A 57,671-nucleotide genomic window follows, 5' to 3' on the forward strand; every position below is an offset into this window, starting at 1 on the left:
AAAGCCAGGTTTTCCAACAGGTCGACTGGCAATCACGCTTTGTTGTGCGTGATCAAATAACGGCGATGGAACGACTTGGTTCCGGTGATCTCCTCTCCGCCCTAGCCAGAAGGATTTACGTGCGGTTCAGCTGGCGCCTCAGATGGCTTATGATAACCAGCTAGCGAGCAGCCCTGTTGTCGTTCAGCGTGCGAGAGCGTGCTCAGTTCAGATTGGCGGGGCGGCGCAAGTCCAGTGTCAGCGGAAATTCGTCGGCTGGTTGTTCCTCGTGCAGTGCAAAGCCGCCAGCAGTGTAGTTGCCGGGCACGAACCGGGCGAGGCGGCGCGCTTCAGCCTCGTTGCCGTTGACGGGGAAAGTGTCGTAGTTGCGCCCGCCGGGATGAGCGACGTGATAAACGCAGCCGCCGACGGGACGTCCGGTCCAGCGATCATAGATGTCGAACACGAGGGGGGCGTTTGGCTCCAGTGTCGGGTGGAGCCCCGAGGCAGGTTGCCAGGCCTTGAAGCGTACCCCCGCAACCGCCGTGCCGGCGGCGTCGGTTTTGCGCAGGGGCAGGGGGCGCCCGTTGCAGCACACGGCGTAGCGGTCAGGATTGGTACCTTCAAGTTTCACCTGAAGCCGTTCAACCGATGAATCAACAAAGCGCACCGTGCCGCCAATTGCACCCTGTTCGCCCATGACGTGCCAGGGTTCCAGCGCTTGGCGAAGTTCAAGGCGCAGGCCCTCGTATTCCACCTCGCCGCAGAAAGGAAAGCGGAACTCCAGTTGAGCGGCGAACCAGGCGGGATCAAGCCGGAAGCCGTGGTGCTCAAGGTCGGCCAGAACATCAAGGAAGTCCTGCCAGATGAAGTGGGGCAGCATAAAGCGGTCATGAAGCGTCGTGCCCCAGCGTACAAACTTGCCCTCTAGCGGATCGGTCCAGAACCGGGCGATCAACGCGCGGATCAGCACCTGCTGCGCGAGGGACATGCGGGCATTGGGGGGCATTTCGAAGCCGCGGAATTCCACAAGGCCTAGCCGGCCGGTCGGACCGTCGGGAGAGAACAGCTTGTCGATGCAGATCTCCGAGCGGTGGGTGTTGCCGGTGACGTCGGTCAAGAGATTGCGGAACAGGCGATCCACCAGCCAAGGCCGTGGCGCCGGCTCGCCCGATGCCGGGTTCGGCACCTGCGCCATGGCGATTTCGAGTTCATAGAGGCTGTCATGGCGCGCCTCGTCGAACCGGGGCGCTTGGCTGGTTGGTCCAATGAAGAGGCCCGAGAACAGGTAGGACATCGCAGGATGGCGCTGCCAATGGAGCACGAGGCTCTTGAGCAGATCCGGACGCCGCAGGAAGGGGCTGTCCTCGGGCGTAGCGCCGCCCACAACAACGTGGTTGCCGCCGCCAGTGCCGGTGTGGCGACCGTCGATCATGAACTTGTCGGCGCCGAGGCGGGAATGGCGGGCTTCCTCGTACACGGCAGTCGTGGTGGCGACGCACTCATCCCAGTTATTGGCGGGATGGATGTTGACCTCGATCACGCCGGGATCGGGGGCAACGCGGATGACGTTGAGACGTGGGTCGGTTGGTGGCCCGTAGCCCTCGAGGTGCACGGGTTGGCCGACTTCGCGGGCTGCGGCTTCAGTGGCGGCAACGAGTTCCAGATAGTCCTCGAGGGTTTCCACCGGCGGCAGGAAGACGCAAAGCCTGTTGTCGCGGATTTCGGCGGTGACTGCAGTGCGCACCTCCCCCTTGATTTCGCTGATCACCTGCTCGGTGCGATCCTGCTGCTCGCCGGCGGCGGTGAACTCGGCGGCCGTTTGGGCGCGCGGATCGGCGGAAAGGCCGGGATGGGCGGCGTGGGGCAGGATAGTGTGGGCTGGCGGCAGTGGCCCACGGGGGGCGCCGGGGTCCTGCGCCACCACATGGGGATAATCGACTGGCTTGAGATGGGGCAGCGAAGACAAGGGCAGGCGATAGCCAGCGGGGCTGTCCCCTGGAGCCAGGAACAGCTTGCCGCGCCGCGTCTGCCATTTCTCAGTCAGCCAGGGGCTGGAAGCCTGTGCATTCCAGCGCTGCACCGGCAGCACATAGCCCGTGGGATTGGTCAGGCCGCGCTCGAACACAGTGGCAATGCGGGAGCGCGCTTCGGGGTCCGCGAGCTCGGAATTGGCCGGGTCGACATTGGGCGGCAGATTGGCTTCCTTGAGCAGCCATTCGCCCGGGTCCTCGTAAGCCGGCGCAATGGTGTCGCCGGATAGCCCCAGATGTCGGGCGAAGGCCGCAAGGAAGGCTTCGGCGTCGCCCAGCTTGGCGGTGGTGGCTACTCCCTCGCGAGCGATGAGGTTCTCATCCTGCCAGACCGGCTGGCCGTCGGTGCGCCAGTAAAGCGAGAAGGTCCAGCGGGGCAGGGTCTCGCCGGGATACCACTTGCCCTGACCATAATGCAGCAGGCCTGTTGGGGCGAAGCGCTGGCGCAGGCGCCGGATCAGGTCATCGGCCAGGGCGCGCTTGGTCGGCCCGACCGCTCCCGTGTTCCATTCCTCGGCCTCGAAGTCGTCAATCGAGACAAAGGTGGGCTCGCCACCCATGGTGAGGCGGACGTCATTTGCCGCCAGAACGGCGTCGACTTGATGGCCCAGCGCATTGAGCTCGTCCCAAGCGGCATCCGAGAACGGCTTGGTGACGCGGGGATGCTCGGCGACGCGGTCAACGCGCATGTCAAAAGCAAAGTCGACCTCGGCATAAGAGGCAAGACCCGAGATCGGGGCGGCGTTGCGGTAATGCGGTGTGGCCGCCAGGGGGACGTGACTTTCGCCCGTGAGCAGGCCCGAAGTGGGGTCAAGACCGACCCAGCCCGCACCGGGCAAATAGACCTCGCACCAAGCATGCAGATCGGTGAAGTCGCGGTCCGTACCGGCGGGGCCATCAAGGGACACGAGATCGGGCTTGAGCTGGATCAGGTAGCCCGAAACGAAACGGGCAGCAAAGCCCAAATGGCGCAGGATGTTGACCAGGAGCCAGCTGGAATCGCGGCAGGAGCCGCGGGCATTGCCCAGGGTTTCCTCAGGACTCCAGACGCCGGGCTCCATGCGCACGATGTAAGCGACGTGTTGCTGGAGGCGCGCGTTTAGCCCGGTGACGAAGGTCACCGTGTTGGTGGGCGATCGATCGATGCCGGCGAGGAACTGTTCAACCAGCGGGCCAATAGGTTCGGCCTTCATGTAGATGGCCAGGTCGTCGCTGATGTCTTCGGGATACAGGAAGGGCCAGGTTTCGGCGCGCTCTTCCACGAAGAAGTCGAACGGATTGTAGACCGTCATGTCGGCCACAAGATCCACCTCGATCTTGAGCTCGGTTACGGGTTCGGGGAAGACGAAGCGGGCGAGGAAGTTGCCGTAGGGGTCCTGTTGCACATTGACGAAGTGGTTCGCGGGCGACACCTTGAGTGCGTGGCTGAGCACCTTGGTCTTGGAATGCGGCGCTGGCTGGAGCCGGATGATCTGGGGCTGCAAATAAACGGGGCGGTCATATTTGTAGTGCGTGAGGTGATAGACGGCAGCTTTGATCGACATGCGGTTGCGTCGCTCGCTTGGGTGAAATCCGGGTCGCCTGGCGGCAGCCTAGTCCCCTTTGACCGCAGCCGCCAGCACTGCCGATAACGCGGTCGGGCGACGCAAGCTCCTCTTTACAAACGTGGAGTTTGTGGCAGGGCCATTGTCAGAGCCGCACGCATGTCGCGCTCTGTGTCCTTGAGGTGCAGGCGCATGGCTTCCCCGGCGGCGCGGCCATTGCCTGACTTGATGCATTCAAAGATACGCTCATGGTCGGCAATGGTGTTCCAAACGGTGTGGCCGCGCCGCTGATGGCCGCGCTGGCTGACGGTGAAGCCTTCGCGCAATGCCGGGGCCATGCCCTCGAACAGATAGCCGAGCACGCGATTGCCGCTGGCCAGCGCCACGGCTTCGTGGAAGGCCAGGTCATGGTCGTTGAAGCAGACCTCGTGGGTCTCCGCTGCGGTTTCCGACTCCCCCGCGGCATCGCGCATTCCTTGCAGGGCGTGCTCGATGGCCGCGGTGCCGGCCCGGGACGCGCGCTTGGCCGCCAGGGTTGCTGATTGCACCTCAAGGGACATGCGCACTTCCATGAGGTCAAACAGGCCCTTGGGATCGTAGCGCAACACCGAGGTGAGGAAATCGGTGAAGGCGGCGCCGTCCGGCTCGCGCACAACGGCGCGGCGGCCCTTGGCGATCTCGAGCAGACCCCGGCCTTCGAGCAGCTTGACTGACTCGCGAATGGTCAAGCGGCTCACCTGGTAGCGCAATGCGAGTTCGGCTTCGCTGGGCAGGCTTGTGCCGGGGATCATCTCGGTCAGGATCTGGCGTGCGAGGTGATCGGCCACGACACTGGCGGCGCTGCCCCCCTCAGGGGAGTTCCCATCCGTTGCGATGCTCAACTTTCCTCCTGCCTATCTGATAGGTCGACATAGATTGCATTGCTTCGAATGCTTTTTGGCCTCGGCGCACTGGCGGGCGGGCGGACGGTATCGTCAAGCAAGAGCGGCCGCAACCGGGCGGCTTGTTGAACTTTGGCAGGGTAGGGGGAGCGCGCGGGAAGCAAAGTCGCTTTACAGTCTTATCTGATTAAACTAGCTTCCGCGACGTGGGCTTGGGAGGGCCGCGGCTGCAACAGCGGCTGCCGGGAGAGGAATCAATGCAACGCAAATTGCTGCTGCGCCGGGGCGCCGCCGAGGCCTGGTTCGCTCCGGTTCGGCATGCCTTGAGCAGCCCGCATTCGTGGGGCGCCGCCCGCCCCCAAGCACCAATGCTTATTCTTGCATACTGAAGATCATAGGGAGTCGAGACGTGAAGCTTGCCAAATCTCTTGCAACCTTGTTGACGGTCAGCGCCGTGGCGCTGGTCAGTTCGGCAGCGGTTTTTGCCCAGGACAAGGGTGCCATCGGTATCGCCATGCCAACCCAGTCGTCCTTGCGCTGGATCTCGGACGGCAATGAACTCAAGGCCGCGCTCGAGGCCAAGGGCTATACCGTCAATCTGCAATATGCCGAAGACGACATCCCCAACCAGCTCGCCCAGGTCGAGAACATGGTGACCACCGGGGTCGAGGCGCTGGTTGTCGCGTCGATCGACGGCACGACGCTGTCGAGCGTGCTGCAGCAGGCGGCTGACTCGGGCATCCCGGTCGTTGCCTATGACCGGTTGATCCGCGACACGGGCAATGTGGATTACTACACCACTTTCGACAACTTCCAGGTCGGCGTGCTGCAGGCCAATTCGATCCTCAAGGGTCTCGGCTATCCCGAGAATCCTGGCCCGTTCAATATCGAGCTGTTTGGCGGCTCGCCCGACGACAACAATGCCTTCTTCTTCTATGACGGCGCGATGAGCGTGTTCCAGCCGCTGATCGACAAGGGTGACCTGGTGGTCAAGTCCGGCCAGCAGGGCATGGAAACCGTTGGCACGTTGCGCTGGGACGGTGCGGTGGCGCAGGCCCGCATGGATAACCTGCTGTCGAGCACCTATTCGGATGGTTCGCGCGTCGACGCCGTCCTGTCCCCCTATGATGGCTTGTCGCGCGGCATCATCTCCTCGCTGCGCGGCGTGGGCTATGGCTCGGCCGATCAGCCCTGGCCGATCATTTCGGGCCAGGACGCCGAGGCTCCCTCGGTCAAGGCGATCATTGCTGGCGAGCAGTATTCCACTGTCTACAAGGACACCCGTGAGCTGGCCCGCGTGACTGCGGACCTGGTGGAAACCGTGCTGACTGGCGGCACGCCCGAAGGTCTCGACACCACGACTTACGAAAATGGCGTCAAGCTCGTGCCCTCGATCCTGCTCACCCCCTATGAAGTCGACAAGTCCAACTACCAGGAACTGGTGGTGGATTCCGGCTACCTCAAGGCTGAAGATCTCCAGTAACTGCCGGGCTTTTCGTTCTCGCCCGGACGAGGAATGACTGCGCTGGCGGAGCAATCCGCCGGCGTTCTTGCAAAAGTTCTTTGCTCCACAGGGATGCGATACATGACATTTTTGAAGACCTTCGCCAGTGTTCTGGCGGTGAGCGCCGTGGCAATGACGGCCTCGAGCGCGGCCTTGGCCCAGGACAAGGGCACGATCGGCATTTCGATGCCCGAGCAGACCACGCTGCGCTGGATTTCCGATGGCGCCGAGCTCAAGGCCGCGCTTGAGGAAAAGGGCTATACGGTCGACCTGCAATATGCCGGCGACGACATTCCCAACCAGCTCGCCCAGATCGAAAACATGCTCACCACGGGCGTTGATGCCCTGGTGATCGCCGCGCTCGATGGCACGACGCTGTCGGCCGTGCTGCAGCAGGCGGGCGAGTCCGAAGTAGAAGTGTTCGCCTATGACCGCCTGATCCGCGACACCGGGAATGTGGATTATTACACCACCTTCGACAACTTCCAGGTGGGCGTGCTGCAGGCCAATTCGATCCTCAAGGGCCTCGGCTATCCCGAGAAGCCCGGCCCGTTCAATATCGAGCTGTTCGGCGGCTCGCCCGACGACAACAATGCTTTCTTCTTCTACGACGGCGCGATGAGCGTGTTCCAGCCGCTGATCGACAAGGGGGACCTCGTCGTCAAGTCCGGGCAGACCGGCATGCAGACGGTTGGTACCCTGCGCTGGGATGGTGCCACCGCCCAGTCTCGCATGGATAACTTGCTGTCCAGCGCTTATTCGGACGGCACCCGCGTCGATGCCGTTCTGGCACCCAATGACGGGCTGGCTCGCGGCATCATCTCGTCGCTGCGCGGCGTTGGTTATGGTTCGTCCGACCTCGCCTGGCCGATCATTTCGGGCCAGGACGCCGAGGCTCCGTCGGTCAAGGCGATTGTTGCGGGCGAGCAGTACTCGACCGTTTACAAGGACACCCGTGAATTGGCCCGCGTCACCGCGGACCTCGTGGAAACGGTTGTTTCGGGCGACACGCCTGAAGGCCTCGACACCACCACTTACGACAATGGTGTCAAGGTCGTGCCCTCGATCCTGCTGACGCCATATGAAGTGGACAAGACCAACTATCAGGAACTGCTTATCGACTCGGGCTATATCAAGGCCGAAGACGTCCAGTAATCCTGCAAACCAAGGACTGGGCCCCGCATTTGTTTGCGGGGCCTTTCCCGTCACAAAGGCGTTGCTTGCCGGACCCGGTAGAACCAAGCTAAGCGCCGCGCTACGGAGCGTTAGAGACAAGACGATGACCAAGACCATTCTGGAAATGCGCGGCATCACCAAGACCTTTCCGGGGGTCAAGGCGCTGCAGGATGTGAACCTGGATGTGCGCGAGGCCGAGATCCACGCGATTGTGGGGGAAAACGGCGCGGGCAAATCCACCCTGATGAAGGTGCTGAGCGGGGTTTATCCTGCCGGCAGCTACGATGGGGAGATCATTTATCAAGACAAACCGGTTGCCTTCAAAACGATCCGCGACAGCGAACATGTGGGTATCGTCATCATCCATCAGGAGCTGGCGCTGGTGCCGTTGCTCTCGATTGCCGAAAACATCTTTCTGGGCAATGAGCAGGCAAAAGCGGGGGTGATCGACTGGGATGAGACGCGCAATGGCGCGCGCAAGCTGTTGTCCATGGTCGGGCTCAAGGAAGATCCCGATACGCTGGTCACCCATATCGGGGTGGGCAAGCAGCAGCTGGTCGAGATTGCCAAGGCGCTGTCCAAAGAAGTCAAACTGCTGATCCTTGATGAACCCACCGCGAGTCTGTCCGAGAAGGACAGCGCGGCACTGCTTGATCTTCTACTGGAGTTCAAGGCGCAGGGGATTACTTCGATCATCATCTCGCACAAGCTCAACGAGATCGCCCGCGTCGCCGACCGGGTCACGGTGATCCGGGATGGGCGCACCATCGAGACGATGGATCGCGCGGATATGTCGGAAGACCGGATCATCGCGTCCATGGTGGGCCGCTCGCTCGAGGATCGTTATCCCAAGCGCGAACCGAAGATCGGTGAGGTGCTGCTCGAGGTCAAGAATTGGTCGGTTTACCACCCGCTCCACAGCGAGCGGCAGGTGATCAAGGGGGTCAACCTCAATGTGCGCAAGGGCGAAGTGGTGGGCATTGCCGGGCTGATGGGGGCCGGGCGGACCGAATTCGCCATGAGCCTTTTTGGCAAGACCTATGGCCGCAACATTTCGGGCGAAGTGTTCATGCATGGCAAGAAGGTGGATACCTCCACCGTCCGCCGGGCAGTGGATGCCGGGATTGCCTATGCCACCGAGGATCGCAAGACCTATGGGCTGAACCTGATCGACCACATCAAGCACAATACGACGCTCGCCAATTTGCCGGGCATCTCGCATGGCGGGGTGATCGACGACATGGCCGAGATGAAGGTCGCCAACGATTATCGCAAGATGACCAATATCCGCTCCTCGAGCGTGTATCAGATCGTGGGCAATCTTTCGGGCGGCAACCAGCAGAAGGTCGTGCTCAGCAAGTGGCTGTTCGCCAACCCTGACCTGCTGATCCTCGACGAGCCCACCCGCGGCATCGATGTTGGCGCCAAGTATGAAATCTACACGATCATCAACAAGCTGGCCGACGAGGGGAAGGGCATTCTGGTCATCTCCTCGGAAATGCCCGAGCTGCTGGGGATCTGTGACCGTATCTATGTGATGAATGAAGGCCGCATCGTTGGCGAGCTCGCCGGGAGCGAGGCAAGCCAGGAACGAATCATGCGCTCTATCGTGCGTGCAGAAGGAAAAATCGCATGACCACCGAAACCGTACCGCAGGTACCGAGCACCACTTCTTCGGCGCGCTCCGTACTCCAGGCCAATCTTCGCGACTACGGGCTGGTCGTCGCGTTGCTGGCCATCATGGTGTTCTTCCAGATCACCACCAATGGCACGATGTTCCGGCCATTGAACCTGACCAATGTGATCCTGCAGAACTCCTATATCGTGATCATGTCGCTGGGCATGCTGCTGGTGATCGTCGCTGGCCATATCGATCTGTCGGTGGGCTCGGTCTCGGGCTTTGTCGGCGGTCTCGCCGCGATCATGATGGTGCGCTGGGGCATTCCGCCACTCGCCACCATGGTGCTGTGCCTGGCGGTTGGTGCTGCCATCGGCGCGGCACAGGGCTATTGGATCGCTTATCTCAAGATCCCGTCCTTTATCGTGACGCTGGCGGGCATGCTGGTGTTCAAGGGCCTGGTGCTGGCGCTGCTGGGCGGCGCTTCGGTCGGGCCGTTCCCGGTGGAGTTCCAGCTGCTGAGCGCCGGCTTTGTCCCCGACATCATCGGCCCCATCACCATCCCACAGGGCGATGGCCCGCCGCTGGTGCTGCACACGACGACGCTGGTGATCGGTATCCTCGTGACGCTGGCCTATGTGTTCACCAGCCTGCGCAGCCGCAAGCGCCGCCAGGAACATGGCTATGAGGCCGAGCCATTTGCCGTGTTCGCGGTCAAGACCGCGGTGTTGGGTGCGCTGATCCTGTTCTTCTCGTATCTCCTGGCCTCCTATCGCGGCCTGCCCAATGTGCTGATCGTGATGTCGATCCTGATCGCGATCTTTGTGTTCGTGACCAAGCGCACGACACTGGGGCGGCGCATCTATGCGCTGGGCGGCAACAGCAAGGCGGCGCAGCTTTCGGGCATCAAGACCGAGCGGCTGACCTTTTATGTGTTCGTGATCATGGGTATGCTGGCGGCTCTTGCCGGGCTGATCTTTGCGGCGCGCCTCAATACCGCGACCCCCAAGGCAGGGCAGGGCTTCGAGCTCGACGTGATCGCGGCCGTGTTCATCGGCGGCGCCTCGGCCCTGGGTGGCGTGGGGCAGGTGGCAGGGGCCGTGATCGGCGCCTTCATCATGGGCGTGATGAACAATGGCATGTCGATCATGGGCGTCAATATCGACTGGCAGCAGGTGATCAAGGGCCTGGTGCTGCTGGGTGCCGTGGTGTTCGACGTTTACAACAAGAACAAAGCCTAAGCGCCTGTTCGCAGATTCAAATCTGGCCGCCGGAGCAATCCGGGGGCCTTTTTGTTTACAGGGTTGGGATGTGCCGAATCTCCGCTCGACCAAGGGTCAGCGGCTGCGACATGGGGCAAGGATCGCCTCGGTGCCGGTCGTCCGGCGAAAGGGTATAGGTGAAGCAAGCCTTGCCCCATGCTATCCCGGAGACTCTATGGAAAGGACCGTCCTCGGCTTAAGCCCGTGCCGAAAGCAAACCCGGGGGCTCAAATCGGGTCACAGATCATCCTTTAAACCACAGGACATGGAGCGACCCCCATGCCATCCGGCCTCCCCATGCCGACCGTTCGTCGCGACCGCGCAGTTGCGCATGAAGATGGGGCAACAATAACCGAGCTTTTGGCACCGGGGATAAGTTGGTCGGCCGCCACGGGGCGACCGACGCGCTCGGTGCCCGCTTACTCTGCCGGGACCGGTGCCGCCGGGGCGTTGGCGGCGTCGAGTTCGCGCTCGAGGCGCGCTTCCTGTTCGGCCTTAGGCTTGCTGAAGCGGGCCAGCAGCAGATAGGCCACCGGCGTCAGGTAGAGCGTCGAAATGGCGGCGAAGCTGAGGCCGCCCACCATCACCCAGCCAAGCGCCGTCCGCGCTTCGGCGCCCGCGCCGCTGGCCAGCACCAATGGCAGGCCGCCGATGATGGTGGCGATCATGGTCATCATCACCGGACGCAGGCGGATATTGGAGGCTTCCTCGATCGCCTCACCCACGGACCGGCCCTCATCACGCAGCTGGTTGGCAAATTCAACAATCAGAATGCCGTTCTTGGCCATGATGCCGACCACGAGGACGAGCCCGATCTGGCTGAAGATGTTGAGACTGCCTCCCGTGGCCAGCAGGGCGTAGAGCGCCGCCGCAACGCCAAAGGGCACCGTGGTCATGACGATAATGGCGCTCCACAAGCTTTCGAACTGCGCCGCCAGCACCAGAAGGATGATGACAAGCGCAAAGCCGAAAGTGAGGAACAGGCCGTTATTGGCTTCACCCAGCGTCTTGGCTTCGGCAAGGGGCAGGATGGCGGTGCCCTCGGGCAGGATCGGGCGAGCGATTTCCAGCAGCCGAGTATAGGCGTCGCCGAGCGCCAGGCCGCCATCTTCAAGGCTGGCAGTGACTGTCACTGCGCGCCGCTGCTGCTCGCGCCGCAAGGTCGGCGGCACCGCCGACTCAGTAATGGTGGCGATGGTCGACATGGGCACATAGCGGCCCTGGCCGGTCTTGACGAAGAGGGTTTCGAGGTCGCGCGGGTCGTTGACCGGATTGCTGGTGGAGAGCATCCGCACGGTGTAGCTGGTGTCCTCAATGAAGACTGTGCCCACATCGGTGCCGTCGATCATGGCCTGCATGGTGGTGGCAAGGCCGTTGATATCGATGCCGAGCGCGTCAGCCCGTTCACGGTTGACCGACAAGGTGAGCTGGGGCTGGGTCGTATCGAAATTGACGGTAACGCGACCGAAGCGCCCGTCTTCCTCGAGCCTGTCGCTGATGGTTTCGGCCGTGTCGGCCAGCACATCATAGTTGGAGCCGACCACGGCAAATTGCAGGCCCGAGCCGCCGCCGCGGATGCCAAGGCTGTTGCCCTGACCGACCGAAGCGCGCACGCCGGGAACCTGGGCCATCAGGGCATTGATGTCGGCCGCGATTTCGGCCTGGCTACGTTCCCGTTCACCCCAGGGGGCAAGGGAAAGAGTGAGCGAGCCGCCATTGCCCCAGCCGGAGAGCACAAAGATCGAGCGGATTTCGCCATTGTCGACAAAGGGCTGCAGCATGGACTCGATGGTCGTCATCTGGCTGCGCACATAATCGAGGCTGGCGGTGCTGGGGGCCTGCACGCGCAGGGAAATCTGCGAGCGGTCCTCGGGCGGGGTGATCTCCTGACGCAGATTGCCATAGACGTAATAGGACGAGGCGGCAAAGAGCAGGGCGACGAGCACGACCACAAAGGGGTTGGCGAGGGCGAGCTTGAGGGTGCGGTTATAAAGACGGGCAAAGAAGCGCCCGATGCCGCCGATCAGACCCTTGCGGGGTTGATCGGTATGCGGCTCGGCCTTGAGCAGGCGCGAGGCGATCATGGGGCCAAGCGACAGCGCCACTACCGAAGACAACAGCACGGCGATCGCGAGAGTGAAGCCGAATTCGCGGAACAGTCGCCCGGTCTGGCCGGCAAGGAATGACAGCGGGATGAACACCGCAGCAAGGGTCAGTGTGGTGGCGACCACGGCAAAGAACACTTCCTGGGTGCCCAGGACGGCGGCGGCGCGAGGTCCAGCGCCCATCGCCTTGCGGCGGACGATATTTTCCAGCACCACGATGGCGTCGTCGACCACAAGGCCTGTCGCCAGAACGAGCGCGAGCAGCGTGATGATGTTGAGCGAGAACCCGGCGAGGTAAATGCCGGCCACAGCGCCCAAAAGGGCGATGGGCATGGAAAGAGCGGGCACGATGGTGGCGCGCCAATCGAGCAGGAACAGATAGATGATGGCGACAACCACCAGTAGCGAGACGATGAGGGCAATCTGCACCTCATGCAACGCGCCTTCGATGAAGACCGCATCGTCGCTGGAAATCTTGACGTTGACGCCTTCGGGCAGGGTCTGGTTGAGCACCTCGACGGCGGCATGAACGCCTTCCGAAATCTCGATGGTGTTGGACTGGGCCTGGCGCACAATGCCCAAGCCGATGCCGGGCTTGCCGTCGGAGCGCAGCGACGAAGTGCTGGCGGCGGCGTCGAAGACGACAGTCGCGACATCGCCCAGCGTCGTCTTGCCCGAGATGATGATGTTCTCGAAGTCCTCCGGTTCGGTGACTTCGGAGAGGGCGCGCACGGAAATATTCTGGTTGGGGCCATTGATGGAGCCGGCGGGCGTATCAAAGGCAATGGTGGAAACGGCGTTGCGGATGTCGGCGACGGTGAGCCCAAGGCTGGCGAGCTTGACGGGATCGACATCAATCTCGAACGCGGTTTCGCGCGTGCCATAGACCTGCACTTCGGCCACGCCGTTGACGGCGGCGAGGCGCTCGGAAATCACGTCCTCGACCAGCTGGCTCAGCTCGCCTACCGGGACGATATCGGACGTGACCGCAAGCTGGATAACGGCTTGGGCATCGGAGTCTGCCTTGAAGATGGTGGGGTCATCTACCCCGTCGGGCAGGGAGCGCGTCACGCGGCTCAGGGCATCGCGGACATCGGAGGTCGCGACATCGAGATTGGTGCCGTCAGTAAATTCCAGGGTAACGCGGCTGGTATTGGTGGAGGAACTCGAGGAAATGGCGGTGACGCCCTGAACGCGCGCCACGGCGCCTTCTACAACCGCGGTGACCTCGCGATCAACGGTTTCAGCGGCCGCGCCCTCAAAGCGGGTGGAGATGGACAGGACGGGCTGCTCGACGCTGGGCAGTTCGCGCACTTCGGCGCCCAGCAGCGCGGCAAGGCCGGCCACGACGATGAGGGCATTGATCACCATCGCCATGACGGGGCGGCGCACAAAGAGGCCGGCGAGGGTGCCGCCGCGCTGGTTTTTTGCTGCAATCGACATGGGCAAACTCCTTTGCGGGCTAGCTGGCCGACGCGGCCTGGGGCTGTTCGCCCCCGGTGCCGTCGGGCCCTTCAAGGAGCGTCACCTGAGCGCCTTCGCTCAGCTGCAGCACGCCTTCGGTGATGATGGCGTCGCCCGGCTCCAGATCGGCCCGGACCAAAACGCCGTCACTGTTGCGCTGGACGATTTCGGCAGACACACGCACGGCGCGGCCCTCGACATATTTCCAGACATAAGAGCCCTCGGTGGACCACAGGATCGCCAGCGGATTGACGGCTGGATAGGTTTCGCCGGGGAAGCGCAGGGCCACCTGGAAAGACATGCCGGGGCGGAGGGTGCCGTCCTCATTGGGAATTTCAGCCTGGACCTGGAGCGTGCGGCTGGCGGGATCGACGCGATTGTCGAGGGCGCTGATCTCGCCTTCAAAAGTGCGGCCCGGCACGGCGAGGGCAGATACGGTGATCGGCGTTCCTGGCTGGACGATGCTGGTGTAGCGCTCGGGCACCCAGAAATCGACGCGCACCGACGCGATGTCATCAATGGTGGTGACGCTGGTTTGTGCGCCGACATAATTGCCGGGGGTGACCTGGATCAATCCGACGGTGCCGCTGATTGGGCTGGTAATGGTGCGACGGGCGAGGGCCAGTTCGGCATTGCGCACCTCGAGATCGGCATTGGCCGCGGCGAGCTGGGCGGCGGTGAGGGCGGTGTTGGCCACGACATTGGAGCTGGCGAGCCCTTCGGTGCGGGCAAGGGTCGCGGCGGCATCATCGGCGGCGAGGCGGGCGCGGTCCAGGGCAAGCTGTTCGGCATCGGCTTCGAGGCGGGCGATGACGTCGCCGGCTGCCACTTCCTGGCCGGGCGCGACCAGAACTTCGGTCAGCGTGCCGCCGGCGGAGGAAACCACGGTGACGGAGCGCACGGCGGTGCCTTCGCCGATGGCGCTGAGCGTGTCGTTGATGGTGGCAAGGGTGACCCCGGTGGTCACGACATTGGTTTGGCGACTGGCGCCGCGCGGGCCGCCTGGGCCGCGCCCGCCCGGACCTGAACCAGGGTTTGCGCCAGGGCCGGCCGCTGGTCCGCGGGGAGCGCCATCAGGGGCGCCAGGAGCGCCGCCCGGGCGCCCGGCTGGCGGGGCATTTGCAACTTCCTGGGTGGAGCCAAAGGGCAGGGCGATGCCGTAGGAGGCCAGGGTTTGTGTGGCGCCGGGGGCGAAAAAGACCCATGCCAGGGCCGCAGCGGCTAAAATGATCACCGATGCCAGAAGTTGCCGTATCAAGCTGATTTAATCCCATTCACCTAATGCGCGCGAAGGAGCCGCAGCGCTGCCGGTTGCAGCATATCAGCCTTGGTCCCCCCTGCGCACGTTACAATGCCGTTAATTAACCATGGAGCGCCGTTTCAGGCGATCGGAGCATCGGGATTGGCGCCCCATTCGGTCCAGGAGCCGTCATAAACCGACACATCCTTGGCGCCGGCGACCTCAAGCGCGAGCGCAAGGGCAGAGGCGGTGATGCCCGAGCCACAGGTGGTGATGATGGGGCGGCTGAGATCGATGCGGCGCTCGGCAAAGAGCTTTTGCAGTTCGGCCGGCGGGCGCATGGCGCCACCTTCGGTCAAAAGGCTCGCGGGCACATTGACGCTGCCGGGGATATGTCCGCCGCGCAGGCCCGGGCGCGGTTCAGGCACTTCAGCATGAAAGCGCGCCGCCGGCCGGGCATCGATGATCTGCGCTTCGCGGTCGCGGCTGCGCGCGGCGACAGTGCCGAAATCAGCCACGCGGGCTGGGTCGAGCCGGACCTCGAAGTGTTGCGACTCACGGTGCACAGGTCCCGAGTCCATTGGCCGGCCCTCAGCACGCCACTTCGGCGAGCCGCCGGAGAGCAGGAACACATTGGGGGCGCCCATGGTCTTGAAGGTCCACCAGACGCGGGGGGCGGTGGCCATGCCGAGCTGGTCGTAAACAACGATGGTCATGGTGTCGGAAATGCCGAGCTCACCCACGGCGCCGGCAAAGGCGGCCGGGGCGGGGAGCATATGGGGCAGGTCGGTGTCCTTGTCGGCGATGGCATCGATGTCGAAGAACACCGCGCCCGGCAGATGGGCCTCAAGATATTCGGCCCGCGGATCGCGCACGGAGCCGGGCATATGCCAGGAGCCATCCACGATCACCAGATCGGGATCGCCGAGATGCTCGGCCAGCCAGTCGGTTGAAACGAAGTGGTTATCCATTGTTCGGCTCCTTGCTTGTCGCGGGGGCACCATGGCGCGCGCGCGCGGGCGCGTCAAACGCGCAGCGCCGTATCTGCGCTGGCAAGTGCGCGCCGATAGCCGGCGCAAGCGGCGGGCAATACACGCGGATTTGTCCCCGTTCTTGTCAAAAGACAGGCGGCGGGCGAATTCAGGTGGCCGCTGCTTGACAGTATAGGGGGCCTCTGGTTGTCTCCTAGGGAAGGCGCTTTGGGAGAGTGTTGGGGCAACCAACCAACTGAAGCCTGAGGGGAATGCTGGCAGCGCCGCCCGGGAAAGGCGCGCTTGTTGGCCGGGTTCTTCCTCGATCACGTGTTTCATTCGGGAGGATACCAATGAAGATCAACAAGCTGATGGCCGGTCTGCTGGCAAGCGTCACCCTGGTGGCCAGCGCCGCCCAGGCGGCGGAGCTGTCCATCGTTTCGGGCGACACGGGCACGGGGCTGGCATTCCTGCAGACCCAGCTGACCGAGTTCACCGAGCAGACCGGGCACACTGTGACCATCGTACCGATGCCCTCATCGACCACGGACCAGTTTGGCCAGTACCGGCTGTGGCTGGCGGCGGGCAACAGCGACATCGATGTCTACACCACCGACGTGATCTGGGCGCCTCAGTTGGCCGACCAGTTTCTCGACCTGAGCGAGGCGGCGGCCGGGGTTATTGGCGATCACTTCCCCTCCATCATCGAATCCCAGTCCGTGGACGGCAAGCTGGTGGCCATGCCCGGCTATACCGACGCGCCGGCGCTGTATTACCGCAAGGACCTGCTGGAAAAATACAACAAGGAAGTCCCGGGCACGTGGGCCGAGCTCAAGGCCACTGCACAGGAAGTGATGGATGGCGAGCGCGCCGACGGTAACCCCGACATGTTCGGCTTTGTGTTCCAGGGCAATGCCTATGAAGGGCTGACCTGCAATGCGCTGGAATGGGTCAAGTCCTTTGGCGGCGGGCAGATCGTGGAAGCCGACGGCACCATTTCCATCAACAACGAGCAGGCGGTGGCCGCGCTCGAGGAAGCTGCCAGCTGGATCGGCACGATCTCGCCCGAAGGCAACCTTGCTTATGGCGAAGAAGAAAGCCGCGGCGTCTGGCAGCTCGGCAATGCCGTGTTCATGCGCAACTGGCCCTATGCCTATGCGCTGGGCAACGGCTCGGACTCCAGCATTGCGGGCAAGTTCGATGTTGCTCCGCTGCCGGCAGGCGAAGGCCCCGAAGCACGCTCCGCGGCCACGCTGGGTGGCTGGAACTATGCGGTGTCCAAATATTCGCAGGACCCCGATGCAGCCATTGAGCTTGCGATGTTCCTGAGTTCGCCCGAAGTGCAAAAGGCGCGGGCGATCAACCAGTCGCAGCTGCCCACGATCGAAACGCTCTACGACGATGCGGAGATCGCCGAAGCCTCGCCGATCATCCCGAACTGGAAGGAAATCTTCCAGAATGCAGTGCCGCGTCCATCCGCGCCCACCAAGGCGAACTACAACGAAGTGTCCTCCATGTTCTGGAGCGCGGTGCACAATACGCTGTCGGGCAATGGCTCGGCCGCCGAGAACCTTGAACTGCTCGAAGTCGATCTGAGCGATCTGCAGGGGAGCGGCTGGTAAGCGATTAGTCGCGCTCCCCGACAACGCGGTGCGGACGGCAGGATTGCCGCCCGCACTGACGCCGGGGGCGAACAACAGGGCAGGAGCAGCAGATGGCTACCGATACCCTGGCGGCGCCAGTCACCGCGGCCAGACCCAAGATCCAGTCTCAACTGATGCAGCAGCGCCTGCGCGCTGCTCGCTGGTTTCTCCTGCCCATGCTGGCCGCCCTGGCGGTGGTTGCGGGCTGGCCCTTGCTGCGCTCGATCTATTTTTCCTTCACCGATGCCTCGCTCAACGACCTCTACGGGGCCGAATGGGTGGGCTTTCGGAATTACCTGCAGATCCGGACGCTCGAAAGCGGGCGCACGATCTATCGCGGCCTGCTGGTCGATCCGGCCTGGTGGAATGCGGTGTGGAATACGGTGCGGTTTGCGGTGATTTCGGTTTCGGCCGAAGCGGTGCTCGGCATGCTGGTGGCGCTGGTGCTCAATGCCGAGTTCAAGGGCCGCGGCATTGTGCGCGCGGCCATTCTGATCCCTTGGGCGATCCCGACCATTGTTTCGGCCCGGATGTGGGGCTGGATGCTCAACGATCAGTTCGGGATCATCAACGATCTCGGCATGAAACTGGGGCTGTTGAGCCAGAAGGTCGCCTGGACCGCCTCGCCCGAAACGGCGATGACGGCGGTGCTGATCGTGGATATCTGGAAAACCACGCCTTTTATGGCCCTGCTGATCCTGGCGGGGCTGCAGATGATCCCGCGGGACATCTATGAGGCTGCCGAGATCGATGGCGTGCATCCGGTCAAGCAGTTCTTCCGCATCACGCTGCCGCTGGTGCGGCCGGCGCTGATGGTGGCAATCATCTTCCGTATTCTCGATGCCCTGCGCATTTTCGATCTGATCTATGTGCTGACGCCCAACAGCGCCGCCACCAAGACCATGTCGGTGCTGGCGCGGGAGAACCTGTTTGAGTTCGACAACTTTGCCTATGGCTCGGCGCAGTCGACCTTGCTGTTCCTGATCATCGTGCTGTTCACCATCCTTTATATCTGGCTGGGCCGGGTGAACTTTGATGGGGGAGACCGCTGATGCATGCCGCCATCAATCCCTGGAAGCTGTTCAAGCAGGTGCTGTTCTACCTGGCGGTGGCGGTTATTGTCGTCGTGTCGGTGTTCCCGTTCTATTACGCGATCCTGACCAGCTTCAAATCGGGCACCGATATTTTCCGGGTCAGCTATTGGCCAACTTCGTTCAGCCTGCAGAACTACCAATCGGTGTTCAGCTCGGGCAGCTTTCCGCGCAATCTGCTCAACTCGGTGTTTGTCGCAACGGTCACGGTGCTGCTGGCGCTGTTCCTCGCGGTTACGGCTGCTTATGCGCTTAGCCGGGTGCGCTTCCGCGGGCGCAGCTTGCTGCTGATGACGATCCTCGCGGTATCGATGTTCCCCCAGATTGCCGTGCTGGCCGGGCTGTTCGAGGTGATCCGCAGCCTTGGCATCTACAACACGCCATGGGCGCTGATTTTTTCCTACACGATCTTTACACTGCCCTTTACCGTTTGGGTGCTGACCACCTTCATGCGCGACCTGCCGGTGGAGATCGAGGAAGCGGCGATCGTGGATGGGGCGACGCCCTGGGTGATCATCACCCGCGTCTTCCTGCCGCTGATGTGGCCGGCGCTGGTGACGACGGGGCTCCTGGCCTTCATCAGCGCCTGGAACGAGTTCCTGTTCGCGTTGACCTTCACCTCATCCAACAATACCCGCACTGTTCCGGTCGCCATTGCGCTGCTCTCGGGTGGTTCGCAGTTCGAAACGCCCTGGGGGCTGATCATGGCCGCTTCGGTGATCGTGACGGTGCCGCTGGTGGTGCTGGTGCTGATTTTCCAGCGCAAGATCGTCAGCGGGCTCACCGCCGGCGGCGTCAAAGGCTAGGAGTGTTCCCAGATGGCTAGCATTGAGCTTCGCAATATCCGCAAGGCCTTTGGCGTGGTGGAGGTGATCAAGGGCGTTGACCTGCAGGTGCGCTCGGGCGAGTTCATGGTGTTTGTCGGGCCCTCGGGCTGCGGCAAATCCACCTTGCTGCGCCTGATCTGCGGACTCGAGGACATTACCTCGGGCGAGATGCTGTTTGATGGCGAGGTGGTCAACGCGCTGGCCCCATCCAAGCGGGGCATCGCCATGGTGTTCCAGTCCTATGCGCTTTATCCGCATATGACGGTCTACGAGAACATGGCCTTTGGGCTGACGTTGGAAAAGGGCAAGGGCAAGGAAGAGATCCGCCAGCGGGTGGAGCGGGCCGCTGATATGCTGCAGATTCGGCCCTATCTCGACCGGCTGCCCAAGCAGTTGTCGGGCGGGCAGCGCCAGCGCGTGGCGATCGGGCGGGCGATCACGCGCGATCCGCGGGTGTTCCTGTTTGACGAGCCGCTCTCGAACCTCGATGCGGCGCTGCGCGTGGCGACGCGGATCGAGATCGCCAAGCTGCACGAAGAGATGAACGACGTCACCATGATCTATGTGACCCATGATCAGGTGGAAGCGATGACGCTGGCCGACCGCATCTGCGTGCTGCGTGACGGGATGATCGAGCAGGTGGGCACGCCGATGGAGCTTTATGAGCGGCCCGATTCCATGTTCGTCGCCGGGTTTATCGGTTCGCCCAAGATGAACTTCCTCTCCGGGGAACTGGCGGCGCCCTTTGGCGCCAAGACGGTGGGCATTCGGGGCGAACACATCATCATCAAGCCCAGCGAGGGGCTGTGGACCGGCAAGGTGATCCATACGGAAAACCTGGGTGCCGACAGCTATGTTTATCTCGAAATGGGCACCGAAGAGCCCGTAGTGGTGCGGCTCGATGGCAGCAACAGCTACCATTCGGGCGAAACGGTGCATATCAGTCCGATGGACGACAAGATTCACCGCTTCGATGCCGCGGGCAAGCCGATCCGGTGAGGGCGCCGCTCGACGGCAAACGGCAGGGGCCGCAACGCGGCGCTGCCTCCCGGCGTTAGCGTTTTGAGAACACCTCCTGGGTCTGGCGCCTTTCCGCGCGCCTCGGCCGCGGAGCTGCCAAGCGCCTTGGTTCAATGGCCTTGCGGAAGCAATGACCCGCCGGCCGGCAATTTATAGGAGACGACAATGCCGATCCGAACCCTGGTCTGGGGCGAGAATGTCCACGAGCAGAAGAACAAGATCGTGGCGGACAACTACCCCCAGGGCATGCACAACCAGATTGCCAAGCTGCTGAGCAGCGACAGCAATATCTCAACCAAGACCGCGACCCTGCAGGACCCCGAGCATGGGTGCAGCGAAGCGGCTCTGGCCGAGACCGATGTGCTGATCTGGTGGGGACACGCCGCCCATGGGCAGGTCGAGGACGAGGTGGTCGAGCGGATCGCCCAGCGCGTCTGGGAAGGCATGGGGATGATCGTGCTCCATTCCGGACATTTCTCTAAAATCTTCAAGCGGCTGATGGGATCACCCTGCGGCCTTTCCTGGCGCGAAGCGGGCGAGCGCGAGCGGCTGTGGGTTACCAATCCCGGCCACCCTATCGCCAAGGGCCTGCCGCCATATTTCGAGCTCGAGATGGAAGAAATGTATGGCGAACCGTTCTCGGTGCCCGAGCCGCTCGAAACGGTGTTCGTGTCCTGGTTCCAGGGCGGGGAAGTGTTCCGCTCGGGGCTGACCTATCGGCGTGGTGCCGGCAACATTTTCTATTTCCGCCCAGGCCACGAAACCTATCCGACCTATCACGACGATACGGTGGGGCTGGTGCTGCGCAATGCGGTGAACTGGGCCTACAGTGCCAACAGCTACCCGCAGTTGCTCACCGCGCCCAACCGGCCGGTGGATGAAGCGCCCGAACAGATCGAGGAGCGCGGGCCCAAGCTGCATCACGGGCGCGAAGAAGGGTTTCGCTAGGCCCGGCAAGCCCAGCGCAGTGAACATTCCCGATCTTGCAAGTGCGGCTTCCATTGCGCATCTAGTGGCGCGAACAAGGGGACCGAAATGGGCATTATCTGGAGTATTTTCGTTGGGTTCTTTGCGGGGCTGATCGCGCGCTGGATCACGCCGGGCGATCACAAGCCATCCGGCTTTATCCTCACCACGGTGCTGGGCATTGTCGGCTCACTGGTGGCGACATTCCTGGGGCAGCAGATCGGGCTCTACGACGCTAATGATGGGGCGGGGTTTATCGGGGCGGTGGTTGGCGCGGTGATCGTGCTGCTGGTTTGGAGCCAGTTGGCCCGGCGGGCTTAATCCGTTGCAACCAACAAAAAAAGGCGCCCCTCGGGGCGCCTTTCGTGTTTCGGGGCGGCCACTATTTGATGACGGTGATGCGGCCATCGGTATAGGGCGTGTATTCGCCGCCGAGCTTGGCAATGTATTCAGCTACGACCTGCTCGAGCGGGGGACCGAAATCATAGGCGTTGTCGCCGCCGGCAAAGCTGGCAAAGCCGTCGCCGCCGCCGCGCACATAGTTGTTGGTGACGATCTTGTAGGTGGCCTCCTCGTTGATCGCGACCCAGTTCTCGCCATCCTTGACCATGACATCGCTGACCCGGCTGGCCACGGGCTGAGAGATATCGAAGGCGTATTTGAGCCCGGCGACCTGAGCGAAGCGGCCCGCGCCGTTCTCGACGTCACTGACCCCGTTTTCGAGAGCCTCGATCACATCGGCGCCGGTGATGTCGACCGTGGCGAGCGTGTTGGAGAAGGGGAGCACGGTGATCACTTCGCCCATGGTGATTTCGCCGGCGTCGATCGAGGCGCGCACGCCCCCGCCATTTTGGAAGGCGATGGTGGCGCCCTGGTCGGCGACACGGTCGAGAATGGCGTCGGCCAGCAAATTGCCCATCGCGCATTCCATGGCGCGGCACACTTCACGCGAGCCTTCGATTGGCGCGGTGGCGGTGCCGATCACCTCGCCCATGGCTTCCTCGATCGGGCCGGCCAGTGCGGTCAGCTGGGTGGCGAAGTCCTCGTTCCCCTCGACGGAAGCATCGATCAGGAAGGGCTCGCCTTCGGCTGATATCACCTCGCCTTGGTCGTTCCAGGTGACGGCGAGATTGCCGAGATATTTGCCGTATTGATTGGCTTGGACCACCGGCACTTCCACGCCCATGGGGTTGTTGACCAGGGTGGGGTAAGGGCCGGCGGCGCCTTCGGCGGTGTTGGACAGCAGGGTGTGGGAGTGGCCCCCGACAATGACGTCGACGAGGGGCAGGGCGGCGGCAACCTGCTGGTCGAGCGTATAGCCAATATGGCTGAGGAGGATGATCTTGTTTACCCCAGCCGCATCAAGGGCTTCGGAGGCGCCGCGCACATACTGAATCACGTCGGTGAACTCGACATCGGCGCCGGGCGACGCAATCTCGGGGGTGTCTTCGGTGGTGGCGCCAATGATGCCGATGCGCTCGCCGCCAACATCGAGAACGATGGAGCCCTTGATCTTGCCGCGCAGATCTTCGGACCGGGTCACGTCAAAATTGCCGCCGATGATGGGAAATTCGGCGGCGGCGATGAAGGTGGAAAACTCTTCGGGGCCATCGTCGAACTCATGGTTGCCGGTAGCAACCACGTCGAAATTCATCTGATTGAAGAAGTCGGAAACGACCTTAGACTTGTAGGTGGTGTAGTAGACCGAGCCCTGGAAGTTGTCGCCAGCCGAAAGGAGCAGCGAGTTGCCACCGGCCGCGTCAATGTCGGCGCGCGTGGTATCGATGATGGACTTGAGGCGGGCGATACCGCCAAAGCACTCGCCGGCCGCATCGGTTTCGGCGTCGCAGTCGGAGTCCGAACCCGTGATCGGCTCGAAGCGCGAGTGGAAATCGTTGATGTGCAGGATGTTTAGCGTCCAATCGGCGTAGGCTGCGCCAGAAAATGTGGCGCAGAGGGTGAGCGCGCTGGCGCCCAAGAGCAGTTTCTTCATCCCTGTCATCCTTGATGCTTTCGACCGTGCTGTTGCAATGGCGCCTCAAGCGAGGCCGGACCACCTCGGGGAAGTTAATCAGTTCTTTATGACAGGTGGAAGTGGTTCGCTTCACTCTCCCTCATCATCGCCTATATTGCCGTGATTTCTCGCTGTCCGCCGCCAAACTGGGCCGAAACACTGGAACAGCAGGGCAGGTTTTTCGAGGGGTGGCGTTGTGCTTTGCCGGTACGTCTTCAACAGCATAGCTGGTGGTTTCTGAGCGATGGCGAGGCCAAATCGATCATGAAGGGCGTTCGGGCCGGGGTTCCATTCACCGGTTTATACGGTAATCTCCGCCCCCATTGATTTGCGGGGGAATGCCATGCGAAGCGCATTGATTGTTTATGGCGGTTGGGCTGGGCACGATCCTGAGGAATGTGCTGCCATTTACCGCCGGTGGCTGCACGAAGATGGGTTTTCGGTGCGCATGGCGACCGAGACGAGCGCCTTTGCCGATCCGTCCATCCACGATCTGTCCTTGATCGTGCCGATCTTCACCATGAGCAAGATCGAAAAGGAGGAGGTGGAGAACCTCACCAAGGCCGTTCAAGGTGGGGTGGGCCTGGCGGGCCATCACGGGGGCATGAGCGATGCCTTTCGGGAGGCGGTGGAGTACCAATTCATGGTGGGCGGGCAGTGGGTCGCCCATCCCGGGAACATCATCGACTATACGGTTGACGTGACCAAGCCCGATGACCCGGTGATGGCCGGGATCAAGTCGTTCCCCTATACGTCCGAGCAGTATTACATGCATGTGGACCCCTCCAACGAGGTGCTCGCGACCACAACGTTCAGCGGCGAACACGCGCCCTGGATCGAAGGCGTCACCATGCCGGTGGTGTGGAAGCGGCACCATGGGCAGGGCCGGGTGTTCCACATGACGCTGGGGCATCGGGCCAAGGAATTCGAGAACAGCGACATGGCGACAATCATGCGCCGGGGCCTCAACTGGGCGGCTCGCGACGAAGAATAGCTGGGCCTCATCGCCGTGAGTTGACTTGAAACTGCGGTGCCGTTCGCTTCGTATCTTGATGGGGTCACAAGTGGAGCGGCAAGTGAGTGAGGCAGACACAGGACGCCGCAGGAAGGCCGTGGGGCCGCTGGTTTACCGGCAGTCGCTGGCCACCCGCGTCACCCATTGGGTATGGGCAGTGTGCCTGTTCTTCCTGCTGCTGAGTGGGCTGCAGATCTTCAACGCGCATCCCACGCTTTATATCGGCGAGCAGTCGGGCTTTGAATTCGACAATTCGGTGCTGGCGATCGGGGCGGTGAACAGCCCTGAGGGGCCGCGCGGGCAAACGCGGATTTTTGGCCAGACCTTTGATACGACGGGCGTGTTGGGCGCGTCGGGTTCGGCGGAAAGCCCGGTGTTCACCGCCTTCCCGGGGGCGGTGACCATTCCCAGCTATCGGGATTTGGGGACCGGCCGGGTGGTGCATTTCTTTTTCGGCTGGCTGTTTTTGGGCACGATGCTGGTCTGGTTCGTCGCCAGCCTCGTCCAGGGGCATTTACGCCGCAACATCGTGCCCGGGATTGCCGACCTCAAGGCGGCGCCGGGCGATCTCGTCGATCATGCCCGCTTTCGCCTCCACCACAATCGCAGTTATGGGCCGGTGCAAAAGATCACCTATTTTGTCGTGCTGTTCGTGCTGTTTCCCCTGATCGTGCTGACCGGGCTGACCATGAGCCCCGGACTCAACGCTGCCTGGCCCTGGATGCTCGATCTGTTTGGCGGGAGGCAAACGGCGCGCACGATCCATTTTGGCGCCATGGTGCTGCTGGTGCTGTTCTTTGTGGTTCACCTCGTGATGGTGATTGCGGCGGGGCCGTTCAACGAACTGCGCTCCATGGTTACCGGCTGGTACCGGATCAGCGCGGGTAATCCAAAGCTCAAAGGAGATCGACCGTGAGCCGCCTGCTGCTTTCCCGCCGCCGGTTCCTGCAGGGTTCGGCGGGTGCTGCCTCAGGGTTGATCCTAGCGGGGTGCGACCAGTTCGATTTCCTCGGGCAGCAAAACCATCCGGCCCGCAACTTCGTCGAACAAGCCAATGTGCTGACCTATCGGGCGCAGCGCCGCCTTGTTGGCGAGCAGACGCTAGCGCGCGAATATGCTGCCAGCGAAATCCGGCAGGGGCAGAAGCCCAATGGATCGACCCAGCCGACGACGCCCGAATACAAAGCGTTGCAGGAGGGTAAATTCGCCGATTACCGGCTGCAGGTCACCGGGATGGTCGAGCAGCCCTTGAGCTTCTCGCTCAACGAGCTGCGCAATATGCCAGCCCGGTCGCAGATTACCCGGCATGATTGCGTCGAGGGCTGGAGCTGCATCGCCAAATGGACCGGTACGCCGCTGGGGCCGATCCTTGACGCCGCGCGCGTCCATCCTGACGCGCGGTTCTGCGTTTATCACTGCTTTGATAATATCGAGCGGGGCCTTTCGGGCGATGTCTTTTATTACGAGAGTTCGGACCTGGTGGACGCCCATCATCCGCAATCGATCCTGGCTTACGGCCTCAATGACCAGGTGCTGCCGGTAGCAAACGGCGCCCCGGTGCGGCTGCGGATCGAGCGGGCGCTGGGTTATAAACAGCCCAAATATCTGCACACGATCGAATTGGTGGCGGACCTGCAATCCTTTGGCCGGGGCAATGGTGGGTATTGGGAAGACTATGGCTATGACTGGTATGGCGGCATCTAACCCCGGCGGCGCAGGGCGGCCATGCAGCCGGAGAGACAATCGAAGCTTGCTATTTGCCCCCGGCTCCTCCACATAGGATGCATCGTCACCCGCACGGTCTTGGACCGGGCAGCTATCAGTGGTGACGGACTTCTCTTCTTATCCTTGCGGTGAGCGGCGAAGTCAGCCCGGAAACAGTTTGTCCGGGTTCGAGCCAGCACCCGCGCGATACTTTCCTTTTATCGCCCGATTGCACCTGTTGACGCGCCACCTGCACTTTGCGGCTGGCGACCGGCGCGCTGCATTGTTCTGCGCGCCCGATGCGCTTCATCGGCGCAGAAAGTATGATTGAATTGAACGATTTTATTTCCCTCGGCCTGCCCGCAGTCCTGACTGACAGTCTGACCGCCGGCGGCTTCACCGAGCCCACCAAGATTCAACTCCAGGCCATTCCCAAGCTGCTGGCTGGCCGGGACATGGTCGGCATTGCCCAGACCGGTTCGGGCAAGACCGCAGCCTTTGGCCTGCCGATCCTGGCGGGGCTGCTGACGCTGACCGGCAAGGCACGGCCGTTGACCGCCCGCGCGCTGATCCTGGCGCCGACCCGCGAATTGGCGGTGCAGATCGAAGAAAACATCCGCAAGTTTGCGGGCTCCAAGATGCAGCTCTCCACCGTTCTGGTGCTGGGCGGGGTGTCGCGTTACCACCAGGTCCAGAAGCTCGCCAAGGGCGTGGACGTGGTTGTCGCCACTCCCGGTCGCCTCAAGGACCTGATGGACGACGGCAAGATCAAGCTGAACGAAACGCGTTGGCTGGTGCTCGACGAGGCCGACCGGATGCTCGACATGGGCTTTATCGCCCCGGTCAAGCACATCGCCAAGGCCATCGGCACGCGCCGCCAGACCATGCTGTTTTCGGCGACCATGGCGCCCGAAGTTGCAGAGCTGGCCAAGGGCCTGCTGAACGATCCGGTGCGGGTTGATGCGCAGGTCGCCGGCTCGACCGTGGTCAAGATTGACCAGCGCGTGATCATGTCGGGCTCCAAGGCCAAGCGTGGCGTGCTCAACGAGCTGCTGGCCAGCGAAACCGAAAATATGGAGCGCGTCATCATCTTCTCGCGCACCAAGCATGGTGCCGATCGGGTGGCAAAGAGCCTCGAGATCGACGGCCACAAGGCCGCGGCGATCCACGGCAACAAGTCGCAGAATGCGCGTCAGGCAGCCCTCAAGGGTTTTGCCACCGGCGAAGTGCGTATCCTGGTCGCAACCGACATCGCGGCCCGCGGCATCGACGTGCCCGGCATCACCCATGTGGTCAATTACGAACTGCCAGACGATCCGGAGAACTATGTTCACCGCATCGGCCGGACGGGCCGGAATGGCGCTTCAGGCATTGCCATTACCCTGTGTGACGGCACCGAGCGCGGCAAGCTGCGCGACGTTGAACGGCTGATCCGGCGCACGCTGCCGGTTTCGGGCGACCTGCACTTGGCCAATGACACCGGCGTCGTGGAAGCACCGCGCTCGGCTTATAAGCCAGCCGGTAATCGCCCCGGACCGCGCACGGCGCGCAACCCCAAGCCGGCGCAGCAGGATCGTCGCTCGCCAGCCGAGCGCCGGCCATTCGCGGCCTTTGCGGAAGAAGGCAAGCCTGCCGCACGGACCCGGCCGCCTGCTGAAGCTGCACCACGCACCCGCCCGGAAGGGCAGGTCAACCGCGTGCGTCGTGATGGCGATACCGGCAAGCTGATCGGTGCCAAGGTGGATGGCAAGCCCAAGCAGCGCTGGGGCAAGCCCCAGAAGGAAGCCGGGCGGGCGCGTCGCGCCAACGGCTAAACGGAACAGAAAAGGGCGGCTCCTCGGAGCCGCCCTTTTTGTTTACCGGCTCGGTTCGCCACTTCAGGCGAGATAAAGGATGTCGCGCTTGGGCGTGCCCGAGGAAGCTCCCGCGGGGGAAAGGCGCGCGAGGAATGCCTTGGACCAGTCGTCCACATTGTGTTTTTGGGCCGCGGCCATCAAAGAGCGCCAACGGGCCTGACGCTCCTCCAGGGGCATATCCAGGGCGAGGCGCAGCGCTTCGGCCGTTTCATCCGTATCAAAGGGGTTGACGAGGATGGCGTCCTCGAAGATCTCGGCCGCGCCGGCAAAGCGCGACAACACCAGGACGCCGGGATCCGCCGGGTTTTGCGAGCCGATGAATTCGTGGGCAACAAGGTTCATGCCGTCCCGCAGGGGGGTGACCAGACCCACCCGCGCCAAGCGGTAGAAGCCGGCAAGGCTGGCTTGGCCATAGGCGCGTTTGACATAGGTCAGCGGCGCCCAGTCGGGTTCGGCAAAGCGGCCCATGACGCGGCCGCAGATGGCGTCGAGCGTGTCGCTGGTTTCCTGGTATTCCTTGATGGAGTCCCGGGAAGGGGGCGCGATTTGGAGCATATGCACGCGCCGGCGGAAGCGATTATTGTTCTCGAGCAGCTTTTCATAGGCCTCGACCCGCTGCGGCAAGCCCTTGGAATAATCAAGCCGATCGACGCCCAGGATCAATTGCTGTCCGACAAGGACGCGGTCCATGCGCTTGACCATCTTGTTGGCGGCGGGGCTTACCGCCATGCGCGAAAAAGCGGCGGGATCGGAGCCGATAGGGAAGGCGGCAACCTCGGTGCGGGCGAAATCAAACAGCTGCAGCGGGTCGCCCGAAAGATTGGTGTGGGTCATGTTCTCCACCGCCTCGGTGAAGGCGGCGACGTCGCGATTGGCCTGCATGCCCACAAGGTCATAGCGAGAGACGTCCCGCATCAAATCGAGATGATGGGGAATGGCATAAAGCGCGTCGGCAGTGGGGAAGGGGATGTGCAGATAAAAGCCCATGCGGTTGGTGGCGCCAAGGCTACGCAACTCGCTGGCGAGCGGGATCAGGTGGTAGTCGTGCACCCAAATCACGTCGTCTGGCTGCAGCAAGGGCAGCAGCGCCCGGGCGAATTGCTGGTTTACCCGGCGATAGCCCTCGTACCAGGTGGAATCGATATGCGCCAAGTCGAGGCGCAGATGGAAGCTGGGCCACAGGATGGAGTTGGAGAACCCGGCATAATAGGCCTGATGGTCGTCCCGGGTCAGATCGATAGTCGCAACCGAGAGCCCTTCAACATCCTCGAAGCGCGCTTCAACCGAGGGGGCGTCGGTCAATTTGCCAGACCAGCCGAACCAAAAGCCTTCGCGTTCGGACAGGGTTTTGCGCAAGGCGACAGCAAGTCCGCCCGCGGCGGCTGATTTGCCCGGGGTCCGGTTGGAAACTACAATCAAGCGGCTCATTGCGACGGGTGCCCCCCTTCGTCTGGTCTCAGTGTGGGGGCAGGGCGTCACGCTCGCGCGCGACGATGTCTCCCAGCCCACGGATCAATGCATGCACCGATGCAACATTGGAAATGCGCATCCGCGCATGGGTGTCGCCTTCGCCCAACTTGATGCCGACGCCGCCCAGTTCCTGGGCCGCGATGAAGCCGTCCTCGTCGGTGACGTCATCGCCGATAAAGATCGGGGTGCGGCCGACAAAGGGCTCTTCCTGCATGAAGGCGCGTAAGGCGGTACCCTTGCTGATGCCCTTGGGGCGGGCTTCAAAGACCATTTTGCCGGCGATCAGCGCGAAATCGGTATAGCTGTTGACCGCTTCTTGCATGGCCTGGCGGCAGAGTTCTTCGAGCTCCGGCGCCTGGCGGAAGTGGAGGGCGACGGCGCCATCCTTGGCTTCGATCAGCAGTTCAGGGTGCGCCATAACGAGCGGCGTGACGGCTTGCGCGATGTGTTCGGCGCCCGAAAGGAGTTCTGAATCAATCTCTTCCATCGTGCCATCGGCGCGGCGGCGCTGGGTGCCATGAGCGCCGGCAACCGGGAGTTGCAGGGGAGAGAGGAACTTGTCGATGTCCTCGATCTCCCGACCGGTGATCACGGCAAAGGCGCTGTCGAGTTCGCGTGCGGCGCGCTGAAGTTGATCGGGTAGAGACGCTGGAACATCAATGGAATCAGGGGTCGGCGCAATCTCAACCAGAGTGCCGTCGAAATCGGTGAAGATGGCGAGGCGCTGCGTCGTATGGGGCGCTGAATGATCGATCATGGACATGCCAGAAGCCTTCCGAGCTGTGGATGCAAGGCCAACGCGGTGGCAGGGGATTGGTTCGCTCGGGCAAGGCCGCCATGCGAAAACCACGAAGATGAACGCAGTCTTAACGGATCGTGAACGTGTTCATCAACCCTGCGATCAATTTCTTCGGGTGCGCGGGGGCAAGGTGCGCCTGCCGCGCCAGCTCAAACCGGGGCTGGCGCGCGCAGGCTCTTTTCGATCCGGGTGACAATGGGGTTGTAGCGGCTGCGCTCGTCTTCGGGGTAGCTGATCTCGAAGGCTGCGAAGGCGGAGCGGTCGCGGTTGAACAGGAACTTGGTATAGACCACGAGTTCCCGGCCGTTCTCGTCGGTGTCGTAGCCGGAAAGGACAAACCAGCTATTACCGCTGGCCCGGTAGGTGACATTGTCGATCTGCCCGCTCGAGGCGACGGCTTCCTGCAACTGAGCGATGCTAAGGCCGTCAGTGTTGGGGGCGCCGAAAATGCTGAGCTGGCCCGAGCCATCGAGCGCATCAAATGTGCGGATGCCCGAAGCATCGGCCGCACCGTCCTGACCATAGTGATCGAGCGGGACCTCGATGCGGTAGCCGAGAGCGGGATCCTCAAAGCGCGTCCAGCCGAGACCCGACTGGGCGGCGACGGGGCCGGCAAGAGCCAGGAAGGTGGCGGTGAGTAGCGCGGCGGGGAGGGAGGTCTTGTGCATTGCGGGATCCTCTTAACCAAGCATTCACCAACGCGGTGACCGCCCGGCCTGTTCCCGCCTAGCCAAGATCAGTGCCGTTCAGCTCGCCGCCACAACCTGCCAGGGGGTGGGGTAGAAATATTCCTCGAGATTGGGTCCGTCGCCGGCGCGATCGACCAGGAGGAAATCGGCGGGCTCGTTCAGCGGGGTCAGCACGCCATGCCAGGTGTTAATGGCGTAGTTGATGCCTTGACCGGGCGCGGTGAGGAAGGCCCGGGGGCGGCCGGGGGTGCCGTTTTCGTCGGGCGCGACGATCACAAGGAAGGGGCGGTTCGACAGCGGATGAAAGGCCTGGCTGCCAAAGGGATGGCGCTCGACCATGGCCAGGGTCAGGGGCAGGCTATAGGGCTGGCCGCGGGCGATGGAGATGATGGGGCGCGAATTGGGGCCGGCCAATTGCACCTGCGCCAGATCATGAAAGCGCTCGGTCTTGCCGTTGTTGATGGGAAAGTGCTGGGCGCCCTCGGTCTGGATCACCTGACCAAAGGGCGCGAAGGCCTCCCCCGTCAGCGGTTCAATGAAGATGGTGGTGTCGCTCATGGGCTTAAAAGCTCAGCTTGGCGTGGCGGTTGACGTCTTTGTAGAGGAGATAACGGAAGCGCTCGGGGCCGGCGTAACAGGCCTGGGGGCAAAAGGCGCGCAGCCACATGAAGTCGCCTGCTTCCACCTCAACCCAATCGCGGTTGAGCCGATACACGGCCTTGCCTTCGAGCACATAGAGGCCGTGCTCCATCACATGGGTTTCCTCGAAGGGAATAACGGCGCCGGGTTCGAGGGTGACGATGTTGACATGCATGTCGTGCCGAAGATCGGTGGGCTCGACAAAGCGGGTGGTGCCCCAGCGATCCGAAGTTCCGGGCATCCAGTGGATGGGCTGCTCGGTTTCGTTGGTGACAAAGGCGGTGGGCGCTTCGATGCCAGCGGCGGCCTCGTAGCGCTTGCGCACCCAGTGAAAGCGCAGCGGGGCCGAACCCGAATTGCCGAGGGTCCAGCGGCAGCCCGGGGGCAGGAAGGCGTAGCCGCCGGCGAGGAGGGTGTGGGCCTGGCCTTCGATGGCGAGGCTCGCCTGGCCGGCAACCACGAACAGCACGCCTTCGGCTTCGGGATTGGGCTCGGGTTGCTCACTGCCGCCGCCGGGCGCCACTTCAACAATGTATTGCGAGAAGGTTTCGGCAAAGCCCGAGAGGGGCCGAGCGATGATCCAGCAGCGGGTATTGTGCCAATGAGGCAGGAAGCTGGTGACGATGTCGCGCATCACGCCTTGCGGGATCAGCGCATAGGCCTCGGTGAAGACGGCGCGGCCGGTGTGAAGGGCAGTCTGGGGCGGAAGGCCCGCAGCGGGGCTGGCATAGGATGGGGGCATGGACTCGGGTGCCGATGGTGAACGCTGGGCAAACACTAGAGCGTGTTTTGCCGCTCGGCCATGGGGAAGCGGCGGTGAGGAGCGGCAATTGTCACGCTCGCTTTGCCGTGGTTGGCGCTTGGCGGTTTGTGCGGGCAGAGGCCCGCGTAAGACGTGCGGCTTACGCAGTTCTCGCGGTGGCCTTTCCCGGATGGGCTTGTTCCTAGCGCTGCAGAGGCCCGTGGCGCGCTGAGTTGAACCCCGACCAAGAGCTAAGCTTCCGATTTCGCTACGCTTTTTCGTTCTGGACCCTCAGCCGATCCATTGTCACGATCTAGATCAAAGGCGGTATTCCAGTAGGCTCATCTGGCTGGTTTGCCGGGATGGATTGGGCAAGTCACCTTCCTTGCGTATGCATTTTCCACGTTGGGCGGGGGCCGGGCAGTGGAACACACCTGCGGGGGGTAGCCATGAAACTGGCTCAGACGGTGGTCTATGGTTTGAAGGGGGCGACACGATCGGGGATCGGCTATCGCCTCAACCGGACGGCGAAATATGCGGCCGGATTATACTTCGATCTGTTTGTGCGCACCTATCGCAGCGAAGGCATGGTGTTCACCATTCCCGCTGCCTACACATCGCGCGAAATGCGCGGGAAATTCACTGTCGATACCTATGAGTATCCCGAGAGGACGCTGATCAAGCGCTATCTGCCGCACAATGCCTGCGTGCTGGAGCTGGGGGCCTGTATCGGGGTGGTGTCCTGCGTCATCAACAGCCTGCTGGACAATCGGGACCTGCATGTCGCGGTGGAAGCCAATCCGCTGCTGATGCCGACGCTCGAAGCCAACAGGATGGCCAATGGCGCCCGATTCCACGCGGTCAATGCCGTAGTGACGCGGCAGCCCAGCGCCATGATCAGCACCGATGCCGATATGGACAGCAACCAGGTGGTGGCGAGCGGCACGCCCGTGCCCACCACGACGGTGGAAGCGCTGGAAGCTGTAGCGGGAGAGGCGTTCAGCGCCCTCATCATGGACATTGAGGGGGGCGAATACGAGTTCTGCCGCGAAAATCCGATGCTGCTGCGCCAGATCGACGTGGCGATCATCGAGTTCCATCCGCTGGCGTTCGGGGAAGCGCGGCTGGGGGAATTGTATCTGATGCTGGCTTCGGCGGGACTGGAGCGGCGCGAGATGATTTTGACGGTGGAGTGCTGGTTGCGGGTGGAGGATTGAGGCTTTTGGTCCGCGCTGAGCGGCGGGGTTTGCGTCGCGTATCTGCGGTGGGTCCTAAATCAGCCCGGGTGCCGGAACCCCCACCCTCGATCCCTCCCCTCAAGGCGGAGGGAGGCGATGGCTGTGCGGGCAGGGCCCGGCCGTGAAGGGTTGGTGCAGGATGGAGTGACGTGGCCGTTTCCTCGACCCCCACCCCGGCCCTCCCCTCAAGGAGGAGGGAGGGCAGGAGCTGAGGGTTTGGGAGTGGCTTGGATAAGCTAAGAGCTTTGGGGCTTTCGCACCCCCACCCGGCCTCTCCCGTCGAGGGGGAGGTGAAGAAAGAGTGGCTAGGGCAGGATGGCCTGGAGGCGGAGTTGGGCGATGCGTTCGACCTGGCGGCAGGCGGTGGTGAATTCGGCCTGGGCGCTGTTGTCGAGGCGATGGCGGAAGGCGGCGAGGATGGTGGCCTTGGTGTTGTCGCGCACGGCGATGATGAAGGGGAAGCCGAATTTTTCCACATAGGCGGTGTTGAGGCGGGTGAACTCGGCACGCTCCTCGTCGGTGAGGGCATCAAGGCCGGCGGAGGCCTGTTCGGCCGTGGAGGCCTCGGTGAGGCGTCTGGCGGCGGCGAGCTTGCCGGCCAGATCGGGGTGGGCGCGCAGCACGGCGAGGCGTTCTTCATCGCTGGCGAGGCGGAACTGGGTGCGCAAGGCGAAATGCAGGCCCAGCGCGGTGTTGTTGGCAGGGGCGAGTTCGCCTTCCCAGGCGCGCTCGGCGATCCAGGGGGAGTGCTCGAAGATGGAGCCGAAACGCTCGACGAATTCGGGTTTGGGCAGCTGGCTCGGAGCCAGGGCAGGCGCCTGGTAGGGGTGCTCGCGCGCCCAGTGCTCGGCAATCTGGAGGCGAGTCGGGACCCAGACTTGGGGGAAGCTCTTGATGTAGTCGCTGAACTTCTTGAGGCCCTGGAAACGACCGGGCTGGCCGACGAGGCGGCAATGCAGGCCAATCGACATCATCTTGGGTGAGCCGGCCTGGCCTTCGGCGTAAAGGCAATCAAAGCTGTCCTTGAGGAACTGGAAATATTCCTCGCCATTGTCAAAGCCCGAAGCGGTGACAAAGCGCATGTCATTGGCCGAGAGCGTATAGGGGATGATGAGCTGCGGGCGGTTCTGGTGGACGCGCCAATAGGGCAGGTCGTCATCATAGGTGTCCGAGACATAGGCAAAGCCGCCTTCTTCGGACACGAGATCGACGGTGTTGAGCGAGCAGCGGCCGGTATACCAGCCCAAGGGGCGGCTGCCGGTGGCGATGGTGTGCAGGCGAATGGCCTCGCGGATCTGCTCGCGCTCGAGTTCGGCGGGCATGTCCTTGTGCTCGACCCATTTGAGGCCGTGGCTGGCGATTTCCCACCCCGCATCCTGCATGGCGGCAAGCTGAGCGGGGGCGCGCATGAGGGCGGTGGCGACGCCATAGATGGTGACGGGCAGCCGGGCTTCGGTGAACAGGCGATGGAGCCGCCAGAAGCCGGCGCGAGCACCATATTCATACATGGACTCGATGTTCCAGTGGCGAAGGCCGGGCCAGGGAGCGGCGCCCACCACATCGGCGAGAAAGGCTTCCGAGCCCGCGTCACCATGCAGGATGTTGTTTTCGCCCCCTTCCTCGTAGTTCAGCACGAACTGCACTGCGATATGGGCGCCGCCGGGCCAGTTGGCGTGGGGCGGGGTGGGGCCATAACCATGCATGTCGCGGGGGTAACGATTCATGAGAGAAGTTCCGGGCAAGTGTCTGATCGAGCCTAGCGAGTCGCGGGCGTCGCACCAAGATGCACAAATTTGGACCAGCTGGTAAAAATTAGGCGTTGCCCGCTGGCGCTATTGGTTTAATCTCGCGGGGCGGGGACCAGGGAAGTAGAAGAATAATGGCGGGTTCAGGACGCCTGACGACGCATGTACTGGATACCATGAACGGCACGCCGGCGCGGGGCATGCGCCTCGACCTGTTGTTTGTGCATGGCGATCATAATCACCATATTGCCGAGAGCTACACCAATGCCGACGGCCGGGTCGACCAGCCGCTGCTGGAGGGTCAACAGTTCCAGCAGGGCGAGTTCGAGATCCACTTCCATGTGGGGCAGTATTTCGCCCGACTGGGGATGGAGCCGGAAGCGGCATTTCTGGACGTGGTGCCGGTGCGGTTCACGATCAGCGAAGACAAGCATTATCATGTGCCGCTGCTGGTGAGCCCCTTTGCCTATTCCACTTATCGAGGCAGCTGATGGCTGAGACTGCAAATGCGATCCGCTTTATCCTCAACGACCAGGAAGTGGTGCTGACCCAGGTTCGGCCCGAGCAGACGCTGCTCGATTTCCTGCGGCTCGAACGCGGCTTGCGCGGCTCCAAGGAAGGGTGCGCGGAGGGCGATTGCGGGGCCTGCACCGTGCTGGTGGGGCGGGTGATCGGCGACGAGATCATCTATGACAGCGTCACGGCCTGTATCCGGTTCGTCGCGAGCCTGCATGGCACGCATGTGGTGACGATCGAGCATCTGGCGGCCAAGGATGGCACGCTCCATCCGGTGCAGCAGGCGATGGTGGATCACCATGGCTCGCAATGCGGTTTCTGCACGCCCGGGTTCGTGATGTCGCTCTATGGTCTGTGGATGCGCGACCCGCAGCCGAGCCAGCGCGCGGTGGAAAAGGCGCTGCAGGGCAATCTCTGTCGCTGCACCGGTTATGCGCCGATCATCCGGGCGGCGCAGGCGATTTCGAGCTATGGCGCGCCTGAGGCCGATCCGCTGCGGGCGGAGCGGATTGCGCTCAAGGGGCGGATCCTGGCGCTCAACGACGGCAGGCGGGTGGAGATCGGGGAAGGGGCGGAGCGGATCATCGTGCCGGCCAGCCTGGATGATTTCGCCGCGGTTTATGAGCAGAACCCGGAGGCGACGATTGTCGCTGGGTCCACCGATGTGGGGCTTTGGGTCACCAAGTTCCTGCGCCCGATCGGGCCGGCCATTTTCATCAACCACCTGCCTGAGCTCAAGCGCATCGCCGAGAACGACAGCGAAGTGCGCTTTTATGCCGGGGTGAGCTATTCCGAGGCGCTGCCGATCCTGCAGAGCTATTTCCCCGCAATGGAAGAGCTGTGGAGCCGGCTGGCGGGCGAGCAGGTGCGCAATATGGGCACGATCGGGGGCAATATCGCCAATGGCTCGCCGATTGGCGATACGCCGCCGGCGCTGATTGCGCTCGGGGCCAAGCTGACGCTGCGGCGCGGCGAGCACCGGCGCGAGATCAAGCTCGAGAACTATTTCCTTGCCTATGGCAAGCAGGATCGCGCGCCCGGCGAGTTCGTGGAAAGCGTGACCGTGCCGCATCTGCCGGCGGGCGAACGGTTCGCGGTTTATAAGGTCTCCAAGCGCCGGGAGGAGGATATTTCCTCGGTTTGCGGGGCGTTCCGGGTGTTCGTCAACGATGCCGGGAGCGTGGGGATGGCGCGGATCGCCTTTGGCGGCATGGCGGCGACGCCAAAGCGGGCTCGGGCGGTGGAAGCGGCGCTGGTCGGCAAGCCCTGGAGCCTCGAGACGATCGAGGGGGCCGTGGAAGCTTTCGCGCAGGATTATCAGCCGATCAGCGATATGCGCGCTTCGGCCGAATACCGGCTGCTGGTGGCGCAAAACCTGCTGCGCCGGCTCTTTCATGAAAGCACGAGCGGGCAGGTGCGGCTGAAGCGGGAGGTGGCGTGATGAACAAGCATCCGACCCTGTTGCGTTCCACCCTGCATCAACCCACGCGGCACGATAGCGGCCCCAAGCATGTGGCGGGCACGGCCGAATATATCGACGATATGATCGAGCCGCGGGGCACGATGCATGCCTATCTGGCGCTCTCGACGCGGGCGCATGCAGAAATCCTGGGCATTGATTTTGCCCCGGTGCTGGCCGCGCCGGGGGTAATCGGGGTGCTGACAGCGGCCGATATTCCGGGCGAGAACGACATCAGCCCGAGCCACCGGCACGACGAGCCGATCTTTGCGGAAGGCAAGGTGCAGTTCTGGGGGCAGCCGCTGTTTGCCGTTTTGGCCGAAACGCGCGACCAGGCGCGACGGGCGGCGCATCTCGCTGTGGTCGATTACAAAGAACTGCCCTTTATCGGCGATGTGCGCGCGGCGCAGGCGGCCGGCCGCAAGCTCGTGGTCGATCCGCTGACCTTGCAGCGCGGCGATGTGGAGGCGGGGCTCAAGGCCGCGCCCAAGCGGGTCAAGGGCAGCGTGGTGATCGGCGGGCAGGATCACTTTTATCTCGAGGGGCAGATCGCCTTTGCCATCCCGGGCGAAGACGAGGATGTGACGATCTATGCCTCCACCCAGCACCCCAGCGAAGTGCAGCTGATGGTAGCGCAGGTGCTCGATATCGGGCACCACGCGGTGACGATCAATGTGCGCCGGATGGGCGGCGGCTTTGGCGGCAAGGAAACGCAGGGGAACCTCTTTGCCGTGGTGGCGGCGCTGGCAGCCAAGAAATGGAACCGTGCCTGCAAGATCCGGCCCGACCGCGATGACGACATGACGGCGACCGGCAAGCGGCACGATTTCGTCGTCGATTATGATGTGGGCTACGATGAAGCCGGCCGCATCCAGGCCGTGGATGCCGTGTATGGCGCGCGCGCGGGGTTCTCCTCGGACCTTTCGGGACCGGTGACGGACCGGGCGCTGTTTCACTGCGACAATGCTTATTGGTATCCGGCGGTGCGGGCGCGCTCGGAGCCGCTTTATACCAACACTGTGTCCAACACCGCCTTTCGCGGCTTTGGCGGGCCGCAGGGCATGTTGGCGGCGGAACGCTGGATCGAGGAAATCGCCTACAGCCTCGGCAAGGATCCACTCGAGATCCGCAAGGCCAATTTCTATGGCACCGACAGCAATAATGTGACGCCCTACCACCAGACGATCACCGACAATGTGATCGCGCGGGTGGTGAGCGAGCTGGAAGCCAGCTCGGACTATCAGGCGCGGCGCCGCGCGGTGCTGGCGTTCAATGCCACGAGCCCGGTGCTGAAAAAGGGCATTGCGCTGACGCCGGTCAAGTTCGGCATTTCATTCACCGCGACCTGGTACAACCAGGGCGGGGCGCTGGTGCATGTCTACAAGGACGGCACGATCCAGCTCAATCACGGCGGCACGGAAATGGGGCAGGGGCTCCATACCAAGGTGGCGCAGGTGCTGGCGGAAGCCTTCTGCGTCGGGCTCGACCGCATCAAGATCATGACGACCTCGACCGCCAAAGTGCCCAACACTTCGGCGACGGCGGCCTCGTCGGGTTCGGACCTCAATGGCATGGCCGCCTGGGATGCGGCCCGGCAGATCAAGGAGCGGCTCGCCACCCATGCCGCCAAGCTCTACCAGTGCGACGAGGCCGAGATCGTCTGGGTGCCCGAGGGCATCATGGCGGGCGAAGAGTTCGTCCCATTCACGGAACTGGTGGCCTCGGCTTATCTCAACCGGGTGCAGCTCTGGGCGGCGGGTTTCTACAAGACCCCCAAGATCCATTGGGACCGGGCCACCGGACGCGGGCAGCCGTTCTATTATTATTCCTATGGCGCCTCGGTTTCCGAGGTCACCATCGATACGCTCACCGGCGAATACCAGGTGGACCGGGCCGATATCCTGCATGATGTCGGCAAGTCGCTCAACCCGGCGCTTGACCTCGGGCAGATCGAGGGCGGGTTCATCCAGGGCATGGGGTGGCTAACGAGCGAAGAATTGTGGTGGGATGCCAAGGGGCAGCTGCGCACCAAGGCGCCTTCGACCTACAAGATCCCGCTCGCAAGCGACGTGCCGCCCGTGTTCAATGTGCGGCTGGCGGAATGGTCCGAGAATAGCGAACCGACGATCGGGCGCTCCAAGGCGGTGGGCGAGCCGCCGCTGATGCTGGCGATGAGCGTGGTGGAAGCGCTCTCGATGGCGGTGGCAGCGGTGGCCGACTACAAGCTGCCGCCGCGGCTCGATACGCCGGTGACCCCCGAGCGGGTGCTGCTGGGGTGCGAGCGGTTGAAGCGGGAAGCGCGGGGGTGATGGTTTTGCGCCCGACGGTTGGACCCCCACCCCGGCCCTCCTCTCAAGGAGGAGGGAGGGCACGAGCCCGAAGCTCCGGGATCAGCCCGCGTGCCTGCTTGCGGGGACGGCTGTCATGACTCTGCGCCTGCCACAGCTGCAATCTTTCCTTCGCGCCAACAGCGAGGCGATTGCCTGTGAGCTGACGCGGGTGCGCGGGTCGAGCCCGCGCGAGCAGGGCACGTTCATGCTGGTGGGTGCGCAAGGGATTTTCGGCACGATCGGGGGCGGGGCGCTTGAGCATATGGTGATCGACCATGCGCGGCGGCTGCTGGCCTCGGGGCAGGCGGAGGCGGCCATGGATGTGCCGCTCGGGCCAGAGATCGGGCAATGTTGCGGCGGGCGCGTTGGGGTGCAGTTGCGCTATGCCGATGCCGCGCTGCGCGAAGCCCTGCTCGAGCGGGTGGCGGCGGAAGATCGGGCGCTGCCGCATGTCTTCGTCTTTGGTGCCGGCCATGTGGGGCGGGCATTGGCGCAGGCGCTGGCGCTGTTGCCGGTGCAGGCACATGTGGTGGATACGCGGGCGAGCGAGCTCGTTGGCTTGCCGGCCGGCGTCGAGGCGCGGCTGACGCCGCTGCCGGAAGCAGCGATCCGGTCGGCGCCGCCGGGCAGCAGTTTTGTTGTTCTGACCCATGACCATGCGCTCGATTTCCTTCTCTCCAAGGAAGCGCTGGAGCGGGCGGACAGTCCTTATATCGGCATGGTGGGATCGGCGACCAAGCGCGCCAGGTTCAGCAGCTGGTTTCGCGCCGAAGGAGGAGACCCTGCGGCCCTCCAGCGGCTCGTTTCACCCATTGGCCGCCAAGGGCTTGGGGATAAGCGCCCCGAAGTCATTGCGGCACTAGCGGCAGCAGAAATTATGGTTCAGATTGGTCGGCGGGAAGCTGATATTGGGCATGTACAGGGCACCAGGGAACTGAGGGCCGTGGATGGACGCTAGCATGCCGTTGCGACTGCAATTGACCGGGATCACCAAGCAGTTTCCCGGCGTTCTTGCCAATGACAATATCTCGTTTGGCGTCAAGCCGGGCGAAATCCATGCGCTGCTGGGCGAGAACGGCGCGGGCAAGTCGACGCTGGTCAAGATGATCTATGGGATCATGCAGCCCGATGCTGGCGAAATCCGCTGGAACGGCGAGCCGGTGGTGATTGCCAATCCCAAGGCCGCCCGCAAGCTGGGCATCGGCATGGTGTTCCAGCACTTTTCCCTGTTTGAAGCGCTGACGGTGCTCGAAAACATCGCGCTGGGGATGGATGGCTCGCTCAAATCCCGCGAGCTTGAGGCGCGCATCCGCGAGGTGATGACGACTTACGGGCTGCTGCTCGATCCGCACCGGACGGTCGCGACCTTGTCAGTGGGGGAGCGGCAGCGCATCGAGATCGTGCGGGCGCTCTTGCTCGATCCCAAGCTTTTGATCATGGACGAGCCCACTTCGGTTTTGACGCCGCAGGAAGTGGAGCAGCTTTTTGAAGTGCTGCGCAAGCTGGCGGCGCAGGGCTGCTCGATCCTCTACATTTCCCACAAGCTCGATGAGATCAAGGCGCTGTGCGATACGGCGACGATCCTGCGGGGCGGTAAGCTCGTGGACACCTGCGATCCCAAGCAGGAAACGTCGCGCTCCATGGCCGAAAAGATGATCGGCACGGGGTTGCGCGACATTGTGCGAGCCAAGGGGCGGCAGCTGGGTGCGCCCAAGCTGGTCGTGTCGCGGCTTTCGACGCACAAGATCGGCCATTTCGACGTGCCGGTCAATGATGTGAGCTTTACCGTCCGGGCGGGCGAAATCTTTGGCATTGCCGGGGTGGCGGGCAATGGGCAGAACGCCCTGCTCGATGCGCTGAGCGGGGAGATCCTGGGCGATAACAAGGAAGCCATTACGCTCGATGGCTATCCGCTGGGGCTGCTCAACACGACCGGCCGGCGCAAGCGCGGGCTGTGTGCCGTACCCGAAGAGCGCAATGGCCATGCGGCGGTGGGTGAGTTCTCGCTGGCGGACAATTCGGTGCTGACGGCGCGCGATCGGCTGGGCATGGTGATGCTGGGTCTCATCAATTCGGGCGCGGCCAAGACCTATACGGGCAAGGTGATCGCCGATTTTGCGGTCAAGGCGCTGGGCCCGAGTTCGATGGCGGGATCGCTGTCGGGCGGCAATCTGCAGAAATACATCATGGGGCGCGAAATCCTGCAGCGCCCGAGCGTGCTGGTGGTCAGCCAGCCGACCTGGGGCGTCGATGCCGGCGCCGCCGCGGCCATCCACCAGGCGCTGGTGGATCTGGCGGGGGAAGGCTCGGCCATCGTCGTGATCAGCCAGGACCTCGATGAGCTCCTGGCGCTGTGCGACACGCTGGCGGTGATCAATCTTGGCCGCCTTTCGGCGGCGCGGCCGGTGGGCAAGGTGAGTGTGGAAGAAATCGGCTTGCTGATGGGCGGGGTCCATGGCGCCACGGAGGCAAGCAATGCTGTTCCGGCTTGAAAAACGGCGCGAGCCCAGCCAACTCATGCGCTATCTGACGCCGGTGGCGGCCGTGGTGCTGACCATGGTGGTGGGCGCGATCATCTTTTCGCTGATCGGCTATGACGGGATCGGGGCGGTGCGCGAGATCTTCCTCACGCCGCTGACCAATTCCTATAAATGGCAGGATCTGGGGGTGAAGGCGGCGCCGCTGATCATTATTGGGGTGGGGCTCTCCATCGCCTACCGCGCCAATGTGTGGAATATCGGCGCCGAGGGGCAATATGTGGTTGGCGGGCTGGCCGGCACCTGGGTGGCGCTGGCGACCCATGGCCTCAACGGGCCCTGGATCTTGCCGCTGATGGTACTCGCCGGCGTGTTCGGGGGCATGGCTTACGCGGCCATTCCGGCGCTGCTGCGCACGCGCCTCAACGTCAACGAGATCCTGACCTCGCTGATGCTGACCTATGCCTCGGTGCAGCTGATCTATTACCTGATCCGCGCGCCCTGGAAGGACCCGATGGGGATGGGTTTCCCCCAGACGCGGCTATTTGCCGAGGCGGCGCGGCTGCCCACCATCCTGCCGGGCACGATCGTGCATCTGGGTGTGCCGATCGCGGTGCTGGTGGCACTCGTGGCGTGGTTCATCATGTCGCGCTCGGTATTCGGCTATCAGATGCGCGTGGTGGGCACGGCGCCCCATGCGGCGCGCTATGGCGGATTTTCCGAGAACAAGACGATCTGGCTGGCCATGCTGGTGTCGGGGGGCCTTGCGGGGCTTGCGGGCGTGTTGGAAGTGGCCGGGCCGTTCCAGCGCATGGTGCCGGGCTTTCCCACCAATTACGGCTTTACCGCGATCATCGTGGCGTTCCTGGGACGGCTCAATCCGCTTGGGGTGATCTTTGCCGGCCTCGTGATGGCAATCACCTTTGTGGGTGGGGAAGTGGCGCAAACGACGATCGGGCTGCCCAATGCCGCCACGGGCATTTTCCAGGCCATGGTGCTGTTCTTCCTCCTGGGTGGTGACCTGCTGGTGCGCTATCGCGTGCGCCGGGTTCATAGCGCCGCGGCGCCGGGGACGGCGTAATGGAAATCATCATTCCCATCATCGTCACGCTGGTGTTTGCGGCGACCCCGATCCTCTTGGCTGCGCTCGGCGAGCTCGTGGTGGAAAAGTCGGGGGTGCTCAACCTCGGTGTCGAAGGCATGATGCTGGTCGGCGCCATCGCCGGCTTTGCGGGCCAGTTCTATACGGGCAACCCCTATTTCGCGCTGCTTTGCGGGGCGACGGCCGGGGCGGCGACCTCGATCATCTTTGGCTTCCTGACGCTGAGCCTGTCGGCGAACCAGACCGCGACCGGGCTGGCGCTGACCATTTTCGGCACGGGATTTTCGGCGCTGGCCGGCGCGCCGTTTTCCGCCCGGCCCATTCAGCTGATGGGGCCGCTGTTTCCCGCCGAGCTTGCCAGCCACCCGGTCTTGCGGGTGGTGTTCGGCTATTCGGCGCCGGTGTATTTCTCGTTCTTCATGGTGTTTGCCGTTTGGTATTTCCTCGAGAAAACCCGGCCCGGGCTGATCCTGCGGGCGGTGGGCGAGAACGACCTGTCGGCCCATTCCATCGGCTACAGCGTCAAGCTCGTGCGCTATCTCGCCGTGTTGTTCGGCGGGGCGATGGCCGGTATTGCCGGGGCGTGTTTCCCGCTTCTGCTGACCCCGCAATGGGCCGAGCGGATGACGGCCGGTCGCGGCTGGATTGCCGTGGCGCTGGTGGTGTTCGCCTCCTGGCGCCCGTTCCGCCTGCTCGCGGGGGCTTACCTCTTTGGTCTTGTGATGACCATGGAGCTTTACGCCAAGGCCGGCGGCGGAGTGCTGTCGGTTATTCCGTCCGAACTTTGGGCCGCCTTGCCTTACCTCGCGACCATCATCGTGCTCGTGCTGATTTCGATCAAGCGCGATGCGTCCACCAATGCTCCGGCCTGCCTCGGCAAGCCGTTCCTGCCCACGAATTGAGCCGGCGCCAACGACCGTTTCAAGCAACCACGACCATCAGGAGAGACACATGACCCTTAACCGCCGCACTATCCTCAAGGCAGGCGCCGCCGCCGCTGCGCTGCCGCTGCTGGGCTCCCGCGCCTTCGCCCAGGGCGAGCCGCTCAAGGTGGGCTTCATCTATGTCGGCACGATCAACGACAATGGCTACAACTATGCCCACAATCAGGGCCGTATCTTCCTGGAAGAGCAGCTGGGTGATCTGGTCGAGACCACCTATGTCGAGAACGTGCCGGAAGGTCCGGACTGCGAGCGCGTGCTGCGCGAACTGGCCCAGCAGGGCAACAAGCTGATCTTTGCGACGAGCTTTGGCTTTGGCGACTCCGTGATGAAGGTTGCCCAGCAGTTCCCCGACGTGAAGTTCGAGCATGCCACGGGCTACCAGAAGGCGGACAATGTCGGCCTCTACAATGCGCGCTTTTATGAAGGCCGCGCCGTTTGCGGCACCATTGCCGGGCACCTCTCCAAGACCGGCAAGCTCGCCTATATCGGCTCGTTCCCGATCCCTGAAGTCGTGATGGGCATCAATGCGCTGGCGCTGTCGGCCCGCAAGGTGAACCCCGCCATTACGGTCAAGCCGGTTTACATCTCGACCTGGAACGATCCGGCCAAGGAAGCCGATGCGGCCCGCGCGCTGATTGACCAGGGCGTGGACATCATTGCCCAGCATACCGATGGCCCGGCAGCGCTGCAGGTGGCCCAGGAACGCGGCATTATTGGCGGGTTTGGCCAGGGCGCCGATATGAGCGCCTTTGCGCCCGAAACGCAGCTGACCTCGATTATCGACCACTGGGGCCCGCGCTATGTGGCTTCGGCCCAGGCCTTGATCGACGGCACCTGGACCGCTGGCGACACCTGGGAAGGCCTCAAGGAAGACGTGGTGCAGATCGGGCCCTATGGTCCCAAGGTCACCGAAGAGGTCAAGGCTGCAGCCGAGGCCGTGCGCACCGGCCAGATCGATGGCTCGTTCCACATCTTCACCGGCCCCATCAAGGACAATACCGGCACCGAGCGCGTGCCGGCCGGCGTGACCATGACGGATGCCGAGCTGCTCAGCATGGACTGGTATGTGGAAGGCGTCGAACAGCCGGCATAAGCTGGGGTTCGAATCGAGTTGGAAGGGGCGGGTTTCGGCCTGCCCCTTTTGCTGAGCGGCTGCGGGTGGGGGAGGTGAGGCGGAGCATCACCGAGGGACCCCACCCCGGCCCTCCCCTCAAGGGGGAGGGAGGGCTGGAGCCCCGGTCGCGGTGGCTGAACAAGCCAGCATGCCGCCAGGGGTGTATCGAAGGGACGAAAAATGCCGGATTATGCGATTGCTTGGGAATGGCTGATGTTTGCGGTGCGCTGGCTGCACGTGGTCACGGCAATCGCCTGGATCGGCTCGTCGTTTTATTTCATTGCGCTCGATCTGGGGCTGCGCAAGACGCCGAGCCTGCCGCCGCTGGCGCATGGCGAGGAATGGCAGGTGCATGGCGGGGGCTTCTACCACATCCAGAAATATCTGGTGGCGCCCGACTTCCTCCCCGAGCACCTGACCTGGTTCAAATGGGAGAGCTACTGGACGTGGCTGTCCGGCTTCATGCTGCTGGTGCTGATCTATTATGTCGGTGCCGACCTGTATCTGGTTGATCGCAATGTGCTCGATGTGCCGGCCTGGGGGGCCATCCTACTTTCCATGGGCTCCATCGTGCTGGGCTTTGTGGTCTATAACCGGCTCTGCAAATCGCCACTGGGTGAATCGCAGAACGGGCTGATGCTGGTGCTGTTTGCGATCCTCACCGCCATGGCTTGGGGCTATACGCAGATCTTCACCGGCCGGGCGGCGATGCTGCATATGGGCGCGTTCACCGCCTCGATCATGGCCGCCAATGTCGCGATGATCATCATCCCCAACCAGAAGATCGTAGTGGCCGATCTCAAGGCCGGGCGGGTGCCGGACGCCAAATATGGCAAGATCGCCAAGCAGCGCAGCCTGCACAACAACTACCTGACGTTGCCCGTCATCTTCTTCATGCTTTCAAGCCATTACCCGCTGGCCTTCGCGACGCAGTGGAACTGGATCATCGCCTCGCTGATCTTCCTTGTGGGCGTGGTGATACGGCATTATTTCAACACGCGCCATGCCCGGAAGGGCAATCCGCACTGGACCTGGGCGGTGGCGGTGATCTTGTTCGTCATCATCGCGTGGCTCTCAAGCGGCCCCAAGCTGCCGGGCGTAGGGGACCAGGCGGTGACGTCGCGCGCGGCAGAGCCGTTCATGGCCGCGAGCCTGTTTGCCGACGCCAGTCTTGCCGTGCAAACGCGCTGTTCGATGTGCCACACCGCCGAGCCGGTCTGGCCCGGGATCTATGAGGCGCCCAAGAATGTCATTCTCGACAGCGATGCGGCGATCGCCAACCACGCCCGCGACGTCGCCATGCAGGCCGGCTATTCCCACGCCATGCCGCCGGGCAATGTGACCGAAATCACGCCCGAGGAGCGGGCGCTGCTGGTGGCCTGGTTCCGTGAGGGCTCGGGGGAGTGAGCCGCACGGTTCTGCGCGGCCGGGTGCTGAGCTTTGTCCGCGAGCCACAAGGGGCCGATGACGCCGAGAGCTACCGCTTCTGGGAAGATGGCGCGATAGCCATTGCCGGTGGCAAGGTGGTCGAGGTCGGCGACTTCGGCGCGATCGACAGCCGTGACAGCGAGATCATCGATCACCGGCCGCATCTGATCCTGCCCGGCTTCATCGATACGCATCTGCATTATGTGCAAAGCCAGATGATCGCCTCCTATGCCGGCTCGCTGCTGGAATGGCTCAACACCTACACATTCGTGGAAGAACAGAAATTCGGGCAGCAGGGCCATGCCGGCGCCGTGGCGGCGGGGTTTCTCGACGAGCTGGTGCGCAATGGCACGACCACGGCGGCTGTTTATTGTTCCAGCCATCCGCAATCGGTGGATGCGTTCTTCGCCGAGGCGGAACGGCGCGACATGCTGATGGTCGCTGGCAAGGTGATGATGGACCGCAATGCGCCCGAGGCGCTCTGCGACACCGCCCAGTCGAGCTATGACGACAGCAAGGCGCTGCTGGAGCGCTGGCATGGACGGGGGCGGGCGCATTATGCGATCACGCCCCGCTTCGCGATTACCTCGACGCCGGCCCAGATGGAGGCAGCGCAGGCGCTGGCGCGCGAGCATCCCGATTGCCATGTGCAAACCCATCTGAGCGAAAACACCGACGAGATCCGCTTTTCGATGGAGTTGTATCCGGACGCGCCGGACTATGCGGGCATTTATGAGCAGTATGAACTGCTGGGGCCGCGTACGCTGCTGGGGCACTGTATCCACCTCAACCATCGCGAAACCGCGGTCCTGGCGGAAACGGGCGCCGTGGCGGTATTCTGCCCGACCTCCAACCTCTTTTTGGGCAGTGGCCTGTTTGATCGCGAGCGGCTGGCGCGGGCAGGGGTGCGGCTGGGCATCGCCACCGATATTGGCGGGGGCACGTGTTTTGGCATGCTGCGCACGCTCGACGAGGGCTTCAAGGTGGGGCAGTTGCGCGGGCAAAGGCTGAGCCCGCTGCACTCGTTCTTCATGGCCACGCTGGGCAATGCGCAAGCGCTGTCGCTGGAGGGCGTGATCGGCACCATTGCCCCGGGGTGCGATGCCGATCTCGTCGTGCTCGATGCCGGCGCTACCCCGGCCATGCGGCTGCGCCAAGCGACGGTGAACCACCTCAGCGAAGAACTTTTCCTGCTGCAAACCATGGGCGATGATCGCGCCATTGCCGAAGTTTATGTGGCAGGCAGACGAGCTAAATCGACCTTAGTTGGGTTGGCAGGGGCATCTGCTTGACCTAAAGCTGTGCCGCGCCTGAAGAGGAAGTAAGCATGAGCCAATATTTGACCAAGTCCGGACTGTCCGTCGACGCGGGACTAGTGGACTTTGTCGAGCGGGAGGTCCTGCCGGGCCTGCCGGTTTCCCCCGATCAGTTCTGGAGCGGTTTTGCCGAAGTGGTGGCGCAGCATGCGCCGGTCAACGCCCAGTTCCTGGCGCGCCGCGATGAGCTGCAGGGCAAGGTCGATGACTGGCACCGCCGCTATGGTCCAGTTGCCAACAACCCGCAGGGTTACGAATTTTTCCTCAGGGATATCGGCTATCTTGTGGCCGAGCCCGAGGATTTCACCATCGAGACCACGGGGCTCGACCCGGAGATCACCAGCCTCTGCGGGCCGCAGCTGGTGGTGCCGGTTTCCAATGCTCGTTATGCACTCAACGCCGCCAATGCCCGCTGGGGCAGCCTGTACGATGCGCTTTATGGCACCGACGTCATTGCGCGCGATGGCGAGCTGGCGCCGGGCAAGGGCTACAACGCCGCGCGCGGCCAGGCCGTGGTGGCGCGCGCCGCCGCGTTCCTTGACGAGGCACTGCCCCTCAGCCGCGGCAGCCATGCCGACGTGACGGCCTATGTGGTGGCCGAGCAGGGTGGCACCGCCACTCTCGTGATCGACACCGCGGCGGGCCCGACCACCTTGCGCGATCCCGAGGCCTTTGTCGGCTATCGCGGCGAGGGCGCCAGCGCCGAGATCGTTTTGCGCCATAATGGGCTGCATGTGATCCTCGTCATCGACAAGGCGAGCGCCATCGGCGCCGAGCACGCGGCGGGGCTGGCCGATGTGGTGGTGGAAGCGGCGCTGACCACGATCCAGGACTGCGAGGATTCCGTCGCGGCTGTCGACGCCGAGGACAAGATCGGGGTGTATCGCAACTGGCTCGGCCTGATGCAGGGCACGCTGGAAGACACGTTCGAAAAGGGCGGCAAGCAGGTGACCCGCCGCCTCAAGGACGATCGGGTTTACACCTCGCGTTCCGGCGGGGAGCTGGTGCTCAAGGGGCGCTCGTTGCTGCTGGTGCGCAATGTCGGGCACCTGATGACCAGTGATGCGGTAAAGACCGCTGATGGCAAGCCGATCGGCGAAGGGCTGCTGGATGCGGCGGTGACCGTGCTCTGCGCCATGCATGACAAGGGCGGCAACAGCACGACGGGTGCGATCTATATCGTCAAGCCCAAAATGCACGGGCCCGAGGAAGTGGCCTTTGCCTGCGCGATCTTTGCTTCGGTCGAAAAGATGCTGGGGCTGGCACCCCTAACGGTCAAGATCGGCATCATGGACGAGGAGCGCCGCACCTCCGCCAATCTCAAGGCGGCGATCCATGCGGCGCGCGACCGGCTGTTTTTCATCAATACCGGGTTCCTCGACCGCACGGGCGACGAGATCCATACCTCGATGGAAGCAGGCCCGGTGCTGCGCAAGGACGAGATCAAGCTCGAGCGCTGGATCGCGTCCTATGAGGACCGCAATGTGCTGATCGGGCTGGCCTGCGGGCTGTCGGGCCGGGCGCAGATCGGCAAGGGCATGTGGGCGCGGCCCGACGACATGGCGGCGATGATGGCGGCCAAGATCGGGCATCCGCAATCAGGCGCCAATACCGCCTGGGTGCCATCGCCGACAGCGGCGACGCTGCATGCGCTGCATTACCACCAGGTTGATGTGTTCGAGGCGCAGCGCCGGCGGCACAACGAAGCGACGCCGGCGCTGGCGGAGCTGTTCTCCATGCCGGTGCAGGCGCCTTATTCGCTCAGTCGCGAAGAAATTACCCGCGAGACCGAGAACAATGCGCAGGGGATCCTGGGCTATGTGGTGCGCTGGGTGCAGCAGGGCGTTGGCTGTTCCAAAGTGCCCGACATCAACAATGTGGGGCTGATGGAAGACCGCGCGACCTGCCGGATTTCGAGCCAGCACATCGCCAATTGGTTGCGCCATGGTTTGGTGAGCCGGGACGAAGTAACCTCGATCTTTGAGCGCATGGCTGCCGTGGTGGACGAGCAGAATGCGGGCGATCCGCTGTACCGGCCGATGTCGCCCAATCTGCAGTCCGTGGCTTTCCAGGCGGCGCTCGACCTGGCGCTGCATGGTGCCGACCAGCCGAGCGGGTACACCGAGCCGGTGCTGCATGCGCGGCGCCTGCAGGTCAAGGCGCGCGAGCGCGCCCGGGCCTAAGCCTAGAGCCGGTAGCGGGGCAGGGTGATTGCGGTCGCCTGCCCCGGACCGTGCAAGATCTCGATCGTGTTGGCGAGCATGGTGGTGGCGGTGCCGATGGGCTCATCGGTGCCGAGATTACGGGCATAGCGCGGATGGGCGCCTGAGGCGATCAGGAGACGCAGGCGATGGCCGGGCCGGAAGGCATGGGCGGTGGCGTGGAGCGGGAACTCCAGCCGCCAGGAGCCATCCGGCTCTCGGGGCGTCGCGGGCGTGACGCGATAAAGCCCGTCGCAGATATTGATCGACCGGCCCTCGGGCGACACATCGCATAAACGCACAAAGAAATCGGCATGCGGGAGCGTGGCGCGGGCGTGGAGGGTCACGCCCGTTTGGCCGATCACCGTCAGCGTTTCGGTGAGCGGCGCCGAGGAATACACCAGAACATCGCTGCGGGCCTCGAGGAGCGCGTTGTCGACGGCACCGGCGCCGGTGAAGGCGAAGATGGCGCCGCCCAGATTAGGGGTGGGGTCGGCGGGATCGTAGCGGTAGCGATCAACGCCGGCGGAGGTAGGTGCGGTGGGTGTGAGCGCCGCGTCGCTGCCCAAGAACCATTGCTCCAGATCGGGCGGGCCGGGCGGGTAGTGCTCGAACTCGCGCCATTGGTCGAGGCCCGAAATGTAGATGCGGACGGGCTTGGTGCGCAGGCCGGAGCTGTCGCCTTCGAGGTGGGCGCGCATCCAAAAGATGGTTTCGCGCAGATTGTCGCGCTGCAGTTCCTCGGCGATGTGGAACCAGGTGCCGACCGTGAGGTAAGGGCGATGGCCGAGCTCGACGAGGCGCGCGTAATCGGCCAAGAGCGGGTCGAGCATGAAGTCGTACCAGCCCGAAATGAAGTGCACGGGGGGCGTGGTGGCGGTCAGGCGGTGGCGGTGATCGATGGCGTCCCAGAACCGGTCATTGCCCACGGAATGCTCGAACCAGTGGCGCCAGAACGGCACGGAATGGCCTGAGGCGGCGCGGTCGGCCTCAACGAGCGGGAGGGTCATGCCGGCTTGGGCGGTGGTGCGCTCGATGCGGCCGGAAAACATGCGGGTGGCGGTGTGGAGCGGGCGTTGGCGCAGGCCCTCGATCACCTGCAGCCAGGAGAGCCAAAGCCCGAGGTGAAAGGCGCCTGAGGGGAAAACGACGGGCCGGAAATCGGCTGTCGTGACCTTGGTGGCCATGGCCGAGATGGGCGGGAGCGCATCGCAGATCGCCCATTGTGCATAACCGAGATAGCTGGGCCCGGACAGGCCGAGCCGGCCATCGAACCAGGGCTGGGCCTTGAGCCAGTCGAGGGTGGCGAGGCCATCGGCGCGCTCATTGGTGAGGGGATCGAATTCGCCGCCCGATTTCTCGGTGCCGCGGCAGGCCTGCAGCACGACATGAAAGCCGCGCTCGGCATAGACTTGGGCGATGGTGCCAAAGCCGCGCCGGCCATAGGGCAGGCGCATCAGGATGGTCGGGAATTCACCGGTGGCGCGCGGCGCGAAATGGTCGGTCATCAGCACCACGCCGTCGGGCATGGTGACCGGGATGTTGCGGTGTGTCCTCACGCCATTGCGGCGGGGCGGCAGGTCCTCGACATAGGCCAGAAAGAGGCTGCTGAGGCTCATCGTCAGTCCACGAAATCAAAGGCGTCGACGTCAAAGAGGCCGCGGTCGGTCATCTTGAGATGGGGGATGACGGGGAGGGCGAGGAATGAGACCTGGAGGAACGGCTCGGGCAGGACGCAGCCAATGGCACGGGCCGCATCGCGCAGCTCATGGAGCGTAGCCGCAACGGTTTCGAAGGGCTCAAGGCTCATGAGGCCGGCAATGGGCAGCGCCAGTTCGGCGGTGATCGCGCCGTTATCGGCCACGGCAAAGCCGCCGCGCAGCTCGATCAGGCGGTTGACGGCCAGCGCCATGTCTTCGTTGTTGGTGCCGACTACGGTGATGTTGTGGCTGTCATGGCCGACGGAAGAGGCGATGGCGCCGCGCTTGAGGCCGAAGCCGGTCACAAAGCCACGGCCGATATTGCCGTTGCGCCCGTGGCGCTCGACCACGGCGACCTTAATCACATCGGCTGCGAGATCGGGCTGGAGCCCTTCGTCGGTGGAGGCGAGAGTCGCGGTTTCGCGGAAAGTGAGGATGAGGCCCGGCTTGACCCCGATTACCGGCGTCTGATTGCGCGCCGGATTCGCTGGGGTGTCGAAGGTGGCGGGCGTTACCGGCTGGAGCTTGACCGAGTTGAGGCCCACTGGATCGGTGGCGCTGCGGCCGGCAAAGCGGTCTGGTGTGACCAGGCGGCCGCCGGCGATCACATCGGAAACGCGACACTCCTCGAGGTTATCAAGGAGCGCGATATCGGCGCGCCAGCCCGAGGCGAGCAGGCCGCGATCGCGCAGGTTGAAGATGCGGGCGGCCGAATGGGAGGCGGCGCGATAGACGTGATGGAGCGGGCAGCCGCGGGCGATGAGGCGGCGGATGGAGCTGTCGAGATGGCCTTCCTCGGCGATATCGAGCGGGTTGCGATCATCCGTGCAGAGGGCAACAAAACTCGAAGTGTCGGCATCGAGGATTTCGGCTAGGGCTTCGAGGTCCTTGGACACCGAGCCTTCGCGGATCAGGATGGCCATGCCCTTGGCGAGCTTTTCGCGCGCTTCGGCGGCGGAAGTCGCTTCGTGGTCGGTGCGGATGGCGGCGGCGAGATAGCCGTTGAGCCCCATGCCCAGCAGCAAGGGCGCATGGCCATCGATATGGCCGCCCTGGAAGGCGGCGAGCTTGGCGAGCAGGCCAGGGTCCCCGGCCAGCACGCCCGGAAAGTTCATCATTTCGGCGAGCCCCACGACTTTGGGGTGGTCGCGGAAGGGGGCGAGATCTTCGATCTCGAGCGTAGCGCCATTGGTTTCAAAGCCGGTGGCGGGCACGCAGGAGGAGAGGTTGACGCGGATGTCCATGATCGTGCGCTCGGCACAATCGAGGAAATAGCGGATGCCCTCGGCGCCCAGGACATTGGCGATCTCGTGGGGATCGCAGAGGACGGTGGTGACGCCATGGGGCAGCACGCAGCGGTCGAACTCGAAGGGGGTGACCAGCGAGGATTCGATGTGCAGATGGGTGTCGATGAAGCCGGGCACGGCAAAGCGGCCAGCGCCATCAATGGTCTGCAGTCCATCATACTGGGCCAGCGTGCCCACGATCCGGTCGTCCACGATGGCGATATCGGTGGGCGTGACGGCGCCGGTGATCACATCGAGCAGCTGGACATTTTTGATAACCAGATCGGCAGGGGCCTTGCCCTGGCCAACGAGGATCATGCGGGCGAGTTGAGACGAGCTGGTCATGGGGCCTTCCGAAAGCAATTGGGTGTGAGGGTCGGCCGGGGCGGCTCAGCGGTCAAGCCCTCGTGCGGTTGCAAGGGGGAACCGCGACGGCATGGCACACGTTGCCAATGCACACTCTGGGAGAGCTTTATGGAAACCTACGATCCGCACAAGAACACGACCGAGACTACGCAGGCCAGCCCCCGCAAGATGAACCTGCGCGTGCTGATCATGTCGTTGGTGGCCGTGATCGTGCTGTTTGCCATCGTCTACATGGTCTTTGCCGGAGCGCAGCCTAACCCAACCTGAGACCAACATGGTTCGGCTCGTTAAGGTCGCCAGAAGCGATCTCACTATTATCCGCCAGCGTCGCGGCAAGGGCTTTTGCTTTTTCGATAGCACTGGGGCCCTTGTTGCCGATCCGGCTATCAAGGCGCGCGTGCAGGCGTTGGGGATTCCCCCGGCCTGGCAGGATGTGCGCATTTCGGCCAAGCCCAACGGGCATATCCAGGCGCTGGGCAAGGATGAGGCCGGACGCGAGCAATATGTCTACCATGACGATTGGGAATTGCGGCGCGAGGGCAAGAAGGTCAAGCGGCTGTCGCTGATGACGGCCGTGTTGCCACGCCTGCGCAAGCAGGTGCAGCAGGATCTGCAGGCACCGACCGGGAGCCGGGAGCTGGCGCTCGCCATCGGCGTGGCGCTGATCGATCGCACCGCCATGCGGGTGGGGCGCGAGAAATATCTCGAGGCCAATGGCACGCGCGGCGCGGGAACGCTATTTTCGCGCGATGTGCGGGTGTCGGGCGATGATGTGGTGATCGCCTTTGATGCCAAGGGCGGCAAGCGGGCCGAATATGGCTTTACCGATGCCGGGCTGGCCCAGGCCATAGCGCGGATCAAGACCATACCGGGCAAGCGGCTGCTGGTGTTCCGCAATGCCGAGGGCGTGATCAAGCCGATCAAGACCAGCGCACTCAATGCCTATATGCGCGAGGTCACGGGGATCGAGATTTCCGCCAAGGATTTCCGCACCCTGCGGGCCAGTTCCCTGGCGGCGGAATCGCTGGCCAAGCTCGACGCGGGCAAATCGGCATCGGCGCGTAAACGGCAGATGGCGCAGGTGGCGCGCGAAGTCTCCGAAGTGCTCAAGAACACGCCCGCGATCTGCCGCAAGTCCTATATTACCCCATGCCTGTTCAAGCTGTTTGACGAGGGCAAGCTGCAGGACTTGTGGTCGTCGGCGGGCCCAGGACGCGCGGGATTGCTGCAGCGTGAAAAGCGGTTGGCCGCGGTGCTCGCCAGCGTCAGCTGATGGCCGTCTGGCTGATTGCACAGCGGGAGGCGACGCGCTAGGCAAGACGACAGCAAGCGTCTTGAATAGGGAAGAGCAATGACAAAAGTGCGGGCACTGGTGCTGGAGCGGCAGCACGAGCTCAAGCTGCGCGAGATCGAGCTGCCACTCGAGGTCGGGCCGGGCATGGTCAAGATCGCGATCCACACGGTGGGGGTGTGCGGCTCGGACGTGCATTACTACACCCATGGCAAGATCGGGCCGTTCGTGGTCAACGATCCCATGGTGCTGGGCCATGAGGCGGCGGGCACTGTCATCGAGGTGGGGGAGGGGGTCACCCATCTCAAGGTCGGCGACCGCGTCTGCATGGAGCCCGGCATCCCTGATCCCAATTCGCGGGCGTCGCGGCTGGGGCTCTACAATGTCGATCCCGCGGTGACGTTCTGGGCGACGCCGCCGGTGCATGGGGTTTTGACCTCGAAAGTCGTGCATCCCGCCAATTACACCTTCAAGCTGCCCGACAATGTGAGCTTTGCCGAAGGGGCGATGGTCGAGCCATTTGCCGTGGGCATGCAGGCGGCGACCAAGGCCGGGATCAAGCCGGGCGATACGGCTGTGGTGCTGGGCGCCGGGCCAATCGGGACCATGGTGGCGATTGCCGCTCTCGCTGGCGGTTGTGCGCGGGTGATCGTTGCCGATCTGGCCCAGCCCAAGCTCGATATTGCCGCCAAGTACCAGGGCGTCATTCCGGTCAATATCCGCAAACAAAACCTTGTCGAAGAGGTGAAGCGGCTGACCGATGGCTGGGGCGCCGATGTGGTCTTCGAATGCTCGGGCTCGCCCAAGGCGTGGGAAACCATCATGGACCTGCCGCGGCCAGCGGGCACGATCGTGGTGGTGGGCTTGCCGGTGGAGCCGGTCAAGGTCGACATCGCCGCCGCTTCCACCAAGGAAGTGCGCATCGAAAACGTGTTCCGCTATGCCCACCAGTATGACCGCGCGATTGCGCTGTTTGCTTCGGGGCGGGTGGATCTCAAACCGCTGATTTCCGAGACCTTTGCCTTCGAGGACGCGATCAAGGCGTTCGACCGGGCAGTGGAAGCGCGGCCAGACGATGTGAAGCTGCAGATCCGGGTGGCGGAGACCGCTTGATCGCAGCACCGGCGGCCGGACTTGTCTTGCCAAGGAGTACGCGATGGATGTGGGCAATGAATGGGGCTGGGTGCATACCTATCTGCCCACCCACATCATCGCGATCCGGCTGCTGATGGCCGCGGTGCTGGGCGGGATGATCGGCTTTGAGCGGCAGGTCAACACCGCCGAAGCGGGGCTGCGCACCCATATTCTTGTTGCGGTGGCGGCGGCGCTGTTCACTATCCTGACTTTTGAGATTTATCACACGATCGATGTTGGGGGCGGTGCAGGCGGCAATGTCTCGCGGGCTGATCCCATCCGTGTCATCGAGGCGGTGACGGCCGGCATCGCTTTCCTGGGCGCCGGGGCGATTTTTCGCAGTGGCCGGAATGTGCAGGGGCTGACCACCGGCGCCGGCATGTGGCTGGCGGGTGCCGTGGGCATTGCCTGTGCGCTGGGCTATTATCCGATGGCGGCGGGGGTTGCGGTGCTCGCCGTGATCGTGCTGGCGCTGCTGCGGGCCTGGTCGCACAATGTGCTGCGCCATGTGAAGGGCCCGCACGAGGCGGCGCAGGCAAGCCAAGACCTGGAGCGCTAGCGGCTGGGGATCAGGCCGGGCTGAACAGCGCCTGCGCCAGCTCGATGAAGCGGCGGCCGCGTTCCTCGAAATTCTTGAACTGATTATAGGACGGCGCGCCGGGCGAGAGGAGCACGGCGTCGAACTGCGCCCTGTGTTCGACGAGGGCGCGCATGGCGCTGTCGAGATCGGGTGGGGTCAACACGGTGATCTGGGGCGCGGCGTGGCGGGTGGCCTCGGCCAGGCGGGCGCCGGTGACGGGCAGGCAAGCGAGGGTCGTCACGCCCGCACCGGCGAGGAGGCTGGCGAGTTCACCGTAGTCCTGCTCGCGCTCATGGCCGCCAGCGATCAGGGCGATCCGGTCCCCACGATAGGCGGCGAGCGCCGCCTTGGTGGCTTCGGGCGTGGTGGAGATGGAGTCGTCGACAAAGACGAGGTCGCCGATGCGATGTTCCTCGAGCCGATGGGGCAAGGGCTGGAAGGCGGCAATGCCGGCGATGATACCGTCCTGAGTGCCGCCGGCAGCGAGGGTGATCTGGGCTGCAAGCTTGGCATTGTCGAGATTGTGTGCGCCCTTGAGGCGGGAGGTGGAGGCCGCGGCGGTGATGGCGGCGACAGTATCGGCAGCAAGGGCGGGCAGTAGCTGGGCGGGGTTGCGCAAGGCGGCGAGGACGCGGGAGTTGGTTTGCGCCGGCCGGCCGAGAGCGATGCGGATGTCACCGGGCTGGGCGAGCAGATGGAGCTTGTCGGAATAGTAGCGCTCGACCGAGCCGTGCCAATCCACATGTTCGGGATAAAGATTGGTGAGCGCGGCGATATCGGGCGCAAAACCCATGTCGGCGGTCTGGTAGCTCGAAAGCTCGAAGATCACCGTTTGGTGGCGATCAGCGATCTCGAGCGGGGCGAGGCCGACATTGCCGGCAAGGCCGGCATCGACGCCCGAACGGGTCAGCATCAGATGGGTGAGGGTGGTTGTGGTGGACTTGCCCTTGGTGCCGGTGATGGCGATCACCTGGCGGCCGGTGCGGTAGGTCTGCGCCCAGAGGTTGAGATTGGAGGTAACGGGGATGCCCGCTTGCCGGGCGAGCTCGAAGACGGGCTTGTAGAGCGAGACGCCGGGGCTTTTAACGATGAGGCCGAAGCGGCCTTCGGCAAAGGCGGCGGGCAGTTCCGCCGGGGCAATAAAGGTGGTGCCGGGCAGATCGGCGGTGCCGCTATCGGTGGTCACGAAAAC

The 57,671-nt window shown here is 63.5% G+C and carries 46 protein-coding genes (1 of these 46 only partly in view); 30 read left to right on the forward strand and 16 right to left on the reverse strand.

Annotated features, from left to right (window positions below):
* Positions 1-202 precede the first annotated feature (202 nt).
* The gene (locus tag AC3YMN_RS02650) at positions 203-3,556 is read right to left on the reverse strand and encodes a transglutaminase family protein (protein ID WP_489888823.1); all 3,354 of its coding nucleotides are present in this window, start codon (positions 3,554-3,556) and stop codon (positions 203-205) included.
* Positions 3,557-3,669: 113 nt separating this feature from the next.
* Entirely contained in the window at positions 3,670-4,437 is a 768-nt protein-coding gene (locus tag AC3YMN_RS02655) for a FadR/GntR family transcriptional regulator (protein WP_172123908.1), read from the reverse strand.
* Between the two features lie 409 nt (positions 4,438-4,846).
* On the opposite strand from AC3YMN_RS02655, the gene chvE (AC3YMN_RS02660) reads away from it, so the two are divergent.
* The 4 genes from chvE (AC3YMN_RS02660) to mmsB all read left to right on the forward strand — a co-directional run bounded on the left by chvE (AC3YMN_RS02660) (position 4,847) and on the right by mmsB (position 9,976).
* Positions 4,847-5,920 carry a multiple monosaccharide ABC transporter substrate-binding protein gene (gene chvE / locus AC3YMN_RS02660; RefSeq protein WP_489888824.1) on the forward strand — a complete coding sequence of 358 codons (1,074 nt, stop codon included), beginning with the start codon at positions 4,847-4,849 and terminating at the stop codon, positions 5,918-5,920.
* 111 nt (positions 5,921-6,031) lie between these two features.
* Positions 6,032-7,096: a multiple monosaccharide ABC transporter substrate-binding protein gene (gene chvE / locus AC3YMN_RS02665; RefSeq protein WP_489889186.1), complete on the forward strand. Its 1,065-nt coding sequence runs from the start codon at positions 6,032-6,034 to the stop codon at positions 7,094-7,096.
* A 124-nt stretch (positions 7,097-7,220) separates the two neighbouring features.
* A complete protein-coding gene (gene mmsA / locus AC3YMN_RS02670; protein WP_489888825.1) occupies positions 7,221-8,753 on the forward strand; it encodes a multiple monosaccharide ABC transporter ATP-binding protein in 1,533 nt (510 codons plus the stop codon).
* A complete protein-coding gene (gene mmsB / locus AC3YMN_RS02675) occupies positions 8,750-9,976 on the forward strand; it encodes a multiple monosaccharide ABC transporter permease (RefSeq protein ID WP_127753783.1) in 1,227 nt (408 codons plus the stop codon). Before mmsA ends, mmsB begins: the two co-directional genes overlap by 4 nt.
* Before the next feature lie 440 nt (positions 9,977-10,416).
* Here mmsB and AC3YMN_RS02680 read toward each other — a convergent pair whose 3' ends face one another.
* The 4 genes from AC3YMN_RS02680 to sseA all read right to left on the reverse strand — a co-directional run bounded on the left by AC3YMN_RS02680 (position 10,417) and on the right by sseA (position 15,777).
* Positions 10,417-13,545 (reverse strand): efflux RND transporter permease subunit, encoded by a 3,129-nt coding sequence (locus AC3YMN_RS02680; RefSeq protein ID WP_489888826.1) that lies wholly within the window; start codon positions 13,543-13,545, stop codon positions 10,417-10,419.
* A 19-nt stretch (positions 13,546-13,564) separates the two neighbouring features.
* Positions 13,565-14,533 (reverse strand): efflux RND transporter periplasmic adaptor subunit, encoded by a 969-nt coding sequence (locus AC3YMN_RS02685; RefSeq protein WP_489888827.1) that lies wholly within the window; start codon positions 14,531-14,533, stop codon positions 13,565-13,567.
* Complete coding sequence (locus AC3YMN_RS02690; protein ID WP_489888828.1) at positions 14,530-14,685, reverse strand: hypothetical protein; 156 nt, start codon at positions 14,683-14,685, stop codon at positions 14,530-14,532. Before AC3YMN_RS02690 ends, AC3YMN_RS02685 begins: the two co-directional genes overlap by 4 nt.
* Before the next feature lie 261 nt (positions 14,686-14,946).
* Positions 14,947-15,777 carry a 3-mercaptopyruvate sulfurtransferase gene (gene sseA, locus AC3YMN_RS02695; RefSeq protein WP_489888829.1) on the reverse strand — a complete coding sequence of 277 codons (831 nt, stop codon included), beginning with the start codon at positions 15,775-15,777 and terminating at the stop codon, positions 14,947-14,949.
* A gap of 353 nt (positions 15,778-16,130) precedes the next feature.
* Here sseA and AC3YMN_RS02700 point away from each other — a divergent pair, with 353 nt between their 5' ends.
* From AC3YMN_RS02700 to AC3YMN_RS02725, 6 genes are all read left to right on the forward strand, one after another.
* A complete protein-coding gene (locus AC3YMN_RS02700) occupies positions 16,131-17,399 on the forward strand; it encodes an ABC transporter substrate-binding protein (protein WP_489888830.1) in 1,269 nt (422 codons plus the stop codon).
* Positions 17,400-17,554: 155 nt separating this feature from the next.
* Positions 17,555-18,472, forward strand: a complete 918-nt coding sequence (locus tag AC3YMN_RS02705) for a carbohydrate ABC transporter permease (RefSeq protein WP_489889188.1) — start codon at positions 17,555-17,557, stop codon at positions 18,470-18,472.
* Positions 18,472-19,317, forward strand: a complete 846-nt coding sequence (locus AC3YMN_RS02710; protein ID WP_489888831.1) for a carbohydrate ABC transporter permease — start codon at positions 18,472-18,474, stop codon at positions 19,315-19,317. The genes AC3YMN_RS02705 and AC3YMN_RS02710 overlap by 1 nt, the downstream gene beginning before the upstream one ends.
* A 12-nt stretch (positions 19,318-19,329) precedes the next feature.
* Positions 19,330-20,337 (forward strand): ABC transporter ATP-binding protein, encoded by a 1,008-nt coding sequence (locus AC3YMN_RS02715; protein WP_489888832.1) that lies wholly within the window; start codon positions 19,330-19,332, stop codon positions 20,335-20,337.
* Positions 20,338-20,523: 186 nt separating this feature from the next.
* The gene (locus AC3YMN_RS02720; RefSeq protein ID WP_489888833.1) at positions 20,524-21,306 is read left to right on the forward strand and encodes a ThuA domain-containing protein; all 783 of its coding nucleotides are present in this window, start codon (positions 20,524-20,526) and stop codon (positions 21,304-21,306) included.
* Between the two features lie 87 nt (positions 21,307-21,393).
* Positions 21,394-21,645: a GlsB/YeaQ/YmgE family stress response membrane protein gene (locus tag AC3YMN_RS02725; protein WP_127753775.1), complete on the forward strand. Its 252-nt coding sequence runs from the start codon at positions 21,394-21,396 to the stop codon at positions 21,643-21,645.
* A gap of 61 nt (positions 21,646-21,706) precedes the next feature.
* Here AC3YMN_RS02725 and AC3YMN_RS02730 read toward each other — a convergent pair whose 3' ends face one another.
* The gene (locus AC3YMN_RS02730; protein ID WP_489888834.1) at positions 21,707-23,317 is read right to left on the reverse strand and encodes a bifunctional metallophosphatase/5'-nucleotidase; all 1,611 of its coding nucleotides are present in this window, start codon (positions 23,315-23,317) and stop codon (positions 21,707-21,709) included.
* A 364-nt stretch (positions 23,318-23,681) separates the two neighbouring features.
* Here AC3YMN_RS02730 and AC3YMN_RS02735 point away from each other — a divergent pair, with 364 nt between their 5' ends.
* The 4 genes from AC3YMN_RS02735 (at position 23,682) to AC3YMN_RS02750 (ending at position 27,871) form a co-directional block, all read left to right on the forward strand.
* Positions 23,682-24,332, forward strand: a complete 651-nt coding sequence (locus AC3YMN_RS02735) for a ThuA domain-containing protein (RefSeq protein ID WP_172123888.1) — start codon at positions 23,682-23,684, stop codon at positions 24,330-24,332.
* Positions 24,333-24,450: 118 nt separating this feature from the next.
* On the forward strand, positions 24,451-25,269 hold the full coding sequence (locus AC3YMN_RS02740; protein ID WP_489889189.1) for a cytochrome b/b6 domain-containing protein: 819 nt from the start codon (positions 24,451-24,453) through the stop codon (positions 25,267-25,269).
* Entirely contained in the window at positions 25,266-26,057 is a 792-nt protein-coding gene (locus tag AC3YMN_RS02745) for a molybdopterin-dependent oxidoreductase (RefSeq protein ID WP_489888835.1), read from the forward strand. The genes AC3YMN_RS02740 and AC3YMN_RS02745 overlap by 4 nt, the downstream gene beginning before the upstream one ends.
* Before the next feature lie 323 nt (positions 26,058-26,380).
* A complete protein-coding gene (locus AC3YMN_RS02750; protein ID WP_248305105.1) occupies positions 26,381-27,871 on the forward strand; it encodes a DEAD/DEAH box helicase in 1,491 nt (496 codons plus the stop codon).
* Positions 27,872-27,934: 63 nt separating this feature from the next.
* On the opposite strand, the gene AC3YMN_RS02755 is transcribed toward AC3YMN_RS02750, so the two are convergent.
* The 5 genes from AC3YMN_RS02755 to AC3YMN_RS02775 form a co-directional block, all read right to left on the reverse strand.
* Positions 27,935-29,341, reverse strand: a complete 1,407-nt coding sequence (locus tag AC3YMN_RS02755; RefSeq protein WP_489888836.1) for an alpha,alpha-trehalose-phosphate synthase (UDP-forming) — start codon at positions 29,339-29,341, stop codon at positions 27,935-27,937.
* A 28-nt stretch (positions 29,342-29,369) separates the two neighbouring features.
* The gene (otsB, locus tag AC3YMN_RS02760; RefSeq protein ID WP_210258558.1) at positions 29,370-30,146 is read right to left on the reverse strand and encodes a trehalose-phosphatase; all 777 of its coding nucleotides are present in this window, start codon (positions 30,144-30,146) and stop codon (positions 29,370-29,372) included.
* A 185-nt stretch (positions 30,147-30,331) separates the two neighbouring features.
* Complete coding sequence (locus AC3YMN_RS02765; RefSeq protein WP_489888837.1) at positions 30,332-30,850, reverse strand: hypothetical protein; 519 nt, start codon at positions 30,848-30,850, stop codon at positions 30,332-30,334.
* Between the two features lie 78 nt (positions 30,851-30,928).
* The gene (locus tag AC3YMN_RS02770) at positions 30,929-31,429 is read right to left on the reverse strand and encodes an ureidoglycolate lyase (protein WP_489888838.1); all 501 of its coding nucleotides are present in this window, start codon (positions 31,427-31,429) and stop codon (positions 30,929-30,931) included.
* A gap of 4 nt (positions 31,430-31,433) precedes the next feature.
* Positions 31,434-32,252, reverse strand: coding sequence for a bifunctional allantoicase/(S)-ureidoglycine aminohydrolase (locus AC3YMN_RS02775; protein WP_489888839.1), 819 nt, complete (start codon positions 32,250-32,252; stop codon positions 31,434-31,436).
* Between the two features lie 449 nt (positions 32,253-32,701).
* On the opposite strand from AC3YMN_RS02775, the gene AC3YMN_RS02780 reads away from it, so the two are divergent.
* A complete protein-coding gene (locus AC3YMN_RS02780) occupies positions 32,702-33,469 on the forward strand; it encodes an FkbM family methyltransferase (protein ID WP_489888840.1) in 768 nt (255 codons plus the stop codon).
* A gap of 326 nt (positions 33,470-33,795) precedes the next feature.
* Here the strand turns inward: AC3YMN_RS02780 and puuE are convergent, their stop codons facing one another.
* Complete coding sequence (gene puuE / locus AC3YMN_RS02785) at positions 33,796-35,214, reverse strand: allantoinase PuuE (RefSeq protein ID WP_489888841.1); 1,419 nt, start codon at positions 35,212-35,214, stop codon at positions 33,796-33,798.
* Between the two features lie 155 nt (positions 35,215-35,369).
* Between puuE and uraH the strand changes: the two genes are divergently transcribed.
* From uraH to AC3YMN_RS02840, 11 genes are all read left to right on the forward strand, one after another.
* On the forward strand, positions 35,370-35,726 hold the full coding sequence (gene uraH / locus AC3YMN_RS02790) for a hydroxyisourate hydrolase (RefSeq protein WP_489888842.1): 357 nt from the start codon (positions 35,370-35,372) through the stop codon (positions 35,724-35,726).
* Positions 35,726-37,192: a xanthine dehydrogenase small subunit gene (gene xdhA, locus AC3YMN_RS02795; RefSeq protein WP_489888843.1), complete on the forward strand. Its 1,467-nt coding sequence runs from the start codon at positions 35,726-35,728 to the stop codon at positions 37,190-37,192. The genes uraH and xdhA overlap by 1 nt, the downstream gene beginning before the upstream one ends.
* Positions 37,192-39,519: a xanthine dehydrogenase molybdopterin binding subunit gene (gene xdhB, locus AC3YMN_RS02800; RefSeq protein ID WP_489888844.1), complete on the forward strand. Its 2,328-nt coding sequence runs from the start codon at positions 37,192-37,194 to the stop codon at positions 39,517-39,519. The genes xdhA and xdhB overlap by 1 nt, the downstream gene beginning before the upstream one ends.
* 115 nt (positions 39,520-39,634) lie before the next feature.
* The gene (gene xdhC / locus AC3YMN_RS02805) at positions 39,635-40,498 is read left to right on the forward strand and encodes a xanthine dehydrogenase accessory protein XdhC (RefSeq protein WP_489888845.1); all 864 of its coding nucleotides are present in this window, start codon (positions 39,635-39,637) and stop codon (positions 40,496-40,498) included.
* A 1-nt stretch (position 40,499) separates the two neighbouring features.
* Positions 40,500-42,032, forward strand: a complete 1,533-nt coding sequence (locus AC3YMN_RS02810; RefSeq protein ID WP_489888846.1) for an ABC transporter ATP-binding protein — start codon at positions 40,500-40,502, stop codon at positions 42,030-42,032.
* The gene (locus tag AC3YMN_RS02815) at positions 42,016-43,098 is read left to right on the forward strand and encodes an ABC transporter permease (RefSeq protein ID WP_489888847.1); all 1,083 of its coding nucleotides are present in this window, start codon (positions 42,016-42,018) and stop codon (positions 43,096-43,098) included. Before AC3YMN_RS02810 ends, AC3YMN_RS02815 begins: the two co-directional genes overlap by 17 nt.
* Positions 43,098-44,021, forward strand: coding sequence for an ABC transporter permease (locus tag AC3YMN_RS02820; RefSeq protein ID WP_489888848.1), 924 nt, complete (start codon positions 43,098-43,100; stop codon positions 44,019-44,021). Before AC3YMN_RS02815 ends, AC3YMN_RS02820 begins: the two co-directional genes overlap by 1 nt.
* Before the next feature lie 49 nt (positions 44,022-44,070).
* Entirely contained in the window at positions 44,071-45,156 is a 1,086-nt protein-coding gene (locus tag AC3YMN_RS02825) for a BMP family ABC transporter substrate-binding protein (protein WP_489888849.1), read from the forward strand.
* 201 nt (positions 45,157-45,357) lie between these two features.
* Entirely contained in the window at positions 45,358-46,584 is a 1,227-nt protein-coding gene (locus tag AC3YMN_RS02830) for a urate hydroxylase PuuD (protein WP_489888850.1), read from the forward strand.
* On the forward strand, positions 46,581-47,897 hold the full coding sequence (gene guaD / locus AC3YMN_RS02835; RefSeq protein WP_489888851.1) for a guanine deaminase: 1,317 nt from the start codon (positions 46,581-46,583) through the stop codon (positions 47,895-47,897). Before AC3YMN_RS02830 ends, guaD begins: the two co-directional genes overlap by 4 nt.
* A 35-nt stretch (positions 47,898-47,932) precedes the next feature.
* Positions 47,933-50,104 (forward strand): malate synthase G, encoded by a 2,172-nt coding sequence (locus AC3YMN_RS02840; protein ID WP_489888852.1) that lies wholly within the window; start codon positions 47,933-47,935, stop codon positions 50,102-50,104.
* A 2-nt stretch (positions 50,105-50,106) separates the two neighbouring features.
* Here the strand turns inward: AC3YMN_RS02840 and AC3YMN_RS02845 are convergent, their stop codons facing one another.
* Entirely contained in the window at positions 50,107-51,741 is a 1,635-nt protein-coding gene (locus AC3YMN_RS02845; protein WP_489888853.1) for a CocE/NonD family hydrolase, read from the reverse strand.
* Positions 51,742-51,743: 2 nt separating this feature from the next.
* Positions 51,744-53,453, reverse strand: coding sequence for an adenine deaminase (gene ade, locus AC3YMN_RS02850; RefSeq protein ID WP_489888854.1), 1,710 nt, complete (start codon positions 53,451-53,453; stop codon positions 51,744-51,746).
* Between the two features lie 129 nt (positions 53,454-53,582).
* On the opposite strand from ade, the gene AC3YMN_RS02855 reads away from it, so the two are divergent.
* The 4 genes from AC3YMN_RS02855 (at position 53,583) to AC3YMN_RS02870 (ending at position 56,458) form a co-directional block, all read left to right on the forward strand.
* The gene (locus AC3YMN_RS02855; protein ID WP_164854851.1) at positions 53,583-53,741 is read left to right on the forward strand and encodes a hypothetical protein; all 159 of its coding nucleotides are present in this window, start codon (positions 53,583-53,585) and stop codon (positions 53,739-53,741) included.
* A 7-nt stretch (positions 53,742-53,748) separates the two neighbouring features.
* A complete protein-coding gene (locus AC3YMN_RS02860; protein ID WP_489888855.1) occupies positions 53,749-54,747 on the forward strand; it encodes a DNA topoisomerase IB in 999 nt (332 codons plus the stop codon).
* A 78-nt stretch (positions 54,748-54,825) separates the two neighbouring features.
* On the forward strand, positions 54,826-55,878 hold the full coding sequence (locus AC3YMN_RS02865) for an NAD(P)-dependent alcohol dehydrogenase (protein WP_489888856.1): 1,053 nt from the start codon (positions 54,826-54,828) through the stop codon (positions 55,876-55,878).
* Positions 55,879-55,921: 43 nt separating this feature from the next.
* Positions 55,922-56,458, forward strand: coding sequence for an MgtC/SapB family protein (locus tag AC3YMN_RS02870; RefSeq protein ID WP_489888857.1), 537 nt, complete (start codon positions 55,922-55,924; stop codon positions 56,456-56,458).
* 10 nt (positions 56,459-56,468) lie between these two features.
* On the opposite strand, the gene murD is transcribed toward AC3YMN_RS02870, so the two are convergent.
* Positions 56,469-57,671, reverse strand: the 3' portion of a protein-coding gene (gene murD / locus AC3YMN_RS02875; protein WP_489888858.1) for a UDP-N-acetylmuramoyl-L-alanine--D-glutamate ligase. Its footprint extends 93 nt past the window's final position; the window shows 1,203 of its 1,296 coding nt (coding positions 94-1,296); its start codon lies off the right edge, out of view; the stop codon is at positions 56,469-56,471.

The sequence above is a fragment of the Devosia sp. Z11_6 genome (assembly GCF_058133665.1).

Bases quoted from the DNA above. Each gene is read 5' to 3' on its own strand.
- AC3YMN_RS02705 (WP_489889188.1), top strand. From the start codon at position 17,555: ATGCAGCAGCGCCTGCGCGCTGCTCGCTGGTTTCTCCTGCCCATGCTG.
- AC3YMN_RS02680 (WP_489888826.1), bottom strand. From the start codon at position 13,545: ATGTCGATTGCAGCAAAAAACCAGCGCGGCGGCACCCTCGCCGGCCTC.
- AC3YMN_RS02715 (WP_489888832.1), top strand. From the start codon at position 19,330: ATGGCTAGCATTGAGCTTCGCAATATCCGCAAGGCCTTTGGCGTGGTG.
- mmsB (WP_127753783.1), top strand. From the start codon at position 8,750: ATGACCACCGAAACCGTACCGCAGGTACCGAGCACCACTTCTTCGGCG.
- AC3YMN_RS02725 (WP_127753775.1), top strand. From the start codon at position 21,394: ATGGGCATTATCTGGAGTATTTTCGTTGGGTTCTTTGCGGGGCTGATC.
- AC3YMN_RS02855 (WP_164854851.1), top strand. From the start codon at position 53,583: ATGGAAACCTACGATCCGCACAAGAACACGACCGAGACTACGCAGGCC.
- AC3YMN_RS02775 (WP_489888839.1), bottom strand. From the start codon at position 32,252: ATGCCCCCATCCTATGCCAGCCCCGCTGCGGGCCTTCCGCCCCAGACT.
- AC3YMN_RS02840 (WP_489888852.1), top strand. From the start codon at position 47,933: ATGAGCCAATATTTGACCAAGTCCGGACTGTCCGTCGACGCGGGACTA.
- AC3YMN_RS02770 (WP_489888838.1), bottom strand. From the start codon at position 31,429: ATGAGCGACACCACCATCTTCATTGAACCGCTGACGGGGGAGGCCTTC.
- AC3YMN_RS02825 (WP_489888849.1), top strand. From the start codon at position 44,071: ATGACCCTTAACCGCCGCACTATCCTCAAGGCAGGCGCCGCCGCCGCT.
- AC3YMN_RS02870 (WP_489888857.1), top strand. From the start codon at position 55,922: ATGGATGTGGGCAATGAATGGGGCTGGGTGCATACCTATCTGCCCACC.
- ade (WP_489888854.1), bottom strand. From the start codon at position 53,453: ATGACCAGCTCGTCTCAACTCGCCCGCATGATCCTCGTTGGCCAGGGC.
- AC3YMN_RS02690 (WP_489888828.1), bottom strand. From the start codon at position 14,685: ATGCCCCGCCAGCCGGGCGCCCGGGCGGCGCTCCTGGCGCCCCTGATG.
- AC3YMN_RS02700 (WP_489888830.1), top strand. From the start codon at position 16,131: ATGAAGATCAACAAGCTGATGGCCGGTCTGCTGGCAAGCGTCACCCTG.
- AC3YMN_RS02755 (WP_489888836.1), bottom strand. From the start codon at position 29,341: ATGAGCCGCTTGATTGTAGTTTCCAACCGGACCCCGGGCAAATCAGCC.
- AC3YMN_RS02830 (WP_489888850.1), top strand. From the start codon at position 45,358: ATGCCGGATTATGCGATTGCTTGGGAATGGCTGATGTTTGCGGTGCGC.
- xdhA (WP_489888843.1), top strand. From the start codon at position 35,726: ATGGCTGAGACTGCAAATGCGATCCGCTTTATCCTCAACGACCAGGAA.
- AC3YMN_RS02765 (WP_489888837.1), bottom strand. From the start codon at position 30,850: ATGCACAAGACCTCCCTCCCCGCCGCGCTACTCACCGCCACCTTCCTG.
- AC3YMN_RS02650 (WP_489888823.1), bottom strand. From the start codon at position 3,556: ATGTCGATCAAAGCTGCCGTCTATCACCTCACGCACTACAAATATGAC.
- AC3YMN_RS02845 (WP_489888853.1), bottom strand. From the start codon at position 51,741: ATGAGCCTCAGCAGCCTCTTTCTGGCCTATGTCGAGGACCTGCCGCCC.
- xdhB (WP_489888844.1), top strand. From the start codon at position 37,192: ATGAACAAGCATCCGACCCTGTTGCGTTCCACCCTGCATCAACCCACG.
- AC3YMN_RS02820 (WP_489888848.1), top strand. From the start codon at position 43,098: ATGGAAATCATCATTCCCATCATCGTCACGCTGGTGTTTGCGGCGACC.
- AC3YMN_RS02860 (WP_489888855.1), top strand. From the start codon at position 53,749: ATGGTTCGGCTCGTTAAGGTCGCCAGAAGCGATCTCACTATTATCCGC.
- AC3YMN_RS02730 (WP_489888834.1), bottom strand. From the start codon at position 23,317: ATGAAGAAACTGCTCTTGGGCGCCAGCGCGCTCACCCTCTGCGCCACA.
- xdhC (WP_489888845.1), top strand. From the start codon at position 39,635: ATGACTCTGCGCCTGCCACAGCTGCAATCTTTCCTTCGCGCCAACAGC.
- AC3YMN_RS02865 (WP_489888856.1), top strand. From the start codon at position 54,826: ATGACAAAAGTGCGGGCACTGGTGCTGGAGCGGCAGCACGAGCTCAAG.
- AC3YMN_RS02750 (WP_248305105.1), top strand. From the start codon at position 26,381: ATGATTGAATTGAACGATTTTATTTCCCTCGGCCTGCCCGCAGTCCTG.
- puuE (WP_489888841.1), bottom strand. From the start codon at position 35,214: ATGAATCGTTACCCCCGCGACATGCATGGTTATGGCCCCACCCCGCCC.
- mmsA (WP_489888825.1), top strand. From the start codon at position 7,221: ATGACCAAGACCATTCTGGAAATGCGCGGCATCACCAAGACCTTTCCG.
- sseA (WP_489888829.1), bottom strand. From the start codon at position 15,777: ATGGATAACCACTTCGTTTCAACCGACTGGCTGGCCGAGCATCTCGGC.
- AC3YMN_RS02710 (WP_489888831.1), top strand. From the start codon at position 18,472: ATGCATGCCGCCATCAATCCCTGGAAGCTGTTCAAGCAGGTGCTGTTC.
- AC3YMN_RS02735 (WP_172123888.1), top strand. From the start codon at position 23,682: ATGCGAAGCGCATTGATTGTTTATGGCGGTTGGGCTGGGCACGATCCT.
- AC3YMN_RS02815 (WP_489888847.1), top strand. From the start codon at position 42,016: ATGCTGTTCCGGCTTGAAAAACGGCGCGAGCCCAGCCAACTCATGCGC.
- uraH (WP_489888842.1), top strand. From the start codon at position 35,370: ATGGCGGGTTCAGGACGCCTGACGACGCATGTACTGGATACCATGAAC.
- AC3YMN_RS02720 (WP_489888833.1), top strand. From the start codon at position 20,524: ATGCCGATCCGAACCCTGGTCTGGGGCGAGAATGTCCACGAGCAGAAG.
- otsB (WP_210258558.1), bottom strand. From the start codon at position 30,146: ATGTCCATGATCGATCATTCAGCGCCCCATACGACGCAGCGCCTCGCC.
- AC3YMN_RS02810 (WP_489888846.1), top strand. From the start codon at position 40,500: ATGCCGTTGCGACTGCAATTGACCGGGATCACCAAGCAGTTTCCCGGC.
- AC3YMN_RS02780 (WP_489888840.1), top strand. From the start codon at position 32,702: ATGAAACTGGCTCAGACGGTGGTCTATGGTTTGAAGGGGGCGACACGA.